Origin of the sequence: Chroococcidiopsis sp. CCALA 051 (genome assembly GCF_003015105.1) — a bacterium.
Taxonomy (GTDB): Bacteria; Cyanobacteriota; Cyanobacteriia; order Cyanobacteriales; family Chroococcidiopsidaceae; genus Chroococcidiopsis; species Chroococcidiopsis thermalis.
The window spans coordinates 1-57,630 of record NZ_PYCI01000026.1 but is presented as its reverse complement, the minus strand read 5'-3'; the positions used below and the strand labels follow the sequence as shown (position 1 = coordinate 57,630).

The 57,630-nt window shown below is 44.8% G+C and carries 54 protein-coding genes and 2 tRNA genes; 26 read left to right on the top strand and 30 right to left on the bottom strand.

Going from position 1 to position 57,630, the window contains the following annotated elements; translation table 11 throughout:
* The 7 genes from C7Y66_RS08825 to C7Y66_RS08795 all read right to left on the bottom strand — a co-directional run.
* Positions 1 to 179 (bottom strand): DegT/DnrJ/EryC1/StrS family aminotransferase (locus C7Y66_RS08825; RefSeq protein WP_146149758.1); only part of this gene is annotated, 179 nt, incomplete at its 3' end.
* A complete protein-coding gene (locus tag C7Y66_RS08820) occupies positions 176 to 1,303 on the bottom strand; it encodes a Gfo/Idh/MocA family protein (RefSeq protein ID WP_199197321.1) in 1,128 nt (375 codons plus the stop codon). The genes C7Y66_RS08820 and C7Y66_RS08825, both read right to left, overlap by 4 nt.
* An 83-nt stretch (positions 1,304 to 1,386) precedes the next feature.
* Positions 1,387 to 2,367: a hypothetical protein gene (locus C7Y66_RS08815; RefSeq protein ID WP_106545283.1), complete on the bottom strand. Its 981-nt coding sequence runs from the start codon at positions 2,365 to 2,367 to the stop codon at positions 1,387 to 1,389.
* 12 nt (positions 2,368 to 2,379) lie between these two features.
* Positions 2,380 to 4,656 carry a N,N-dimethylformamidase beta subunit family domain-containing protein gene (locus C7Y66_RS08810; protein ID WP_106545282.1) on the bottom strand — a complete coding sequence of 759 codons (2,277 nt, stop codon included), beginning with the start codon at positions 4,654 to 4,656 and terminating at the stop codon, positions 2,380 to 2,382.
* Between the two features lies 1 nt (position 4,657).
* On the bottom strand, positions 4,658 to 5,170 hold the full coding sequence (locus C7Y66_RS08805) for an acyltransferase (protein ID WP_106545281.1): 513 nt from the start codon (positions 5,168 to 5,170) through the stop codon (positions 4,658 to 4,660).
* Positions 5,171 to 5,216: 46 nt separating this feature from the next.
* On the bottom strand, positions 5,217 to 6,530 hold the full coding sequence (locus tag C7Y66_RS08800) for a polysaccharide ABC transporter ATP-binding protein (protein WP_106545280.1): 1,314 nt from the start codon (positions 6,528 to 6,530) through the stop codon (positions 5,217 to 5,219).
* An 84-nt stretch (positions 6,531 to 6,614) separates the two neighbouring features.
* Positions 6,615 to 7,439, bottom strand: coding sequence for an ABC transporter permease (locus C7Y66_RS08795; RefSeq protein WP_106545279.1), 825 nt, complete (start codon positions 7,437 to 7,439; stop codon positions 6,615 to 6,617).
* A gap of 65 nt (positions 7,440 to 7,504) precedes the next feature.
* Here C7Y66_RS08795 and C7Y66_RS30975 point away from each other — a divergent pair, with 65 nt between their 5' ends.
* The 3 genes from C7Y66_RS30975 (at position 7,505) to C7Y66_RS08785 (ending at position 12,272) form a co-directional block, all read left to right on the top strand.
* A complete protein-coding gene (locus C7Y66_RS30975) occupies positions 7,505 to 7,669 on the top strand; it encodes a hypothetical protein (protein WP_158265890.1) in 165 nt (54 codons plus the stop codon).
* A 1,012-nt stretch (positions 7,670 to 8,681) separates the two neighbouring features.
* Positions 8,682 to 10,955 (top strand): tyrosine-protein kinase domain-containing protein, encoded by a 2,274-nt coding sequence (locus tag C7Y66_RS08790; protein WP_106545278.1) that lies wholly within the window; start codon positions 8,682 to 8,684, stop codon positions 10,953 to 10,955.
* Between the two features lie 438 nt (positions 10,956 to 11,393).
* Positions 11,394 to 12,272 carry a WecB/TagA/CpsF family glycosyltransferase gene (locus C7Y66_RS08785; RefSeq protein ID WP_199197320.1) on the top strand — a complete coding sequence of 293 codons (879 nt, stop codon included), beginning with the start codon at positions 11,394 to 11,396 and terminating at the stop codon, positions 12,270 to 12,272.
* Between the two features lie 71 nt (positions 12,273 to 12,343).
* On the opposite strand, the gene ileS is transcribed toward C7Y66_RS08785, so the two are convergent.
* The 4 genes from ileS to C7Y66_RS08765 are packed head-to-tail and all read right to left on the bottom strand — an operon-like array spanning position 12,344 to position 17,184.
* Positions 12,344 to 15,280 (bottom strand): isoleucine--tRNA ligase, encoded by a 2,937-nt coding sequence (gene ileS, locus C7Y66_RS08780; protein WP_106545284.1) that lies wholly within the window; start codon positions 15,278 to 15,280, stop codon positions 12,344 to 12,346.
* 33 nt (positions 15,281 to 15,313) lie between these two features.
* A complete protein-coding gene (locus C7Y66_RS08775) occupies positions 15,314 to 15,871 on the bottom strand; it encodes an S-layer family protein (RefSeq protein WP_106545277.1) in 558 nt (185 codons plus the stop codon).
* Between the two features lie 14 nt (positions 15,872 to 15,885).
* Positions 15,886 to 16,293, bottom strand: a complete 408-nt coding sequence (locus C7Y66_RS08770; RefSeq protein ID WP_106545276.1) for a hypothetical protein — start codon at positions 16,291 to 16,293, stop codon at positions 15,886 to 15,888.
* 48 nt (positions 16,294 to 16,341) lie between these two features.
* Positions 16,342 to 17,184: a Ycf66 family protein gene (locus tag C7Y66_RS08765; protein ID WP_106545275.1), complete on the bottom strand. Its 843-nt coding sequence runs from the start codon at positions 17,182 to 17,184 to the stop codon at positions 16,342 to 16,344.
* 273 nt (positions 17,185 to 17,457) lie between these two features.
* Between C7Y66_RS08765 and C7Y66_RS08760 the strand changes: the two genes are divergently transcribed.
* Positions 17,458 to 17,847 carry a nuclear transport factor 2 family protein gene (locus C7Y66_RS08760; protein ID WP_106545274.1) on the top strand — a complete coding sequence of 130 codons (390 nt, stop codon included), beginning with the start codon at positions 17,458 to 17,460 and terminating at the stop codon, positions 17,845 to 17,847.
* 21 nt (positions 17,848 to 17,868) lie between these two features.
* The gene (locus tag C7Y66_RS08755; protein WP_233222590.1) at positions 17,869 to 18,408 is read left to right on the top strand and encodes a nuclear transport factor 2 family protein; all 540 of its coding nucleotides are present in this window, start codon (positions 17,869 to 17,871) and stop codon (positions 18,406 to 18,408) included.
* Between the two features lie 50 nt (positions 18,409 to 18,458).
* Here C7Y66_RS08755 and C7Y66_RS08750 read toward each other — a convergent pair whose 3' ends face one another.
* Genes C7Y66_RS08750 through serA form a run of 3 tightly spaced genes read right to left on the bottom strand, consistent with a single transcriptional unit; the run spans position 18,459 to position 23,228 of the window.
* Positions 18,459 to 20,684 (bottom strand): fused MFS/spermidine synthase, encoded by a 2,226-nt coding sequence (locus tag C7Y66_RS08750; protein ID WP_106545272.1) that lies wholly within the window; start codon positions 20,682 to 20,684, stop codon positions 18,459 to 18,461.
* A complete protein-coding gene (prmA, locus tag C7Y66_RS08745) occupies positions 20,685 to 21,596 on the bottom strand; it encodes a 50S ribosomal protein L11 methyltransferase (protein WP_106545271.1) in 912 nt (303 codons plus the stop codon). It abuts the gene before it with no gap.
* Positions 21,597 to 21,647: 51 nt separating this feature from the next.
* Positions 21,648 to 23,228, bottom strand: coding sequence for a phosphoglycerate dehydrogenase (gene serA / locus C7Y66_RS08740; protein WP_106545270.1), 1,581 nt, complete (start codon positions 23,226 to 23,228; stop codon positions 21,648 to 21,650).
* A 349-nt stretch (positions 23,229 to 23,577) separates the two neighbouring features.
* Between serA and C7Y66_RS08735 the strand changes: the two genes are divergently transcribed.
* Positions 23,578 to 24,090: a hypothetical protein gene (locus tag C7Y66_RS08735; RefSeq protein WP_106545269.1), complete on the top strand. Its 513-nt coding sequence runs from the start codon at positions 23,578 to 23,580 to the stop codon at positions 24,088 to 24,090.
* A 52-nt stretch (positions 24,091 to 24,142) separates the two neighbouring features.
* On the opposite strand, the gene C7Y66_RS08730 is transcribed toward C7Y66_RS08735, so the two are convergent.
* Positions 24,143 to 25,300, bottom strand: coding sequence for a glycosyltransferase (locus tag C7Y66_RS08730; RefSeq protein ID WP_106545268.1), 1,158 nt, complete (start codon positions 25,298 to 25,300; stop codon positions 24,143 to 24,145).
* A 690-nt stretch (positions 25,301 to 25,990) separates the two neighbouring features.
* On the opposite strand from C7Y66_RS08730, the gene C7Y66_RS08725 reads away from it, so the two are divergent.
* Positions 25,991 to 26,770, top strand: coding sequence for a photosystem II S4 domain protein (locus C7Y66_RS08725; RefSeq protein WP_106545267.1), 780 nt, complete (start codon positions 25,991 to 25,993; stop codon positions 26,768 to 26,770).
* A gap of 104 nt (positions 26,771 to 26,874) precedes the next feature.
* On the opposite strand, the gene C7Y66_RS08720 is transcribed toward C7Y66_RS08725, so the two are convergent.
* Complete coding sequence (locus C7Y66_RS08720; protein WP_106545266.1) at positions 26,875 to 27,654, bottom strand: SDR family oxidoreductase; 780 nt, start codon at positions 27,652 to 27,654, stop codon at positions 26,875 to 26,877.
* Positions 27,655 to 27,991: 337 nt separating this feature from the next.
* Between C7Y66_RS08720 and C7Y66_RS08715 the strand changes: the two genes are divergently transcribed.
* Positions 27,992 to 29,506: a sodium:alanine symporter family protein gene (locus C7Y66_RS08715; protein WP_106545265.1), complete on the top strand. Its 1,515-nt coding sequence runs from the start codon at positions 27,992 to 27,994 to the stop codon at positions 29,504 to 29,506.
* A 70-nt stretch (positions 29,507 to 29,576) separates the two neighbouring features.
* Positions 29,577 to 30,008: a universal stress protein gene (locus C7Y66_RS08710; RefSeq protein WP_015152922.1), complete on the top strand. Its 432-nt coding sequence runs from the start codon at positions 29,577 to 29,579 to the stop codon at positions 30,006 to 30,008.
* A 192-nt stretch (positions 30,009 to 30,200) separates the two neighbouring features.
* Here C7Y66_RS08710 and C7Y66_RS08705 read toward each other — a convergent pair whose 3' ends face one another.
* The 8 genes from C7Y66_RS08705 to C7Y66_RS08675 all read right to left on the bottom strand — a co-directional run bounded on the left by C7Y66_RS08705 (position 30,201) and on the right by C7Y66_RS08675 (position 38,179).
* On the bottom strand, positions 30,201 to 31,703 hold the full coding sequence (locus tag C7Y66_RS08705; protein ID WP_106545264.1) for a GMC oxidoreductase: 1,503 nt from the start codon (positions 31,701 to 31,703) through the stop codon (positions 30,201 to 30,203).
* Between the two features lie 9 nt (positions 31,704 to 31,712).
* Complete coding sequence (locus C7Y66_RS08700) at positions 31,713 to 32,321, bottom strand: heme-copper oxidase subunit III (RefSeq protein WP_015152924.1); 609 nt, start codon at positions 32,319 to 32,321, stop codon at positions 31,713 to 31,715.
* Complete coding sequence (gene ctaD / locus C7Y66_RS08695) at positions 32,318 to 34,027, bottom strand: cytochrome c oxidase subunit I (RefSeq protein ID WP_106545263.1); 1,710 nt, start codon at positions 34,025 to 34,027, stop codon at positions 32,318 to 32,320. Before ctaD ends, C7Y66_RS08700 begins: the two co-directional genes overlap by 4 nt.
* 91 nt (positions 34,028 to 34,118) lie before the next feature.
* A complete protein-coding gene (locus C7Y66_RS08690; RefSeq protein WP_106545262.1) occupies positions 34,119 to 35,105 on the bottom strand; it encodes a cytochrome c oxidase subunit II in 987 nt (328 codons plus the stop codon).
* Between the two features lie 177 nt (positions 35,106 to 35,282).
* Positions 35,283 to 35,879: a DUF2231 domain-containing protein gene (locus C7Y66_RS08685; RefSeq protein WP_015152927.1), complete on the bottom strand. Its 597-nt coding sequence runs from the start codon at positions 35,877 to 35,879 to the stop codon at positions 35,283 to 35,285.
* Positions 35,876 to 36,373: a DUF2231 domain-containing protein gene (locus C7Y66_RS08680; protein WP_015152928.1), complete on the bottom strand. Its 498-nt coding sequence runs from the start codon at positions 36,371 to 36,373 to the stop codon at positions 35,876 to 35,878. The genes C7Y66_RS08685 and C7Y66_RS08680 overlap by 4 nt, the downstream gene beginning before the upstream one ends.
* Before the next feature lie 439 nt (positions 36,374 to 36,812).
* Positions 36,813 to 36,959 carry a hypothetical protein gene (locus C7Y66_RS30970; RefSeq protein ID WP_015152929.1) on the bottom strand — a complete coding sequence of 49 codons (147 nt, stop codon included), beginning with the start codon at positions 36,957 to 36,959 and terminating at the stop codon, positions 36,813 to 36,815.
* Positions 36,960 to 37,315: 356 nt separating this feature from the next.
* The gene (locus C7Y66_RS08675) at positions 37,316 to 38,179 is read right to left on the bottom strand and encodes a hypothetical protein (RefSeq protein ID WP_146149757.1); all 864 of its coding nucleotides are present in this window, start codon (positions 38,177 to 38,179) and stop codon (positions 37,316 to 37,318) included.
* A 904-nt stretch (positions 38,180 to 39,083) separates the two neighbouring features.
* On the opposite strand from C7Y66_RS08675, the gene C7Y66_RS08665 reads away from it, so the two are divergent.
* The 3 genes from C7Y66_RS08665 to C7Y66_RS08655 all read left to right on the top strand — a co-directional run bounded on the left by C7Y66_RS08665 (position 39,084) and on the right by C7Y66_RS08655 (position 40,563).
* A tRNA-Val gene (locus tag C7Y66_RS08665) sits at positions 39,084 to 39,157 on the top strand.
* 216 nt (positions 39,158 to 39,373) lie between these two features.
* The gene (locus tag C7Y66_RS33330; protein ID WP_106545260.1) at positions 39,374 to 39,730 is read left to right on the top strand and encodes a group II intron maturase-specific domain-containing protein; all 357 of its coding nucleotides are present in this window, start codon (positions 39,374 to 39,376) and stop codon (positions 39,728 to 39,730) included.
* 98 nt (positions 39,731 to 39,828) lie between these two features.
* Positions 39,829 to 40,563, top strand: coding sequence for a COG4280 domain-containing protein (locus tag C7Y66_RS08655; protein WP_106545259.1), 735 nt, complete (start codon positions 39,829 to 39,831; stop codon positions 40,561 to 40,563).
* Positions 40,564 to 40,864: 301 nt separating this feature from the next.
* Here the strand turns inward: C7Y66_RS08655 and C7Y66_RS08650 are convergent, their stop codons facing one another.
* Positions 40,865 to 41,593, bottom strand: coding sequence for a GDSL-type esterase/lipase family protein (locus C7Y66_RS08650; protein WP_106545258.1), 729 nt, complete (start codon positions 41,591 to 41,593; stop codon positions 40,865 to 40,867).
* A gap of 193 nt (positions 41,594 to 41,786) precedes the next feature.
* Here C7Y66_RS08650 and C7Y66_RS08645 point away from each other — a divergent pair, with 193 nt between their 5' ends.
* From C7Y66_RS08645 to C7Y66_RS08615, 8 genes are all read left to right on the top strand, one after another.
* Entirely contained in the window at positions 41,787 to 42,590 is an 804-nt protein-coding gene (locus C7Y66_RS08645; protein WP_106545257.1) for a M48 family metallopeptidase, read from the top strand.
* An 85-nt stretch (positions 42,591 to 42,675) separates the two neighbouring features.
* On the top strand, positions 42,676 to 44,295 hold the full coding sequence (locus C7Y66_RS08640; RefSeq protein WP_106545256.1) for an alpha-amylase family protein: 1,620 nt from the start codon (positions 42,676 to 42,678) through the stop codon (positions 44,293 to 44,295).
* Positions 44,296 to 44,348: 53 nt separating this feature from the next.
* Positions 44,349 to 45,149, top strand: coding sequence for a response regulator transcription factor (locus C7Y66_RS08635; protein ID WP_233222589.1), 801 nt, complete (start codon positions 44,349 to 44,351; stop codon positions 45,147 to 45,149).
* On the top strand, positions 45,146 to 45,697 hold the full coding sequence (locus C7Y66_RS08630; protein WP_233222588.1) for an acyltransferase: 552 nt from the start codon (positions 45,146 to 45,148) through the stop codon (positions 45,695 to 45,697). Before C7Y66_RS08635 ends, C7Y66_RS08630 begins: the two co-directional genes overlap by 4 nt.
* A 69-nt stretch (positions 45,698 to 45,766) precedes the next feature.
* Positions 45,767 to 45,976 (top strand): hypothetical protein, encoded by a 210-nt coding sequence (locus tag C7Y66_RS31675; protein ID WP_199197318.1) that lies wholly within the window; start codon positions 45,767 to 45,769, stop codon positions 45,974 to 45,976.
* The gene (locus C7Y66_RS08625) at positions 45,955 to 47,310 is read left to right on the top strand and encodes an FtsX-like permease family protein (RefSeq protein ID WP_199197323.1); all 1,356 of its coding nucleotides are present in this window, start codon (positions 45,955 to 45,957) and stop codon (positions 47,308 to 47,310) included. Before C7Y66_RS31675 ends, C7Y66_RS08625 begins: the two co-directional genes overlap by 22 nt.
* A 96-nt stretch (positions 47,311 to 47,406) precedes the next feature.
* Positions 47,407 to 48,372, top strand: coding sequence for a TIGR03885 family FMN-dependent LLM class oxidoreductase (locus C7Y66_RS08620; protein WP_106545254.1), 966 nt, complete (start codon positions 47,407 to 47,409; stop codon positions 48,370 to 48,372).
* Between the two features lie 146 nt (positions 48,373 to 48,518).
* A complete protein-coding gene (locus C7Y66_RS08615; RefSeq protein WP_233222587.1) occupies positions 48,519 to 49,151 on the top strand; it encodes a GUN4 domain-containing protein in 633 nt (210 codons plus the stop codon).
* On the opposite strand, the gene C7Y66_RS31670 is transcribed toward C7Y66_RS08615, so the two are convergent.
* A complete protein-coding gene (locus C7Y66_RS31670) occupies positions 49,148 to 49,297 on the bottom strand; it encodes a hypothetical protein (RefSeq protein WP_181245547.1) in 150 nt (49 codons plus the stop codon). The two genes, C7Y66_RS08615 and C7Y66_RS31670, sit on opposite strands and share 4 nt — an antisense overlap.
* A 273-nt stretch (positions 49,298 to 49,570) precedes the next feature.
* Positions 49,571 to 49,810: a hypothetical protein gene (locus tag C7Y66_RS08610; protein WP_106545252.1), complete on the bottom strand. Its 240-nt coding sequence runs from the start codon at positions 49,808 to 49,810 to the stop codon at positions 49,571 to 49,573.
* 279 nt (positions 49,811 to 50,089) lie between these two features.
* Between C7Y66_RS08610 and glpK the strand changes: the two genes are divergently transcribed.
* The 3 genes from glpK (at position 50,090) to C7Y66_RS08595 (ending at position 52,816) form a co-directional block, all read left to right on the top strand.
* On the top strand, positions 50,090 to 51,604 hold the full coding sequence (gene glpK / locus C7Y66_RS08605) for a glycerol kinase GlpK (RefSeq protein WP_199197317.1): 1,515 nt from the start codon (positions 50,090 to 50,092) through the stop codon (positions 51,602 to 51,604).
* 90 nt (positions 51,605 to 51,694) lie between these two features.
* Entirely contained in the window at positions 51,695 to 52,051 is a 357-nt protein-coding gene (locus C7Y66_RS08600; RefSeq protein ID WP_106545250.1) for a DOPA 4,5-dioxygenase family protein, read from the top strand.
* Between the two features lie 111 nt (positions 52,052 to 52,162).
* On the top strand, positions 52,163 to 52,816 hold the full coding sequence (locus C7Y66_RS08595; RefSeq protein ID WP_106545249.1) for a cadmium resistance transporter: 654 nt from the start codon (positions 52,163 to 52,165) through the stop codon (positions 52,814 to 52,816).
* 21 nt (positions 52,817 to 52,837) lie between these two features.
* Here the strand turns inward: C7Y66_RS08595 and pyrE are convergent, their stop codons facing one another.
* A complete protein-coding gene (gene pyrE, locus C7Y66_RS08590) occupies positions 52,838 to 53,413 on the bottom strand; it encodes an orotate phosphoribosyltransferase (protein ID WP_015152980.1) in 576 nt (191 codons plus the stop codon).
* 206 nt (positions 53,414 to 53,619) lie between these two features.
* Between pyrE and C7Y66_RS08585 the strand changes: the two genes are divergently transcribed.
* Positions 53,620 to 53,985: a hypothetical protein gene (locus C7Y66_RS08585; protein ID WP_106545248.1), complete on the top strand. Its 366-nt coding sequence runs from the start codon at positions 53,620 to 53,622 to the stop codon at positions 53,983 to 53,985.
* A 282-nt stretch (positions 53,986 to 54,267) separates the two neighbouring features.
* On the opposite strand, the gene C7Y66_RS08580 is transcribed toward C7Y66_RS08585, so the two are convergent.
* Positions 54,268 to 54,340: transfer RNA gene (locus tag C7Y66_RS08580), tRNA-Ile, on the bottom strand.
* A gap of 146 nt (positions 54,341 to 54,486) precedes the next feature.
* Between C7Y66_RS08580 and C7Y66_RS08575 the strand changes: the two genes are divergently transcribed.
* Positions 54,487 to 55,209 (top strand): hypothetical protein, encoded by a 723-nt coding sequence (locus tag C7Y66_RS08575; RefSeq protein ID WP_015152982.1) that lies wholly within the window; start codon positions 54,487 to 54,489, stop codon positions 55,207 to 55,209.
* Positions 55,210 to 55,325: 116 nt separating this feature from the next.
* Complete coding sequence (locus C7Y66_RS08570; RefSeq protein ID WP_106545247.1) at positions 55,326 to 56,723, top strand: hemolysin family protein; 1,398 nt, start codon at positions 55,326 to 55,328, stop codon at positions 56,721 to 56,723.
* Between the two features lie 128 nt (positions 56,724 to 56,851).
* Here C7Y66_RS08570 and queC read toward each other — a convergent pair whose 3' ends face one another.
* Positions 56,852 to 57,541: a 7-cyano-7-deazaguanine synthase QueC gene (queC, locus tag C7Y66_RS08565; protein WP_015152984.1), complete on the bottom strand. Its 690-nt coding sequence runs from the start codon at positions 57,539 to 57,541 to the stop codon at positions 56,852 to 56,854.
* Positions 57,542 to 57,630: the final 89 nt, after the last annotated feature.

Below are 57,630 nucleotides of genomic sequence, written 5' to 3'. Positions count from 1 at the left end.
GTGCCTGTATTGACAGCAATGCCAGAATCGGCATTACAGTAATGAGCGAATTCTTCTTCGAGAGCAACAACCTCGCTACCTAGCACAAATTGCGTGCTTTCTAAAGCTTTAAAAACAGCAGCATCAATTTCGTCTTTAATGCTCAAATACTGCGCTTTTAAGTCTACAAATGGGATCATACTGCTACCTCTACTCCGCTTAGTTCAACTAATTGACCTTGCTGCTTGATGGACTGGGTAGCAGCCTCTAGAATTCTGACGACCCGCAGTCCTGCTTCCCCATCGGTAATTGGACGTTTGCCTTGCTGGATGCAATCAACAAAGTGTAATGCTTCGGTTTGCAATGCTTCAGTCATATCTAACTTTGGCGACCACATATCTCCGGTGCGATAGCCAACTAACATTTGGTAAACGTTCTCAGGACTGCCATTGACTGTAATTCCTTTGTCGTATACCTTAATCTTTTCACATGGCTCCAAGTCGTCATAGCAGATCATTTTTTGACTGCCCCCAAGCAGGGTACGACGAACTTTAACTGGCGCTAGCCAATTTACGTGAATGTGGGCGATCGCGCTGTTGTCAAAAAATAATGTTAGGTAGGCAATGTTTTCTGGTTCGCCAGGAATGTGACTCATCCCTGTCGCCGAGACAGCGGTTGGCTTAGCTTGTAACACGTAGTCCATAATCGAGAGGTCGTGGACTGCCAAATCCCAAATCACATTCACATCGTGCTGGAATAGCCCCAAGTTGACCCGGACAGAATCGTAGTAATAAACGTCGCCTATTGCTTTGCTGGCAACGAGTTCTTGCATCTTACGGACTGCACCCGTGTAAACAAAGGTGTGGTCTACCATCAGTACCAAATTCCGCCGTTGAGCTTCCTCAATCAGTCTGATGGCTTGTTGGGAGCTGACAGTCATTGGTTTTTCGACGAGTACGTGTTTGCCAGCCTGCAAAGCTGCTAAGGCTAAGTCGTAATGAGTCGAAACTGGGGTCGCGATCGCGATCGCGTCGATATTTGGATCTGCAAATAAGTCTTGGCTATCTGTCGTTACTTTCACGGCTGGGTAACGCGATTGCACTTTAGCCAGCCTTTCTATTTTAAAATCGCTGACAGCTACGACCTTTGCTCCTGGGAGATCGGCAAAGGTACGGACTAAATTGGGACCCCAATAGCCATAGCCTATGACACCAATATTAATTGTATGAATTGCCGAATTTTGCTTGTCTGTACAAATATTTCCCTGCTCGGGGTAAGTACTTGAATCGACATTTTGTGTTAAGCGATCGCGAGTATTTGTCATAGGAGTAGATCGGTAGAAGTAAGGTTACAAAACTTCAATTACTAAAAAAAAACGATAGCGATCGATCGGTTAGCTAATAGTTTTTAGACTTTGCTAAAAGCAATCTTATCAACGGCAAATTTTCTAAGAAATTGCATCTGTCCGGTTTGCAGATCGACAGAAAATAAAGAATTACTGCCTTCTAGATTGGGATCGGCAAGTGCAAATAGTTGATTGGAGGGAGAAAAGGCGAGACATGCCAAGTCATTTGATAAAGGACGACCGTTAAACCTCAGTTCCACTAAATTGATAACTCTTCCTCTACCAGTGATCGGAGACTTATTTGTCAGATCGAACTGCACCAGAATTGGGTTGCCACCAGGATCGATACTAGTACCGTAAATGTTGCCATCCGAGGATTGGGCGAGATTGCTGTACCGATTAAATGGAGGTAAATTTGGTAGATCGGAGCGAGAATCGACTTGACCTGATTTTGAGTCAATTAATCCTAGCTCGAAAGGCGGTTGACCTTGGGTAAGGCTAACAATACCTAGAAGTTGGTCTTGTTGAATGGCGAGTAGGCTCTCAATTGTATTGTTCTTTTTGATTTTTTTAGCTTTCAAGCCTTTTGTAGCGGACTTTTTACTATCTGGACTGAAAACGATGAAGCGATTTAGATCGCCCTTGCGAGTCGATGCTAGAGCCGCAACAACAAATGTCCCATCTGATAAGGCAGTAAAACCAGTGATTCGTTCGCTCTGCTTTTTGATGATAAAAGCTTTACTTGCAGTTTCAGTTGCGTCCTGTTGATTTTGAACGGCTTGTTCGGCAATTTCAGTAGATAACAATTCCTGACCTGTGGCAAGATCTAAGGATTGCAAAATCATTCCAGGGGTTTTGTTTGCTGCTTTCTCATCAACTAAGTCTTCTGTGATGCTACTGCTAGCAGGGGTTAGGCGCACGCCGTAAATGACGAGTTGTGTTTGGGCAACTGTTTTTTTGGCTGCTAAATTGGAGAGTACGGTTGTAGCGGCACTAGCGATCGCTAGCTGACCGAATCGGCGGCGTTTTAATCTCAAGTTCATACGAAGTTATTCTTAAGGCACAATTATGTTGACATCTGGAGACTGAGGCTTAGCCCCCAAGTCTGCTAGTACGTTGACAGCAATTTGCTTAGCGCGTATATCTTCGCGGTTGACCCGAGCGCCATCAGTATCCAACCCAAACATCCAATGAACCGATCCAGTCGCAAATACCTTAGCGCCACTGGCAGCAGTGTAACGGGCTGCGTTGGAAATATTGATATTAGTTCCAGGTGGGAGATCGGAATCAAAGGAACCGTTGGGGTTAACTGCTGATTCGCTCAAAACGACAAGATTGCTGGGAGCAGCACCATTATTAATCGCTGCATCCCATTCATAACCCACTAACCCACTTAGCGTGTCTCCATTGTTCAAGTTGGTGTTGGCGTAGTAAGGATCGCTACTATTGGTGACAACAAAATCATACCCGCCGTAGTAAGGGTTATTGTAATCGTAAGTCCAATACAACCCCCCATTATCGCCTGTATACATGACACCGATCAAAGCGTTTTCAGGTCGATTGTTTTGTTGGCTGCGGAACTTGTTCGTAGGTGCGACGGGATCTGTCACATCCTTATAGCACGCCATGATGCGGTTGTTTCCCCCAGTGGGGCTATTTTCAAACCGAACTCGCCAATAGCAAGTGTTGGCTGAGAAGAAAGCTAAATTAACTCCTGCGTCCCTGGCTTGTTCGACAGCATTTCTCTCTTCTAGCGACCAATATTCGTCATGACCGACGGATAAAAATATTTTGTGCTGTCGCAATAGCTGTGGGTTTTCATGAACGTCCATGTTCGTGACGTAAGAGACGTTATAGCCCTGAGACTCTAACCATCGCACCATATGACGCTCCCAGCGTAATATGGAGTGCATTTCTTCGGGACGGATACTAGCGGCTGAAAACGGGCGATCGTAAGAAACCTTCAGCGCTTTTTGACCGCCAATACTGTTATATGTGTATAAACTGTAACCGCCAAAAGTACTATAAGCTAAATATGTGGTAAAGCTACTCTGGAATAAGATGTCAGAAGTACTACTGTCATCGCGGACAACGAACCATATCTGTGACTGTTTACCAGTTGCTAAGATGGTCAGCTTCGCAAAATACAAACCGCTCGTCCAATCATTACCTATTGCCAGCGTATAGGAAGTTGCCCAGTTACACTCGATCAGGCGGGTCGTACTGTCGAAGGTACAAGCAGGCTGCGTAGTTCCATTCAGCGCACCGCTGCTAGCGACTAATCGCGCTCCCGCACCTTCGTAGTAACCTAAGCGATACACGTCAATAGTGAATTGCGCACTATATCCTAGAGAAACTTTAATTGGCAACGATCCGCCCTTATTGACGCTGGTTGCACCAGCATAGCCACAGATCTCACCATTTGTATCGTAGTTAGAGTTGGGGATTCTCCAGTCGGGATTACCTGGTTTTTGGTTTTCTAGGTAGATGGGGTTGGGGTTTGTGGGATTGGCTCTGGTGGTAAAAGCAGTAAAAGTCACGCTGCCTATGTTATCGGCTGTTGCAGTAACTGTATTTGCTGCACCACCCGTCGTTCCTAAAGTCAATGTTGTACTTGCTTGTCCGTTGGCATTGGTGACGGCGCTCGTAGGTGAAACGGAACCACCCCCACCACTCACGGCAAAGTTGACAGTCACCCCTGATTGAGGGCTGCCAGCAGGGTTTCTCACTTGAACGACTAATGGGTTAGCCAGGGTTGTTCCTACTCCGCCGCTCTGATTATCGCCACTGACTTTAGAAATTGTGGAAACAGGGGTAGCGGAGAAGACTACATCGCGGTAATAGTTGGTGTTGCGATAAGAACTGCTGGGAAAAGCGCCTGGACTTACGTTGTAAACTCCGTTATTGCCGTCAGCGACCGAGCTAAGGTCGCCGTTGACAATTGAGCTTGCCAATTCATCGTTATAAGCAGCATAGAAGCTGTTGATGTTGACAGAAACCACATAAGTTGTATTGGCTTGAATGTTCAGCGGCGTGCTAAGAGCTTGCTGCTGCCATCCTGATGCTGTCTCATTTGAGAAGCTCACAGTTGCCAATGGAGTGCCACCACCTGCTGCCCAGATTTTGCCAGTATGATTACCAGCCTCGCTTGCAGCTTTCCAAAATCGAATTGCAGTTATCTGACCGACGCTTGTACTGCGGAATTTCATCCCCAGTTCGTAAGGAACTCCGTCGCTAAGATTTTGAATATTAGGTGTTTGTGTTGTAAATAATGTCTGCTCAGTCTGAGCTTGAGCTATAAGAAATTCATCTAGATTGAATTGTTCGGTCATTTCAAATACTCGCTTTTGAGCCGTTATTCATTAATTCGCGTCCATCGGCAATATTGCCGACTACCCGCGCGGGGACTCCCACTACAGTTGCGCGATCGGGAACATCGCGAGTCACAACTGCTCCAGCGCCAACTATGGCATTTTCTCCAATTGTGACTCCTGGCAGGATAGTGGCATTGCTGCCAATAGAAGCACGACGCTTTACTCTGGTCTCAATGACAGACCAGTCAGCTTCAGTTTGCAGGCTGCTATCTTCGTTGGTGGCACGAGGGTAAAGGTCGTTGGTAAACATAACTCCATGACCGATAAATACTTCGTCTTCTATAACCACACCCTCGCAGATAAAAGTATGCGATGATACTTTACACCTAGCACCAACGACCGCATTTTTTTGAATTTCTACAAAAGTACCAATTTTGGTTTCAGCACCAATTTTACAACCATAAAGATTGACTAACTGTGGATGAAAAATACTCACGCGATCGCCTAGTTCTACATCATGATTTATTGCCATCTTTTTTTAGTCTTAACTATAATTAAACCTGAAAACTGCCGTTCGATTAATTAAGTTTTTCTGTCAAAACTTTTTCTGATGGAACTGCGTGCCAAATCGCATCTTCCAAGTAAACACACTCATCCGACTGCCACGGATACTCTTCCCGCTCGATCCCGTGCATCGTGACTTCAAACGGACAAATATTTCTCAAATTTTCTAGTAAATTACTACCTCGGCGCTCTGAAAACCATGTTGTTAGAGTATACAAGCCCATATATAGTCTAAGTTTGGGGATCTCGCATCGGAGAATAAACAATCCTGCTTCTCGACGAAAGGGAAGTTGCCGATCAAAATTCCAAAAAATACACACTGGTTGTTGAAACTCATTCATTATCTGGAAGGAAAAACACAGACTTTCATGCGGTTGAGTAACTTGTAAGGCAAACTCAAAAGAAATCGCTTCTCCCCAGCAGTGAACTCCTTGTTCCTCAGAGGTGTGTACTTTTGCCCAAGCTAGATAGTTGCCAGTTTTATCTAAAGGAGCTTGGTAATAAGCTGGTTGCTCGTCAGCCATTTTTTGTCCGGCAATATATAACCGTACTGCTGTATCAGTAGCACCATCAAATTGAACGCTTCCTTTTGAAAGTAAGATGCAACGTTTAGTCAATTGCGCGATCGCCTGCATACTGTGGCTGACAAACAAAACTGTTCGCCCTTCTTTGGTAGCCACGTCGTTCATTTTTCCCAAACACTTCTTTTGAAAGGCTGAGTCACCTACTGCTAAAACTTCATCTACAATCAAAACATCTGGTTCTAAGTAAGCTGCTACTGCAAAGGCAAGACGCACGTACATACCAGAAGAGTAGCGCTTGACTGGGGTATCTAAAAACTTCTCGACTTCAGCAAAATCAACAATTTCATCGAACTTCTTTTTAATTTCAGCTCGACTCATGCCAAGAATGGAGCCGTTCAGATAGATATTTTCACGTCCAGTTAGTTCTGGATGAAAGCCAGTACCGACTTCTAATAAACTAGCGACTCGTCCGGCGATCTCTATGCTGCCAGTGGTAGGTTCGGTAATGCGGCTCAAAAGTTTTAACAGTGTCGATTTACCTGCGCCATTGCGTCCAATAATTCCAACTGCTTCACCTTGATTAATCTCAAAGAAAACATCCTTGAGCGCCCAAAATTCTTCAAGATTAGATTGAAAATTTTGTTTACCATTTTGTGGCAAAAATGTTTTAGAAAGCCTTTGAAACTTATTCCCGATGACATCTCTTAAAGTCTTATAGCGATAGAAACCAGCAGGTTCTTCTCTTTGGTGACTGATGATGTATTTCTTTCCCAGTTGCTCAATGCGAATAAGTGGCTCGGACACGCACTCAACTCCTGATAATACAATTTCTGATAATACAACCTATATTGGCTTGGCGATCGCCAAATTCAAATTGCAAATTCCAATTTAAATAATGTCAGCGAAAGTTCGTTCCATTTTGCGAAAATACCAAACTCCGCTCGCAACCAGCAAAATAACAATTCCCACTGACAAAATGAATCCTGGGAGATAAATGTTTGATTCACCGCCTAAAATTGCCCAGCGGAAACCATCAATCACTCCTACCATTGGGTTTAACGAGTATAGTAAACGCCATTGTTCTGGTACGATCTTGCTACTAAAGCCAACAGGTGAGATATACAGACCAAACTGAACGATAAATGGCACGACATAGCGAAAATCGCGATATTCTACGTTTAGTGCCGCTAACCAAAGCCCTCCTCCTACAGCAGCAGCAAAGGCAATTAAAATAAATAAGGGTAAGGTCAATATGCGCCAATCGGGAATAAAATTGTACCAAGCCATCAAGGCTAGTAGAATCATGCCTGAAATCATAAAATCTACAAAGCTGACAATCACTGTACTGGCGGGTACAATTAAGCGAGGAAAGTAAACTTTAGAAATTAAATTGGTATTGACGATTAAACTATTACTAGACTCAGATAAGGAATTAGCAAAAAACTGCCAAGGTAACATGGCTGCAAATACCAAAATTGGGTATGGTGCGCCTTCTGAAGGTAGCTTTGCCAAGTTGCCAAACACGACTGTAAATACAACCATTGTTAGAAATGGTCGAATCAAAGCCCAAGCAATGCCTATGGCTGTTTGCTTGTAGCGCACGAGAATATCCCGCCAAGCCAAGAAGTAGAATAGCTCTCGGTAACGCCACAAATCTTGCCAATACTGGCTCTCAGTACGACCAGCTTGTATAGTTAGTTTTCTCGTCTGCATATGCTTACAGCTACCAGCCTACCTAATAGTTTCATTTGACTCTATATGCATGAACTTGCATTCTAATGAATGACTATCCGCCATCTGCGGTCGATCCCAGCTCAAATCTTATGCAGATATCGGCAAGTTGCCATGCCAATCTCCTCACCTTGAGTCAGATGGTTGCAGACTTGCACTATGTCATTTGCACGTTTGCCACCATTACAGACTGGTTAACCTTACGGCACTGATGTAGCTAATGCGACAATGGCAGTACGGTTTGATTCTGCAAACGAGGCAATCGAGCTGTGATGGAAATTGCTTGAGAAACTAGCAATACCTGGCTCAGTGCAAAAAAACGGAGGCTAACTTGCTTACCAAATTCAGGTAAGGTCGTGTAGAGACGGTTTACGATCGCCAAGCAAGTGACACAAAGCGCCAAAACGGTTCGCGATCGCCAAGCGGCTATTCTAAAATTAAATGCTGTTTCTATAGTCTAACCAGTAAAATTGAACCCCCGAGCATTTGCTTGTACGGGCTGGTAATGCAAGCAAAGATTGTAGTTGCCATCTAAGGGACGTTCGGCTCCGGTAGCACCGTGAGTGCTTCCAAAACTGGCTTATAGGATGACCAAATTGTATAAATAAATTTCGAGTTGTTACGTACATGTTTCTTAAGTAGCTCTCTCACCCACGATTTTTAACGAACTGCAAGAGCCTTGTCTGACTGGATCGCAAAGAATCGGTCGGCTCAGATCCCCTTACCTAGTTTGGTATCGCACCGATTTAGATTTGATACCAGCAGAAACTATTGCTACCTCAGCAGATAACAGTTTCCTCCAACTAGATATTGTAATAGTTAAAAAACTAATCAAATAGAGTAGACGTTTTGGTAGGTTGCATCAAAATCCCGTAGCAAGGATTGCAGAGATTTGTGTATAAGTTCATTCAATCACTGTAGTGATAGATATACAATAAAGAAAAAATAAAGATAATGTAAACTTTCTGTGAAGTACTTTACAGGAGATCCAGAAACCGAAATTTTGTTTAAAACGGATTGATCATCTTATAGACTAGGTGGTAGATTTATACATGCCCTCCCAATCGAGAGTAGCAAGGACTTGTTTTTAGTCGTATACGTACTCAACTCCCTAAAGAGGGAGAGAAGTGGCGAGTAGACTGTGTATTCAGTTGAGTATCAGGCTGACTTCAGACTTGAGTAAGTTTCTAAGACCCGTTATTAAAAAATAAACAGAGTCTACATATGAGAAATGTTAGCTCCTCTCAACAGTTGCCTCCTCAGACCTACAGCCAGCAACTTCAGCCTCAGCCTCAGCTCTACACGACTCAACCTGACGACACCAATGAAGGTGGATTGAATGTCAGTTGGTTGCTAGGAGCGATTCGGCGCAGAATACTAACAATTCTGATCGGTACAACCGCAATTGCCAGTGTATCTGTGTTACTAGCTGCGACTGGTACTCCAACCTATGTCGCTAAGTTCGAGCTGTTAACCGAACCCGTGACTGCTGAAGATAAAGTTGTATCCTCTAAAGAGGAAGAGAAAGAAGAAAAGGATTCTCCGGGGTTAGATGAGACAACTTTGAAGGTTTTACAAAGTCCGAAGTTGATGTCTCCCATTACCCAAAAACTACAATTATATTACCCTGGTAGCAGCACGCCTCAATTGAACATTAAGCTGTTGCCCAACACAAATATTTTAGAAGTTAGCTATAAAGATCCTAATTTTGAAAAAGTTCAATTTGTCTTGGACACGGTAGCTGAGGCTTACTTAAAATACAGCCTAGAAGAACGTCAGACAGATGTTAATTTAGGAATTCAGTTTGTCGAATCTCAGCTACCACAATTGCAGCGGCAAGTTGAATTCTTGCAACAGCGCCTTCAAGGTTTTCGGCAACGACATGGTATTGTGAATTCCGATACTCAAGGTCAACATCTCTCTTATCAGCTCGATCGAATTGAACAGAAGCGACTGGAGATCCAGACTCAGTTATCTAGTAGCACAGCTTTTTACAATAATCTGTACGAAAAACTGCGATTGCAACCGGATACAGCGGCAGCAATTACCGAACTGAGCGAATCGTCTCACTATCTGAAGCTGTTCAACTTACTTCAAGATGTAGAAACTAAAATTGCGGCGAAATCGTCTCGTTACAAAGAAGATAGTCCTGAATTTCAATCTCTATTAGCTCAACAACAGCAGTTGCTGCAAGCTGTCAGAAAAGAGAAACGGCGAATCTTGGGAGATCGATTGCCAAATGGAACGACAGACTTGATAGACACAGCCTCTCCCGGTTCGGCTCGTTTAAGAGAAATTCAAAAATTGACTAATGCTGCTAAGCAAATTCAGTCCTTAAAAGCGCAAGACTACACCCTAAATAAGTCCGAGAACTTGTTAAGACAACAAGCTAAACAATTTCCGATAATTATTCGTCAGAAAGATGACTTAGAACGGCAGTTAAGAATTGCTTCCGATAACTTAAACCACTTTTTAACCAAGCGCGAAGCACTACGAATCGATGCTGCGCAAAAGCAAGTACCTTGGCAAATACTCACGCCTCCTAGCGAACCTCAAAATACCGCACCTACCGTTCAGCGTAATTTAGTTCTAGGCACAGCTTTAGGTTTATTAGTCAGTTTTGGAGTTGCTCTGCTTGTAGATAAACTTAACAACGTCTTTTATAACTCTGAAGAAATTAAAGATAAGACTAAATTGCTAATTTTAGGTGAAATTCCTAGCGTAAAATTTGATCGCAATAATAGACTGGCGCAAAAAACTGAAGTTTCTGATTTCTGGGAGTCTTTCCGCTCTCTTTACACAAACGTTTCTTTTCTCGATTTTAATGGGACTGTTCGTTCTCTAGCGATCGTCTCAGCTGCTCCCGAAGATGGTAAATCAACAGTTGCATTGTACTTAGCTCAGACAGCAGCAGCAATGGGTAAAAGAGTTTTATTGGTTGATGCAAATTTGCGGACTCCCACCATTCATAAAATGTTAAATTTATCCAACGCGCAAGGACTGAGCAATGCGATCGCCGAAGGTTTAAACTTTCAGTATGCGATCCAACAAGTGCGTAATAGCTCTGAGGAAGCTGAGGATAATGGAGCTTTTCACGAGGCTACAGCGCACAGTAGAGAAATATCCAAGGATAACTTGTTTATCTTAACTGCTGGTTCAATTCCCCCGAATCCATCGATCCTGCTTTCATCGCCACAAATGCAAAGCTTGGCAGAGCAACTGCAACAAACTTTCGATTTGGTGATATACGATACATCTCACTTGATTGGTTTTGCTGATGCAAATCTTTTAGCTAGGCATGTGGATGCTAGCATTTTGACTGTAAGTATGGGTAAAACAAACTGTTCCGCTTTAGTCAAGGCATTAGAGCAGTTAAATTTCTCTGCCACACCAGTTTTAGGTGCAGTTGCTAGTGGTATTCAAAGACAGCCTAATAAACTCAGCTTTCTATCAAAGCGTAAATATGGCGCTCGCTTGTTCGCGCTCGATCGCGCCTGAAACTTAAATTATTGTATTTAGATTGGACTCGCCAATCTTTTCTTCGGAAGCATCATACATTACGCTTGTAAAATAATCAGAATAAATGGCAGGCTTGCATCTAATTTGATTTTCTTAAGATACAGTTAAATTAAGCTATGAAAGAGTAAAAATAGAGAGCTTTAGTGATACTTTAATAAGTATAAGTTGTAAAAGACTTTGATTATTTAAAATAAAGCAATTCTGCTAAAGTTTCGGCTGAGTAATAGATCGAACAAATTTTAAATGAATCGGCAAGATACTATCAGTTTGCGAGAGGCATTCAACCTGATTCTGCAAACTATGTCAGAGATTAACAGCCGATTTCGACTGTTTTTTGTGCGTGCGGAGATGGCTTTATACATTACGCACAGCCAGGATTGTTAGCTGAGGTTCCACATTGCTGGCAACAGAGAAATAATGAAAAATACACGACAATCCACGCTAAATGATAGAGAATTATTTAGCGAACAACATCAAATTCAAAATCAATCCTTTGAGACTCTAGATTTAGAATTTAGAGTATTAAAAGTTTATAAAAAACTTGACGTGATCGATTCACCTGTTAGTGCTTTACCGTTTGAATCTCAAATTAACTTAATCTTAGAGTGGGCAACGAGTAAAGTTAGTAAATTTGTTTGTGTGGCTAACACTCATATGCTAGTAGAAGCTTACTGGCATCCAGAGTTTGCCACAGTTTTGAAGAATGCAGACCTTGTGACTCCTGATGGAATGCCTTTAGTCTGGATGTTGAAGTTGTTGGGAGCACGTACCCAAAATCGTGTTGCGGGAATAGATATTCTTTTATCTTTATGTAAACTCGCTCCTTTGAAGAACGTGAGCATATTTTTCTTAGGTTCTGAAACACCAGTTTTAGAGAAAATGAGAGAGCGCTTGGCGCGGGAATTCCCTAACTTGAAAATTGCTGGTATGGAGCCTTTGCCGTTTCATCCACTGACGCGCGCAGAAGATGAAGCTTTGGTTGAAAAAATTCATCACAGTGGTGCTGGGATTGTTTTGGTCGCTTTAGGTTGCCCGAAACAGGAATATTGGATGCAGCAACATCAAGGTAAAATCCGAGCAGTAACGATCGGATTGGGGGGAGCATTTCCTGTTTATGCAGGAGATCGAAAAAGAGCGCCCCATTGGTTGCGTTTTGGTGGTGGCGAGTGGTTGTATCGGTGGCTGCAAGAACCACTGAGACTATCGAGTCGATATGGTCAAACTATCCCAGTATTTACTTTGCTAGCTTTAAAGCAAATACTATTGTGTTACTTAGTAAAATCTCAAGGTTCATGAAATTTGATGATGTAGCGATCGCTAGTCACTGGCAATTTGCCAATAACTAACGACAGCTAACTAAACGACAATCAGAATTCTTCTGCGAGAGCGGGAATACATCGTTCGCACAAGAGCGGATGTGCTTGAGATGCGCCGACGTGTATAGAATAATTCCAACAGCGATCGCATTTTTTCCCGTCAGCCTTAGCGACCCCAATTCCCAAAGCTTCAGATTGAAAATTATATTTCAATTCTGTTAGGGTTGCGGGAGTATCGAGCAATTCTACCCCAGAAGTGATGAATAAATAGCGTAACTCATCAACACCGTTGGAATGAGTAGATGGCTGTGCGTCCGTACTGGGGTTTAAAAATTGCAGGCGTTGTCGCAAATTAGCATCGGCAACATATAATAGTACCTTTGCTTCGAGAGAAGAACCGATCGCCTTTTCAGTACGTGCTTGTTCTAATACCTTATTCACTTCCGTGCGGAGTTGGCGCAACTGAACCCAAGATTCTGCCAGCTCTGAATTTTGCCATTTGTCCTCTAACTTCACCCAGCCGGATTCAAATACAGATTCATGCGACGTGGGGTAGGGGAGATATTGCCAGATATCCTCTGCCATGTGACACAATACAGGGGCGATCGCTTTGGCTAAGTTTTCTAGGGCAATCTGCAAAACTGTTTGACAACTGCGACGGCGAAACGAATTAGCGGCACTGATATACAGCCGATCCTTGGCAATATCTAAATAGAAACTCGATAAATCTACGACACAGAAATTCTGCACGGTTTGGAAAAAACGGAAGAATTGGTATTTATCAAAAGCTTGTGTTACCTCAGTAAATACTTCCGTCATCCGGTGCAGCATATAACGATCCAATTCTGGTAACTGCTCGTATGGTACTGCATCCTGGCTGGGATCGAAATCGTGCAGATTTCCTAGTAAGAAACGAGCCGTGTTGCGAATTTTATTTCTCGCATCCGCTAACTGCTTCAAGATATTTTTACTGATCGGCACGTCTGCGGAATAATCTACCGAAGACACCCACAACCGCAACACATCTGCACCGTAGGGTGGTTCTTCTTTTTGATTCTTACCCCCGTCAATAACTACCGTGGGATCGACTCCATTGCCCAACGATTTACTCATCTTACGTCCCTGCTCGTCCACGGTATACCCGTGAGTCAAAACAGTTTTGTAAGGTGCGTGACCGTTGGTCGCAACGCTCGTGAGCAAACTAGACTGGAACCAACCGCGATGCTGATCCGATCCTTCCAGGTAAAGATCGGCTGGATAGGATAATTCCGGTCGCTGTTGAAGGACAGCCGCCCAAGAGGAACCAGAATCAAACCAAACATCCATCGTATCAATACCTTTACGGTATTTTCGCCCATTATCGCGATACTTTTCTGGGAGCAACTCTTCTACCGACATTTCCCACCAAGCATCCGAGCCTTTTTCGGCAAAGATATTTTGGACGCGAGCGATCGTCTCTTCATTCAGTAGCGGTTCTCCGGTTTCCTCGTCGTAAAATACAGGAATTGGCACGCCCCAACTACGCTGGCGGGAGATACACCAATCAGAACGCTCGGCTACCATTGCGGTGATGCGGTTTTCTCCTTGAGCGGGAATCCACCGGACATGGGCGATCTCTTGCAGGGCTGCATCTCGAAATCCTTCTACCGACGCAAACCATTGCTCAGTTGCCCGCAAAATCACGGGTTTTTTCGTCCGCCAATCGTAGGGATACTTGTGGACGTATGGTTCTTCCTTCAGCAGCGAACCAGCTTGTTCTAAAGCTTGAACGACTGCGGCGTTACCTTCCCCTAATACGTTGAGCTTGGCAAATTGTCCGGCTTCTGCTGTAAAGTTACCATCAGCATCGACGGGAGAGAGGATCGGCAAATTATAGCGCATCCCCACTTGATAGTCTTCTTGTCCGTGTCCTGGTGCAGTGTGGACGAGTCCCGTACCGGATTCTGTCGTCACGTAGTCGCCGCCAATGACAATTGGATTTTCGCGATCGCACAAGGGATGGCGATACTTGCAGTGTTCTAGTTCGTAGCCTTTGAATGTAGCTTTGACAGTGAGTTGAGCGCCAAGTGTTACAGATAATCTCTCCACTAAATCCGCCGCAACAATGAGGTATTGTGGATTTTGGTCACGCAAAGACGCGAAGGCGCTAAGGGTGCTTTGCGTCTCTGCGTCTTTGCGTGACATTTCCACCACGGCATAAGTTAAGTCGGGGTTGACTGCAACTGCTAAGTTGGCTGGAATTGTCCAAGGGGTTGTCGTCCAGATGGCTACCCAAAGATGGGGGAGGAAGGATTTGAGTTTGGGGAAGACTGATGGCTCGATGTGAGTCATCGGAAAAGCTGCATAGAGACTGCGGGAGGTGTGTCCTTCGGGATACTCTAGTTCTGCTTCGGCTAGGGCGGTTTTCGAGCTGGGACTCCAGTAAACGGGTTTGAAGCCGCGATAAACGTAGCCTTTTAAGACCATCTGCCCAAATACGCCGATTTGGGCAGCTTCATATTTTGGTTTGAGAGTCAAATAGGAGTTTTCCCAATCACCGATTACCCCCCAGCGTTTGAGGCTGGCGCATTGTTCTTGCATTGCTTTGAGGGCGAAGTCCCGTGCTTTGTGGCGCAGTTCTAAAGGTGTGAGCGAAGCGCGTTCCTGCGGCTTCATGCTTTGGATGACTTTGAGTTCGATAGGCAATCCGTGACAGTCCCAACCGTGAATGCAGCGAACTTTACGCCCTTGTTGGAGTTGATAGCGATTGATGATGTCTTTGAGGATTTTATTCAGGGCATGACCGATATGTAACGAACCGTTGGCGTAGGGGGGTCCATCGTGTAAAGTGAAAATCTCGCCAGAATTTTGCTGTGACAGGCGATCGTAAATTTGATTTTCTGCCCAAAACTTTTGGATCTCTGGCTCGCGCTTGGTGGCGTTTGCCCGCATGTCAAATTTGGTTTTGGGCAGGTTTACGGTATCTTTGTAGCTTCCTAGTTCTGTCACAGCTTTGTCTAAAATAGGGACAAGGTTATTCAACTATTTTAGAAGTATTTCTGCGGCAGGATAAGTTCCGTTACAGTTTAATGCAGGCGATCGCATTTTATTTGTAGATGCAGCCATCAATATAACTTCATTTTTTTCGTTGAATGCCCATTGAGTCGCTTCGACAATTTGAGTTGGGACAATTTGAGTTGGGGCAGAATTTACGACGCGATCGGGTATTGTGTTGGAGCGGCTCTCTGCTTCAGGTTCCAGCATCGCCCAATCAGTTAGGACTGTCTCAGCATTGAGTCGTTCTCTCGGGTTAGGTGGTAAGCCGCCGCGTCCATTGACGACGAATTGATTCTCGCTGCCAGTGGCACAACCAGCCACAATTTGGTTAGAAGCATCGACTAATTCTACTGGTAATACAACTAATCCTTGACTGGGATCGACATCTATATCGTCTATTGTCACTACGCCATCAATACCGCGATCGCTCGTCGCAGCGATCCGACTGTCGGGAGAGATAAACAGCCCTCGGACATTAATTTCGATATTACCACCACGACCTGCAAAAGCATTGGCAGCGATCTCGCTGTTTTCCAGTGCCACTAAGAACGTCGTATCTATATTGATATTGCCTCCATCTCCTCCAACTTCTGCCGTACCTGCGGTACTCGATATTTGAGACTATTATTGGCGTTATTAAGGTAAGCAGAGCGTCCAGTTAAAACCGAAAAGGAGTCGAAACTGTGGAACAAATTATCGCCTCGTGTTGCTCCACCAGAAATAACATCAACCGTAGGATCGACAGGTTGAGATGTAACAATAGACTCCTCTGTTCCCAATGTATTATCTGGTACAACTTGAGCTGAAGCAAAATTTTCCAGGCTAGCGATCGCACCACAAATCGCTATAGCAGATATCCAACCTACCTTACAATGATTTTTGTGTTTCCCAGCCATGACAACCATTACCCCTTTCCCAGCAGATGCGATCGAGTCAAATAACACGCATAAATAAATACGATACATGAGCGTATGACTATATACGGTTACAAATTATTGCTGGGAAACAAGTACTTACGACTTCTCCTCGGTCTCAGGTGGCGAAGCTGGTTGATGCTTTTCTTCTGCATCTTCAAGTGCGGCTTCTACTAATTCTGGACTGGGAGGATCGGGACGGTGTAATTCAGTGACTTCGCTCTGTGAGGATAACTCGGTTTCAGTTTCGGTAGTCGTCGATTCTTCTGGTTGCGTGGTTTCAACTGGGGTAGCTGCTGCAATGTCTGGGTTTGGTTGGGTTTCAGGCTCGACAACAACGTCAGATTCGGCAGGGGGAGACACTTCTACTTCTGAAGCGATTTCGACTGGGGGAGACACTTCTACTTCTGTGGCAATTTTTTCTTCAAAGGTAGACGCTGACTCGGTTGTTTCTGGGGCTGTAGGGGTTCTATTATCGACAATCTCTACAGTGGGAGTAGATTCCACTGGCGGTGTCGGAACCTTTTTGACATCACTTTTTGGTTGTAGCTGCTCTTTGGCTGCGGTCGCTTTACTCGTTGCTTTCTTGCCAAACTGTGACAGCTTTTGTAGGGGTGAGATTTTGGTGACTTGCTCTTGAACGTTGCTTTTTACCTGTGCTGCGCTCGGTACAGCTGTTTGTTGTTGTTGAGGAGTTAATTGGCGGCGTAACTGTAGAGTTTGGAACGCATACCAACCCAGTAACACGACTCCAGCGACTTGACCTAATAGGAGTCCTCCTGTAATCTGCTTGGCACATACCCATAAGACTAAAGCATAGAACAACCCTACGCCGCTCCAATAGATATCGTTTTTGCGACCAATTTCTGGAAAGAAAAAGGCGGCTAGGTAGATGCCAAGGCTACCAATAGCAACAGCTAACGCAAGGATGTATGCAAGCATTTCTCATCTACTCCTAACTTAGAGTGTTTTCTGGGGATATCTGCTGGGGGCGTTTTTTCAACTAGCTACCTTTACCATTTTGCGGGAGATTGTTGACTTAGATACAAAACAAAAATTAATTCTCTGTATCTACTTACCAGGTTGACATTTTTACCCTTGTGTTGTTCTCTGCTATATGGGCGATACTCAAGGGATACTATGGCGATCGCACAGATGAGCCTTCCTAAGATTTAAGTTGAGATTGGGCAGCACGAAAAAAGGTAATTGTAATTCATGACAAACCTTGAAGTCATCCAAGAACTATACAGATCTTTTCGGGAGAAGGATTACGATGCCTTTCTACATATTTGCACCCATGACCTCGAATGGATTCAGAACGAAGGATTTCCACAAGGCAGGACGTATCGAGGTGCAGAAGCAGTCATCGAAGGAGTTTTTAAATCCAATAATGAGCGTTGGGAGATGTTTTCATTTCAGATCGATCGCTATCTTGATGCAGAAAATTCTGTAGTTGTCATTGGAGCATATGTAGGTCGCCATCGGGAGACGCAAAAATCGCTGCGTGCAGTTGCTGCGCACGTATACGATCTAGTTGATAGCAAGGTGTGCCGCTTCCAAATGTTTGCGGATACGAAAACAATCTGGGATTCGATGGTTCGATAAATGAAGATCGACTTACATCAGGTGAAAATTAAATCGTACAGGGTAGCGTTAGCAAAGCTTTCCAAAGGAATTGCGGTTCTGGTTGGAATTGCTATTGTTTTAATTAGCATCGAAGTATTTGCAGGTATACCCACACAGATGAATGTCAGTAATTCCAGCGCAGCAGGGAGAAAAACTACATCTCCAGAACAGATCCGCACAATCGTTCGTCAAGCGAGAGATAGCTGGATCAATGGAGATGCAGATGCTTTCGCTGCTTTATTCACTCCTGACGGAGAACTGATCGTCCCAGGACAAAAATGGGTAGGTAAAGATGCCATCCGCAAAGCAGCAGCAGATTTTGCTACTTATGCCTCAAACGTCAAAATTGAAATTCGCCAAATTATCATTGAAGGCGATCGCGCTGCCGTAGAGTGGTATTGGGAAGATACAGAAAAAGCGTCAGGTCGTCGCAACCGTGCAGACGATGCGATTATTGCCGATTTTGTCGCAGGTAAAATCAAGCGCTGGCGCGAATATATCGACAGTAAAACGCCAGAGACAGTGACCAGTCACCAGTGAGCTGAGGAAGTTGAGGAAGCAACCACCAACTACCAACTACCCATTACCCATTACCCCTGATTCAAATAATATTCCGATCGCGGGAACAAGTCTGTATTTACAGGTTGGGGTTGTCCGTCTTTGGCGTGGGAGTAGAAATGTACCTGGGCAGTTTTGACATCTTGACGAATTGCTTCGACATTGACGCTTGCTTTTGCTAAAAAATTCAATACAGATGCGTCCTCTAGTTTATTTAATAGCCGTTGTCGATTGAAGTCAACGGGGCGATCGCTGCCAATCAGAACGTGTAAGTCTCCGCTCATGCTTAACTGCATGACGTAAGGGAAGACGCTACGGAACGTCTGCGCTGTGCCTAAACCTACGTTCCATTCCACAAACATACCACCTGGGGCAAGGTGCGATCGCACGGCTTGAAAAAACTCTTGCGAGTAGAGCATACCAGCTCGCGATCGCCAGGGATAGATCGCATCGGCTTCAATGATGTCAAATTGTTGCTGGGAGAGTTCCAACTCTTGCCGTCCGTCACCGACAATAAATTTATAACGCGGATCTTCAAATAAATATTTGAGCGGCTGACCGTTAGGAGTTTGAGCATATTGACGCAAAACTGTCAACTCAGCTCCGAGTAACTCTACCACTTTAATTTGCCGGGTTGCAGGATTTACTCCTGCTGTATGAGCTGTCCCCCCCGAACCCAGTCCGATAATGATGACTTGGGCGGGATGGGGATGAATCAGTGCGGGTAAACTGCCCAGGAGGGCGTGAACTTGCATGTAAGGGAAACTGGCTTGCGCTTGTCCGCTGGCGAGTAAAGTCCCTTGTCCGTTTACCTCTGTAACGGCGGCTACACCTGTTGAATCTTCAGCAGCTAGGAAATATTGTGTGGCTGGAATGCCATGTAGAGCAGCCCAAAGACGAGTATTATTGGGAAATACAGCAATGATGACAGCCAGGGCGATCGCCAGCAGACTTGTAAGCTTATCTTTCCTGAGATTAAAACATAGCAGGGCAAATCCCAGTCCCAACCACGCAATGAATCGCAAGGAACCCGCCGTACCGAACTTATCCAACAGCACTAATCCCGTCAGCAGGCTACCTGTGGTATTGCCTAAGATATTTGCGACTTGAATAAAACCGACTCGCTGTCCAATTTGGCTATCTTTTGTTTGTACGGCTTTCTGTACTAAGGGAAAATAAAAACCCAGTAAGAAATTTGGCAATACGAGCATAACCGCAGGTATGACTACATATCTCAAGATGACAATAGAAGTAATATTATTTAAGTCAATGTAGCCGATATCGGTACGTAAATCTGTTGGATGAGATTGCTGGTAAATGCTAATCAGCCAAATAGAAATTAGCGAATAAGCCGCTATACCAGCTTGAATCGCAAAAAAGACTTTTCGAGGTTGAGGAATAAATCGAATTGTTGCCGATCCTGCGAGGCTACCTAAGGCATTACCAACGAGAATAAATGCGAGAAGATGAGCGTATGTATAGGCGATCGATTGCAATACTGTATCTAAAACCCGAAACCAAATAATCTCTAAAGAAATTGCTGCAAAACCGGAAAGAAAGACCAAAAAACACCACTGCCATAGAGAACGCGATCGCAGCGATCCATTTGCCGTATTTGATGCAACTAATACAGGGTGACTTGGCTGAAACTGACGAGAAATAGACCAGGCAATAATTCCCACTACAGTACTTAGAATTGCACCGAAATAAACTGTTTTTTCATATCCAAAAGTACCGATAATATACCAACCAGAAACGAGCGTTCCCAGCCCCGATCCGAGCGTATTTAAACCGTATAGCAGACCAATTCGAGCTGCTGCACCCTTTGCATGACGGCTAGTTGCTTTCGTTACTAGAGGCAGCGACACGCCCATCAAGGTAGTAGGAATTAATAAACTAACAAACACGATCGCCAACATCATTGCTGGAGATTGTGCCAAAGATTTTCCTTGCAGAAACAGCAAGTCGTAAAATAAAAAGCGGCTACAAATAGCAAAAATCGCAATTCCAAAATTGCAACAACTATAGATTTTTACTGCCTGACGGTTACTGAGGCGATCGCTAATCCAGCCACCCAGCCAACCACCTACACCCAGTCCTAACAAATATGAGGCAACTACAATCGTTACCGACCGCACGTCAGATCCAGAAAACAACCCCAGCATTCGTTGCCACACTACTTGATAAAGCAGTGCTGTAAATCCTGAGAGAAAATAAACAATAAATAGGGCAGAAATTGCCCGTTTGTCATTGGTCATTTAAGACCGTCTCACGTTAAAACAACACCATTCTTTGCGCCGCCAAAGAGTTGCTACAGTCCAACCATAATGCTCTAAAGTATCAGCTACCGATTGGGCTTGGTCGATTAAAATCCCGCTCAGAATGCCCCAAGTTGAGGGTTTAGAAACAGAAGTAATTTGGGGAATTAATTGAATGATGACATCTGCTAAAATATTGCACGCAATGCCGTCGAAAGATGCTTGGGTCATTTGAGGCAGCGTGTTCACGCTACCCTGTCCTACAATTATGCGATCGGCAGAAATTTGATTGAGCTGTCGATTGCTGTGGGTGGCGTTGACTGCCATGATATCTGTATCTACAGCATAAACTCGGCTAGCACCAAGTAAAATTGCTGCAATTGAGAGGATACCAGAGCCACAACCAATATCTGCAATAACTAAGTCTTCTCGACTGGAATTGGGCAGATCGTCCAAACGCATTTCTAAGGCTTCTAAACATAGCTGCGTTGTGGCATGGTTACCCGTACCAAAAGCAGTTCCAGGATCTAGCCTTAGCAAAAGTCGCTCTGATTTTTCTGGCACTGGTAGCCAAGCCGGATAGATTAAAATGCGATCGCCTACTTCCTGCGGTTGCCAGTACTGTTTCCAGCTACTTGCCCAGTCTTCTTCATCGATTAAATGCCACTGCATTTTAGGCGGCTCTAATCCTACCAGTAAGGCATCCTGGCGCAACCATAATGAAAGGGCAGCTAAGTCAAGCAACTTTACTTGTTCTTGTGGCAAATATGCTTTCACCAAACAAACATTACCATCATTCTTCTGTCGTTCGCTTGCCATCCCACGACAGCCAAAATCTTCTAGTCGCCAGAAGATCGTCTCTTCCAGGTCTAGATCGCACAAAATTTGAATTTCCCACCAGTGATTTGCCATAGTTAGCGGTTAGCAATTAGCGATTAGCAACTAGTTGCTAATCGCTAATTGCTATAAAGTTACTGTATACGCATCGCGAATGCCTGCAACTTTGGTGATTTCAGTCAAAATCCCATCGGGCAGGGGGTCGTCTAAACTCAGTACCATTACCGCATCGCCGCGCACGATTTTGCGTCCGACTTGCATACTGGCGATGTTGACGTTAAAGCTACCCAGCAGGGAACCGAGTTTACCAATAATTCCTGGCATATCTCGGTGGAGCGTGAATAGCATGTGCGAACTGGGAGGAATGTTGATCGGGAATTCGTCAATGTTGGTAATGCGAATTTCGCCATCACCTAATAGCGCCCCCGTCACCGAATGTTCGCCCATCGAACCCTTGGCTGATAAGTGCAAGGAACCTGCATAATCCCGAATGGCAGCATCTCGCGTTTCAATAATCCGAATACCCCGTTCTTTGGCTTCGACGCTGGCATTGACGTAATTGACTCTTTCTCGCAGTGCTTGAGAAAGCAATCCTTTCAGGGCAGCAACAACCAATGGTTGACTCTTATTAGTAGCAAGTTCCCCTTGCAGTTTGACATTGAGTAGATCGACTCGTCCCCCAGCCAGCTGACCGACTAAATTACCCAGAGTCTCGGCAAGTTGCATGTACGGTCTGAGTTCTTCCAAAATATCGGGGCTGAGTCCAGGGATATTGACGGCAGAACGAGCTGGTAAGCCTAGCAAGACATCGCGGATTTGCTCTGCTACGTCGATCGCTACGTTGACTTGTGCTTCTGTGGTCGAAGCGCCGAGGTGAGGGGTGAGGATAATTTCTTTTCCTAATGCTCTTAGCGGCGATTCCTTCAGGGGTTCTTCCTCGAAGACATCCAAAGCCGCGCCTGCGATTTTACCCGCCTTAAGTGCTTCTGCTAGCGCCGCTTCATCGATAATGCCACCCCTAGCGCAGTTAACGATCCTGGCATTGGGTTTCATTTTAGCCAGTGCCTCGGCGTTAATTAAATGCGTTGTTTCTGGGGTTTTGGGGATGTGCAGCGTAATGTAATCGGCTTCTTGTAGTAGGATATCTACCTCGACTAAGCGGCAACCTAACTGTTCGGCTCGTTCGGTAGAAATAAATGGGTCGTAGGCGAGTAACTTCATCCCCATCGCTCTAGCCGCCGTAGCAACGTGGGAACCAATCTTTCCTAAACCCACCACGCCAAGGGTTTTTTTGTAGACTTCTGCCCCCACAAAGGTTTTGCGATCCCACTCACCACGTTTGACAGAAGCGTTTGCATCGGGAATGTAACGCGACAATGCCAGCATCATCGCGATCGCGTGTTCGGCAGCGGCGATCGTATTTCCTTCAGGAGAATTGACGACGACAATTCCTTGGCGGGTGGCAGCAGGTACGTCTACATTATCTACGCCCACACCAGCACGACCGATAATTTTCAGTTGATGCCCAGCTTCGATAATTTCTTTAGTAATGCGACTACCAGAGCGAATCATCAACGCATCATACTCTGGGATCGCCTGTACAAACTGCTCTGGTGTTAGACCGATTTTTACATCAACAGTGGCAACTTGGGAAAGGATATCAATTCCTGCCTGGTCGATTGGGTCAGATACGAGAACTTTAGCCATGATTAACGATAGGAATCCAGTGGGAAAAAGGCACTATTAATGATAAGTGAACTGTCTGCTCGTGTGAGTAATTTGTTTATCTACTCGCTTTGAGCGACAGCAGCGATACACAAGACCAGGGGTGATTCCAGTAGCGCGTTACTCTCAGCTCAAGGGTTGCCTTTAGTTAGGTTAAGTTGTGCTTTCGGTAATTCGCTGCCGCAGTACGATATTTTAACAGTTAACAGGGAGCAGGGAGTAGGGAGTAGGGAGCAGGGAAGAAATTTATTCTAAATTCGCCTTGTCCTCCTTGTCTTCCTTGTCCTCCTTGTCCTCCTTGTCCCCCTTGTTCCCCTTGTCCCCCACTCTCATGAATTACCTTATCGCCGTGTTACCCGATCGCATTCAAGCAGAAGCAGCTTCTGTAGCTTTAGAAAAAGAAGGTATACCTACCGATCGCATTACTATTCTTGGTAGAGGATACAAAAGTGCAGATGAGTTTGGCTTGATCGATCCCAACGAGCAAGCTGCTAAACAAGCAAAACTGATGGCTTTCTGGCTCGTACCGTTTGGTTTTGCCTCTGGAGTTGCTTTCAGCGTGCTGTCTGGTCTAGATACCTTTGCTTGGGCGGGTGAAATCGGCAATCATGTCATTGGTGGTTTACTAGGTGCTGTGGCTGGTGGTATGGGTAGCCTATTTGCTGGTGGTGGTGCTGGTTTGGTGTTTGGTAGTGGCGATGCTTTGCCGTACCGCAACCGTCTCAATGCAGGTAAGTATTTAATTGTTGTTAAAGGCACGGATGGCACACTTCGACAAGCAACGAGCGTACTACGTCGATTTGAACCAGAAAATATCCAAGGCTATGCTGAAACGACTGGCTGATATTCAGTTTTCAGTGTAGAGACGTTACATGTAACGTCTCTACTGTGGTTTTTTAATCCTTGGTATCTATCTGTGCTTCACAAAGAGTTTTGTAGAAGTTTTTGCCAAATTCGTCGAGATTGAATTCTGTCATAATTCGTTTTTTATGATTTAACAAATACTCTGTATTGTCGCTATTTTTAACTCGGAGTAAAGTCTCAATAGCAGCTTCACTGTCACCAAATTGAAATAACCATTCTTGAGGTAAAATTTCTAACATTCCGTCTATGCTAGAAGCAACTATTGGCAAACCATAGTACATTGCTTCTAACATGACTAATGGTAATCCTTCTAGTCGAGAGGGAATGACGAGCATGTCTATGGCAGAGTAGATATATGATAAGTCATTTCCCCAAGGAATAATTTTGACTCTTTCGCTTAAACCAGAAGTTTGAATGAGTTTTTGTAACTTCTCTTCATCTGAGCCATCACCTACGACTAGTAATTTGATATTTTCTAGCTTACTGGCATATTTCGCCATTGAGGTAATGAGAAAGTCATGTCCTTTGTGTTTGAGTTCAATTCTAGCAACTAGAGCCACTACATAATCGCTGTTATCTATGCCGTATTTTTGCCGAGATATGTTTCGCTCCTGTCGATGCCATACTCTTAAGTCGGGACCGTAATATACTACAGAAATTTTTGATTTAACTCCCTGCTGAACTAAGTTATATTTAGCCTGAGCGCTAGTCGTAATAAATGCATCTGGCAATTTGTAAAAATGCAAATTAATGAAATCTCTTAATTTAGAGAGTTTGCCCTGCATTAACGATAAAGATTGTGTTAGCGGGATAAAGCTAATTGCTTTAAGGTTAGCTTTTTTCGCTGCTAGCAAACCGAGGGAACTAAGTTCGATCGTGCCTTGAACGACAATGACTACATCGGGTTTGATAATAGAAATAGTTTGAGCAATTTTAGCAACTACGGGAAACGATAATAATGCTCCTAAGTTTCTAAATCTTGCTGCTTTGAACTCTATTGGATAAAGTTCGAGGTACTTAAATTCTCGCACTAGTAAAGTTAAGCGATCGTAAAGTCTTTGATTTCCTTGATAAAACATAAATCCAACCTTGAGGTTGGTATTTTCTAGTAAGTATTTAACCGCATCTATAGCAGAAATACTATGACCGCCAAAGCCGGAGCCATCATCGTAAAATAGTATTCTTTTCATCTTTTTGATTTAGTAGAATTGTAAGAAAATCAAGACAAACTCAACTCACTTCTGAGTGCTATAGCAATCCTATTTGATTCATGAACGTGGAGCAGGGTAGAAGCCTACTTTACAAATCATTTAGAACTGGTATAGCACCCAGAAGATCGATAATCAGTCCATGTCCAATGATGCTCGCCGCTTCAAGGTCTGCATCTTTAGACGCGATGAGCTACACCCAGATGGCGATCGCTGAAGAACACTAACGCCATAATTACTTAATCTTAGAAAGACTTGAGAAATATTTTATACTGCAAACAGTCCAATTATCATATTCTTTATCTTGCGATAAAAGTATCTCTAGATACAGAATAGAATTGAGTTTTTTGCTGTTGACATCTATTCTTTACGCAAGAAATATTTGTGTAAAATATAACATAGAACTATCTGGGCGAAAAGAGTGGAGCTGTGCTGTTCGTGAAGGTAAGGAGCAAATGCAATGTTGGTAACAGATGACTAGTGTTAGGATATCTGCATAGGAAAACGGGCTGGAGATCGAAACACGATCGAGTTTTAGCCTCTCGCAAAGTCTATGCTGCTAACACATGTACCAAAAATAAAAGAAATGACAGCAGTTGGATTTTATGCAGATAACAATAAGTGTCAAACAATATAGAACATATATAGCCAACTAAAGGTTAGAAAATTAAGATGTTGCCGAGAGAAGACTTATTAAAAGGTGTAGAAAATCGAGAAGCTATCGTTCGTGTTATCGATCTAGCAGAGCAAGCAATCAAAACTTGGGAAGTGGTACTCACTGATTTTTTATCGCCCCCAGAGTTAGCTGAGAGTCAGCAAATTTTTAGTCGTTTGACTGACGTACAATTAGTAGCTTGGGGCGGTTATCCTCAAGCAGAACGGCAACGATTAGCGATCGCTCGTGCGGAAGTCCCTCTCGATTCATCCCAAGTGACAGTAGCAGCAATAGATATTGCCGGGAACTTTCTATTTGATACTGCTACCCATCGCGACTTTTTAGGGGCGATGCTAGGCACGGGAATTGTACGGGACAAAACTGGCGATATTATTGTGTTGGGAGAACGGGGAGCGCAAGCAATTGTTGTACCAGAATTAGTAGAATTCTTAGCAATGAATTTAAAGCAAGTGCGTTCCGTTCCCGTCAAAATTCAGCAGATCGAGCTGAGCGAATTAAGAATTAAAGAACCGAAAAAAAAGGAATTAACAACAGTAGAAGCCTCTTTACGATTAGATGCGATCGCCTCTGCTGGGTTTGGGATGTCCCGCAGCAAAATGGTAGATTTGATCGAAGGTGGAGACGTGCGCGTTAACTGGAAAGAAATGAGCCAATCCAGCACTCAAGTCAAAACTGGAGATTTAATCGCTATTCGCGGCAAAGGACGATTAGAAGTGGGAGAAGTCGCCGTCACGAAAAAAGAGCGCTATCGCATCCAATTAACGCGGTATATGTAATCGGTAATTGATAATGGGTAGTTGGTAGTTGGCAATAGATTATTGATAATTCGAGTAGTCGGGTATTCGGAATTAAGTGTTCCCTGTTCCCTGACAACAAAAACTCAACTAAGCTTAAACACTTTTCCAACTAAACTGACTAAAGCTTGGCGCGGTAAAAATCGATAAGCATTAGCACTAATTTTATTTGTCAGTCCCGGAACGATCGAAGAACGGTTTTTTTCTAAAGCTTGAAGTGATTCTTTGACAACTTGCTGAGGTGAAATATAACTTTTAGCGATCGTCTCTGAAAAAGTTGTGGGAAAATCAGCCTCTTGGAAAAATTTCGTTTCAGTGGGACCAGGACAAACAGCTAAAATCCGTACCCCATACTTGCGATTTTCTGCCCACAATGCCTCGCTAAAACTGAGGACAAAAGCTTTACTGGCTGCATAAACAGAAAAGTAAGGTATCGGTTGGAATGCAGCAGTAGAAGCAAGATTGATAATACCTCCAGATCGACGCTGGCGCATTCCTGGTAAAAATTTGTGAGTCAAGTCTACCAACGCTAAAACATTCAACTGTACCATTCTGACTTGGCGATCGCCATCTCGTTCGGCAAAATCGCCATAATCTCCAAAGCCAGCGTTATTGATTAATAGATCGAGCTCTAATCCCTTTTCCGTTACCGTATTGTAGATAGCTGTAGCTGTTTCTGGTACAGTTAGGTCGTGGACGAGAACGTAGACTTGAATTTGATATTGTGCTTGTAACTGAGCTGCCAGCTGTTGCAATTTGTCAGCGGAACGAGCTACTAAAACTAAATCCATTTGTCGAGAAGCTAACTCATGGGCAAAAATAGCACCAATTCCCGCAGAAGCACCAGTAATCAAAGCTGTTGGCATATTAAAAGTGAGTCGTAAGTTGTAGGGGCGGGTTTAATGTTGAGAATACCGAGTCTAGGACTGGAAATTCTGCGGTGAAACCCGCCCGTACGAGTGAATAGTCAGAGCGATCTATCAGTCAAGTACTTAAGTAATTCTAACGCTTGACTACCAGTTACCAACTACCAGTGACTAATTCCCAAACATCGCAATATATCTATCTTTGGAAGTATATACTACAGCTTATTTTTGATAAATGCTAAAAAATTGTGTCTTAAGAACAGTTTAATTGCGACCTAAAGTTATATTTTCTTAAAATTAAGGATTTTTTGCTAACACTCACAATTAAGAAACGCTAATGAATCACCATAAGCTTTTAAATTGGCTGAGAAAATATCCTTGGCTTTGTTTAGCGTTACTAGCCATACCTAGCACGGCTTACGCTGCTGACGGTAAGCCGACAGGAATCTTAGGGGCAATTGATGCTATCTTTTCCTATCTAGTAGCAGCGCTGTCTCAAATTCTGTTCTTTAGCATTGGCGGAATGCCGTTTATCGTCCTGTGGTTGATTATTGGTGCGGTATTTTTTACAATCCGCATGAGTTTCATCAACTTCCGTGCTTTCGGTCACGCGATTTCTGTCGTGCAAGGACATTACGATAATCCAGCAGAAGCAGGAGAAGTCACTCATTTTCAAGCGCTATCAGCGGCACTATCGGCAACAGTAGGCTTAGGAAATATTGCTGGAGTAGCGATCGCCATTCAGTTAGGCGGTCCTGGGGCAATGTTTTGGATGACTGTCGCAGGGTTGTTAGGGATGTCCAGTAAGTTCGTTGAGTGTACTTTGGGACAGAAGTATCGTATTGTCAAGCCGGATGGTAGCGTTTCCGGCGGGGCGATGTACTACCTATCGCGTGGCTTGGGCGAACTGGGACTGCGTCCTTTGGGTAAAGTGCTAGCACCACTATTTGCTGTGTTTTGCATTGGTGGGTCTTTCGGTGGTGGCAATATGTTCCAGGCAAACCAGTCCTTTGCTGCGGTATCGGGAGTCATACCCTTTTTGCAGGGGCGAAACTGGCTCTACGGTTTAGTCATGGCTGTATTAGTTGCTTTAGTGATTATTGGTGGCATCAAGCGGATTGGTTCGGTGGCTGAGAAACTGGTTCCAGCAATGTGCTTGATCTACATCCTCGCCTCTTTATTCATTATTTTGACGAACATACCTCAGATTCCCAGTGCAGTTGGCACAATTCTCCGAGAAGCCTTTTTCCCACAAGCGATCGCCGGAGGATTTATTGGGGTATTGGTGCAAGGATTTCGCCGTGCCTCTTTCTCGAATGAAGCAGGAGTCGGTTCAGCAGCGATCGCCCATTCCGCCGCCCGTACCGAAGAACCGATCCGCGAAGGGATTGTGGCATTACTCGAACCTTTCATCGATACTGTCGTGATTTGTAACATGACAGCTTTGGTAGTGGTGATTACAGGTGTTTACACCGACACCAAAGCAGACGGGGCGCAACTCACAAATGAAGCTTTTGCTTCTGCGATTAGCTGGTTTCCAATCGTACTAGCGATCGCCATCTTTCTGTTTGCTTTCTCCACGATGATTTCTTGGAGTTACTACGGCGAACGCAGTTGGGAATACTTGTTTGGCGATCGCACCACTTTAGTTTACAAGGCACTGTTTGTTTTCTTCGTGTTTGTCGGCGCTGTCGTCAACCTCGGTGCAGTCTTAGAATTCAGCGACATGATGATTTTGTCAATGGCTTTCCCTAACATCTTGGGCTGCTTCCTCTTGTCAAACAAAGTTGCCGCCGATTTACAAGATTACATGCAGCGCCTCCAAACTGGAAAGATGCCCGTGTTTAAGTGAGCAGTTATTAGGGAGCGATCGAGCAGGGAGCAACTACCAATGACCAATGACCAATTACCAATTTAAAATCATGAGTTGGTTACAGAAAGACCGAGTTTTAGTTCCGATCGATTTTTCAGAAGAGTCTTTTGCGGCACTATCTCCAGCGCGAGAATTTGTGAAGGATGCAAGTCATTTGTATGTTCTGCACGTTCTGTCTCACCTGCATCCAGCTGAACCTGGGGCGATGTGGAATACTTTAGACGATCGCTCGCGCCAGCAGCACGTAAAAGAGACTTTGAACAAACGATTTAAAGCTTCGGAGTTTGAAGGAGTTCATATTGGCGTTGCTGTTGGCGACCCCAGTTCGGAGATTCTCGACTATGCTAAGGAGATTAATGCCGATTTAATTGTGATTCCATCGCATGGCAAAACTGGCTTGAGTCGATTTTTTCTCGGTTCGGTAGCAGAACGAGTGATTCGTTATGCTCATTGTCCTGTGGTGGTGTTGAAAAAAAATTAGGTCAGTGGTTTATCAAAATCATCGCGATGTTAATCAATTAAGGCTAATACTTTGCTAAGAGATTAGCCTCAACTGCTTTATAGCGATTCTCGTTATGATGCGATACATTCGTAGGGGCGCACAGCTGTGCGCCCCTACAGATCTTGTATTTCATCGAATTGAAAAAGGCTATATTTTTCATTCAGCAACGCCTTACTTCAACTGCTCGATTAAGCGATCGCCAACCCGCAAAGCATTTGCAATGACAGTCAAGCCAGGACTAACACTGGCGTGAGAAGGGAAAAAACTGCTGTCTACGACATAGAGATTTTGCACTTCGTGGCTGCGACAGTTTAGATCCAATACCGATGTTGCCGGATCTTCCCCAAACCGACAAGTGCCGCACTGATGAGCTACAACTTGTACGGGCATATCGCTGCGCGGATGGGTCGTGCGGTTAAAGACATTGGGCTGAGACTGCTCGACGCTTTTTAATACATCAACCCAACGATATACTAGGCGATCGTGCGCTTCTACATTATTCGCCGTGTAATCAATTCGCAGTTTGTCTCCCACATAGCGAACGCGATTGTTGGGATCGGGCAAATCTTCTGTTTTCAACCACCAACCGATTGAATGAGTTGCCAACTGTCGCAAGCCGAAACTTGGCATCAGCCTAGATAATGCCGATAAAATTGGTGGTGCTTCGGCAAAAATGACATCTTGAAAAATGCCACCGGAGTTTTGTACGTGACCCATCGGATACGGAAAATCTTTATCTCCCCAATAAAAATCGTTTAGCCCTAGCGTGCGGGAAAACGACCCAGAATTAGCGGTAGAGGTTAACTGCACCACAACCGACAGCAGTTGTTTCATCAAATTTCGCCCCACCTGACCGGAGCCATTTGCAATTCCATCAGGGTGTTTTTCGTTGGCAGACCGCAGCAGCAATGCCGCCGAGTTCACAGCACCACAGGCAAGCACTACAATATTGCCTAAAAATAAATAGGACTGTTCGCCAATTTTTGCTTCAACTGCTTTAATCTGAGATCCTGATGGGTTGGTATGCAGACAAACAACCTGAGCAGAGGTTTTAAGCGTCACGTTTTCGCTGTTGAGGATGGGGCTAACTCCGGTGTCTTCAGCATCGGTTCTACCGCGATTGCCCAACCCTAGCGGCAAATGAACGGGATGCAACCCCTGCTGAGAAAGAGTGTCACCAATATGTTGCACCATCGGCTCATGAGCAACTTCCCCAAAAGGATAGGCTTGGCTATGGGGCGGCTCAGTGGGGTCATCTTCGACTTTACCGTGTACTTGATACAACTTCTCGGCTTCGGTGTAGTAAGGCTCAAAGTCCTGATATTTCAATGCCCATGCCGGAGAAACCCCACCCTGATGCTGCACTTGCTCAAAGTCGCGTTCGCGCATTCGCTGCAAAACGCCACTCCAGATTTTTGTATTGCCACCAACGGCGTAATATGTTTGCGGATAAAACGGTTCTCCTGCGTTGTCGTACCAGGGTTCTGGCGCGTGAAATTGCTCTTTCTTAAAAACTTCTGTATCGACCAACTCCGAACTTTCACGATGGATCAGTTCTCCGCGATCGAGCAGCAAGATCTTTTTACCAGTTGATGCCAGCTTTCGCGCCAGCGTCCCGCCGCCTGCACCCGTACCAACAATAATTACGTCATAGTATTGGTCGTCAATTATCATAGGGCTCTCCTACTGCCAAACGTAAATGAGCGTGTACAACACGATCCAAATGACATCGACAAAGTGCCAAAATAAGGACGTTGCTTCAACACCAAAATAACCGTTGTCGTAGTTACCCGGGATAAACGATCGCCCCAACATTAATGTTTGTAGCAGAATTCCGGTGAGAACGTGCAAGCCATGAAATCCAGTTAATAAAAAGAACGTACCACCGAACAAACCCGACTGGTAGCTAAATGGTAAACTGCGCCATTCCACAGCTTGCCCAAAGAGGAAATAGCTACCCATCGCCATAGTAGCTAACAGAAATAGGCGAAAGCCCCACAGTTTTTGATCGTGTAAATAACGCTCAGCCACGTAGATGACAAAGCTACTGGATACCAGCACGAGCGTATTAATGAATGGATCTCTGGTTTCCAAGCCAGTTACACCAGGCGGATACCAGTCTAGGGTAGTGGTTTTGTAGACAATGTAACCCGTAAAGAAGCTCAGGAAAATGACACTTTCCGACAGCAGAAACACGATAAAGCCAAACTTACTATTGCCTGCTGCGTCATGCTCCTGGTGCTGTCGAACGTTAGCTTCAGTATCTTGCGCGATCGCTCTTTCTGCTGTCATGATGTTTGCTGCTGCGTCAGAGATTCAGGAAATTGAGTCAAGCCTGGATTGGGAATGTTCCCTACCAAGGGTTGGTTCCTACCGTAGCCGTAGGGACCCGAAACCACAAGCGGTGTTTCTTCAAAGTTTTCCACGGTTGGTGGTGAAGAAGTAAGCCACTCTAAACCGTATGCCCGCCAGGGATTGTTGCCTACTTTCTCGCCCCGAATCCAAGAACTCACCATGTTGAGAATAAATGGTAGCGTAGACAGCCCCAATAGAAAACCGCCAATACTTGCTATAACATTCCAGTAGGCAAATTCCAGGTCGTAGGATGCAACACGGCGGGGCATTCCCATCAATCCAGCAGGGTGCATCGGTAGGAAGGTTAACGCCGTTCCCAGGTAGGTCAAGGCAAAGTGCAGTTTACCCAGCCCTTCGTAATACATGCGTCCGGTCATTTTAGGAAACCAGTGATAGATTCCGGCATAAATGCCCATGACGATCGCGCCATACAGCACGTAATGGAAATGTCCGACCACAAAATAAGTGTTGTTGACGTGAATATCGATCGGCACAGAAGCCAGAAAAATTCCGGTAATTCCCGCAAATAACCAATTACTAATACCACCGAGCGCAAACAGCATCGGCGTGGTGAAGCGAATCTTCCCACCCCAAATCGTTGCCACCCAACCAAAGACTTTAATGCCAGAAGGAATGGCAACCAGCATCGATGTCACCATGAAGAGTATCCGCATCCAACCAGGTGTGGCACTGGCAAACATGTGATGCACCCACACCAAACCACTGACAACCGTAATTAAGATCGATGATGCCGCAATCACCCGATAGCCGAATAAGGGCTTACGGGCATGAACGGGCAGAATTTCGGAAAACATCCCAAATGCTGGCAGAATCATCACATAGACTGCCGGATGGGAGTAAAACCAGAAAAAGTGTTGGTATAAGATGGGATTACCGCCCCGCTCTGGTGCAAAAAAACTGGTGCCGATCGTGAGATCGAGCAATAGCATGATTGCCCCTCCAGTTAGGGCAGGCAGTCCATACAGTTGAATTAACTGTGCTGCCAGCACCGACCAGACAAAGGCAGGTGTTCTAAACCAAGTCATTCCTGGCGCACGCATTTTGAAGATGGTAGTGACGAAATTCACCCCACCCATGATGGAAGATACCCCCGAAATTGCCACTGCCAAAATCCATAACACCTGTCCGTTCAGCAGATTGCCAGTCGGGTTTTGCAAACTCACAGGCGGATATGCCCACCATCCCGACTGCGATGGACCTCCTGGTACTAGGAAACTGGCTAGCATCAGAATGCCTACTACAGGAACCATCCAAAACGAAACCGCATTGAGCCGAGGAAATGCCATATCTCGCGCTCCAATCATCAGTGGCACGAGATAATTTCCCAATCCCACTAAAACGGGGAACGTCCACATAAACAGCATGATCGAGCCATGCATTGTGAACAGCGCGTTATAAACAGTGCGATCGACCAGATCGGCATCGGGGGTAATCAGTTCGCCCCGCATAATCATCGACAACGTGCCACCAATTAGGAAAAAGAAAAAAGATGTGACGATGTATTGAATGCCGATCACCTTGTGATCGGTGCTGAAGGTGAAGAATCGCTTCCAGTTATCGGGTGCGCCTGGGTATGGCTGTCCGCGCACGGCTTCTGGAGCCTCGATCGAGATGTTTGTCATAAGTTATTAAGCAAGTTAAAAGTCAAAAGTTAAAATTGCGAAACTCACGATCGCGAATTATGAATTACGAATTACAAATTATTTGGTTACATCAGGCAGGTGGACTATTCGGTTCGTGCTTAGGGGCATAATTTACTACAGGTGGCGATGCAGGTGGGATAGTGTCCCAACCGCGAACGGCTACCTTGTCTTTCGTTGTCCCAGAGCGATCGTTGGCTCGGCTGTACTCAAAAGCAGCCCGATTAAAGGCAGGTGTGGGCGACCCAGCGGCAGCATCGGCAAGCCATTGTTGATATTCGTTGAATGGCTGAACGACGACATCTGCTTGATTTGCGGCAAAGTAAGTCCCGCTAAACATCGAATCGCGCAGGCGATAGGTTCCAGTTTTCACAGGAGTCAGTTCAAAATCGATTTCGTGGTTAGGAACGACATCTTGCTTCAGGCGAAATGCCGGAATGTAAAAGCCGTGCAACACATCCTGCGATCGCAACGTAAAGCGCACGCGGCGATCGACAGGTAAATGTAACTCAGTGCTGGTGATATCCTGTTTTGGATAATGGAAAATCCATGCCCATTGCTTAGCGGTCACGTCAATTTGCTCGATGGGAGCGGTTTCTACTGCATTCTGAATTTCCTGCTGAGGCTTGCTGTCAAAGGGTTCGGCGTAAGCAGGCTGCATCATCTGAGGCATATGCAAGTGTACCAGTTCCATTGGACCCCGCACCGCCATTTTTTCGTAAGTCCGATAGCTCACAAAGGAAAGCGTTAACACCAAAACTAATGGTACTGCCGTCCAGACAATTTCCAGCCAGGTGTTGCCTTCTATCGGGGGACCATCGCTCATGTCATACTTACTGGCTCGATGAAAAACCAACGAGTAGAGGAAAGGTCCGATCGCACCTAAGTAGATGAATGTGCCTAATCCAGTGAAGAGACTGAATAGATCGTCCAGCAACTTTGCTTCTGCTGCTGCTTCTGGCGGAAACCAAGAATAGGATTGCTTCGCCATCCACAAGCTTGTCATAGCGACCAGGATGGCATAGACCGTCATTATTAGAATTGCACGAAGTTTCATCATGACAGCGATCGCACCATAGTTAGAACAGCGAACTGAGAGGAGAAGGCAGGGAGAAGAGAGCTTATGATGCTCTCGGGAACTGAAAGGACAAGGGGGACAAGGGAGACAAGGGAGAAAAATTATAGCTTCTGATTCCTGACTCCTGTTTTGACTTTTGCCTTTTGCCTTTTGCCTTCCCTAGAGTTGATTGGGATTTTCGCCTAAGTGCAGCATTTGATCCGCTGTGACGTGAATGCCAAATTCAGCACCCAGATGTGCGCCCAGCGTTCCCTGCACAAACATCAGAGCAAAAACAAATAAACCAGCAGCGAGATAACTCCACTGTACCTGTCTTGCCATGTCTTTGCGCCACTGATAGCGTTGAAAGCCGCGCCAAACGGTCATTCCCACGATTAAGGTCAAAATCATCACCCCCCCTACACCGTGTAGAATCATCGTTTCCAAGGCATGAAGCCCCCAGGCACTGGTGACATCCGCTAGCGGTACAGCCAAAGCAACTTCAAACACACCAGCCATAACCGTAAAAAAGGTCACGATCGCCGATGCTAAAAGGTTATACCAACCGACATCAAACAGCGCCGAGCGGGTAACGGGAATTGCTAGAAACTTAAAAACTGCTTTCTCTACGGGAAACAGTACCCCTACAATGTCAAAGGCGATCGCTACAATGAATAACCCTAGCGTTAGATGCACCAGATTGGGATGGATGGGAATTGGGTAGGGCAACCCATTAACTCCCAAGCTACCCCACTGTTCCAGCAAGTCTGGATTCATAATATACCTCCTCTGATTGCCTCTACGACAGGAATCGTATGCAAGCCATAGACCCACACGAGTAAGCTGCCCAGGTATGTCTGAATACAAACTAGCCCAACTAGCAGCACGCTCGCTGCGAGATAAGGAAGGGGTAGCTGTGGTCTTTCCTGCAACCGGATCACGTAGCGCCATGCGGTGACGACTGCTAGAATTCCTGAGAGCGACCAGCCCAAAATTGTATGAGCATTCAGCGTTGAAACAGATGCAGCATAAGGTTCTGCCAGACCTGCCTCAATTTGTCCAAAAATAATTGCAATGAAGATCGAAACTGTTGCGAAGGTCAGATTCCACCAACTGACTTCATACAATTTGGAATTTTTTGTAAAATACCCCAGGAGATCGCAAAATACTGCAAACAGCACCATAGCGATCGCGAAATGCACCACGATTGGGTGAATGGTATCGGGATAAGGAAGGTTATGCTCGTTGAGAGGCGGAAGATACTTAAACACAGATTTTCAGAGTAATACAGTGACAGCGAGCAGTTATAGTGAAACGAAAGGATTGGATTGCTAAAAATTATCGCAGACAGAATAACTACTGGTGTAGCAGCAAAGTAGGCAGTAACTCCAAAAATTTGAGCAATAATTTTGACTTACTTCTAAAGTATCTCCTTTTGCAACTCCAGACACTTATCCCCTTTCTAATTTAATTGTTTAGGTTTCTGTACGACAGTGAATATGTCAAATTTCAACGCAAGCCCAGCAGTATAATTTCGCACTTGAAATTGTTGCCACTTGAACGTAGGTCAAAATAGTTTTCTAGAGAACATTATTTTGACCCACCCCTTTTTGCACCACAACCGCTATTCTAGTGGTCATTTAACCGTATATTTAATGTACGGAAATAGCTCGTAGTTTATAAATCGAACTCATACCCAATCGTATAGTTTTAATTGCGCCGCTCTAGTAAGCTATTTTTTAAGACTTCTATGAACTGCCAAAATCTAGGTAATTTTTGAGCAGCCTTTTGTCTTGGTAGCTTCGCACAAACTTCTTCTGGTGACCAGAAGTGGTCGTCAAAGTCGTAGTATCCCATGAGATCTCTTTCCTGACTTACTCGATTTCTACTATGTCAAGAGGATTGGAAGATAGTGAATAGCCTTCCCATCAGAATGCCTCGATTCGTAGTCTCTTGTCTTCATACAAGTGGAATAGTCAATGACAGAACTCATAAGCGCACTGCTTAAGTAAGATTAATTTACTACTATCAACAGGAGGAATTTTAGGATTGTTATTACCTATAGATAGTCGGATAAATAATTGAGCAGCAAGAAAGTTCAAGTTGGAAGAATTGCCAGCAATATATTCTGTATTCAAATATTCCCGATCTCATGTATCTTTTATATCTTCGTTCTGGACGTGAAGTTAAGTATGGTTGCATAAAAGTAGAGACTATTTTGAAGTCAGCTGGCTAGAGTTCAACAACAAAGAGTCATCCCGATCGCCTAACACTCCGTAGTCGTTGATAGAGAAATGTATCGCTAAAATCAGCCGATCTCCCTTCGTTGGTGGCAATCCTTTGTGAACGCAAAATGGATCTTCCACAAAGCCAAACCCCGCCGGACCACAAATTGTCACAATCCTAGAAGTACCGTAGTAATCAATCACATCTTGCTCGGAACGCAACCGCCACAAGCTGAGAAGATAGGCAAGTTTTTTCTGACGATGACTGCCACGAATACATACATGCGGTCCATTAGCTAAGGTAGTGTCACTTAAGTAGAAGTAAAATCTAAGACAACGGTAATCTTCAAGGTCGTGATGAAACACTTGCCCAATCGCAGCCGTAGATTCATAAATTGCTGCTGTTGGGGGAAAACTCCACCACAGCCAACTACCAGCATGAACCGATTCTACTTTTAAATATTTCGCAGCAATATTTAATAGCTTTGGGTCGCGAGCCAGTTTCTCAATTGCTGGACATAGCAAGCTGGCATTGTAATATTTCCCTAGTCGAAAAGATTGACCGTATGAACTCTGCGCCGCTAGCCTTTCTTGATAAGCAAAACTCAAGCGTAAATTCCCGTCTCCGTAGCAATTATTACGCTCTGCAAACTCACAGATTTCTCTCACCCAGCTATCTGGTAGATGAATCCCCAAGTACAATCCGTCAGCGATTAAAGATTTAACTACTTCATCAGTATTGAGGTGACTAAACACCGAATCCTTTTCCTCGTAGACTTTAGCGGTTCGTTGACGCTGATAGTAATTTAACATCATGATTTGGATCGAGCTAAAGCGACCAAATACATACATAAATAACCATTGCGGAGTTCTAGATAAATACTTTTTGAGTACGCCAATATAGTAGTAGCTACAGCTTTTTAGTCGAGTTATTAGCAGCAGATTTTGCTCGCACATCAGCACTTTGCTCACACCTAAAATTAGTATTTGGCAGAAAGTCAAAATCAAGCGATCGAACGCAGAATATCACAAGTGTCAGCTAACATTAGTTTCCCCCTTTACAATTCACATATTAAGGCATTGCCAAACGATGATGAAAAAATCTAGTTGAGTATAGCAGCAATTTACTGCTCCGAGAATCTTGACAGAGCCGGACAAAAATTACATAAATTCTTAAGACATTCTCATTCAGATTTTCTGTAAAAGTAACTCGATTCGGGTCGATGAGTGGGAGAAAAAGTCTTGGTAATTATCTTCATCTGCGTATGCGGCTAGTCCAGAAAGAACTCAAACCATGATAGCTAAACTTGCACTCCTATCACTACTAATAGAGATATATAGCAATCCTATTTGATTCATGAACGTGGAGCAGGTTTCTAGCCTGCCGCAGGCTAGAAGCCTACTTTACAAATCATTTAGAACTACTATAGGCGAGCAAGTATGACTTCCTACATTTTTACTTTCGGCTTATTCTCAACTGATACTAAAAACTTGTCAATTCAGAAGTAATCTCACGCTCTGTCAATCCCAAAAAGTTCAGGAAAGTGTAGGAGTTAACTATCGTTCTGATACTATACCGCTGTTGCAATATCCCGTTTATTGTTATAGTCTCCACCAGGGATTGGGTTAAAGCTGTATCGCTTGCCTCCAAAGCTGAACTTAAGCTGTATCGAGCCGTTATGGTTAATAGGTTTTATTTCTCTCATGTGTCCCAAAGGTGTCTCATATGTTATCCTTAGAAAAGTCAAAATCACACGGACGTATAGCTCAGTTGGTTAGAGCGCTACGTTGACATCGTAGAGGTCACTGGTTCGAATCCAGTTACGTCCATACACTGAAACCCTTCCTACATCAGCCTTTAATACTTACACAAGGTTGATCTCAGTCACATTGCCATTCTCAATAAACACTTCCAAAGTGGTCTGTTAAGCATAGATAATAGTTAATTTCAGCCCTTGGTAGAAGGGCAATAAAGGTTTGACTGTGAAAGTTACTACACAAGCACAGAACCACTAATGAAAACCTCCCGTCTCTATCATCAACTGCATGACCTGCTGGGTCAATCAATGGAATGGGCAGATCGAAGGCATTTGCAAACACTGCTGTGGATGGGGAAGCGGAGTTGTTTGTAGCGAATGCATTAGTGTACCGAAATGGAGAGTGTATGTTCATACTCGTGCGGTATTAGCTCAAAGTCATCAACGGCGTTTCAGTAAAAAGACAAGGTTCTACAAAAACTGCGGTAAATTAAGGAATGGAGAAAGGAAAAACAAAACAGCCAAACCTGAAAATGTCATCCGACACCTGAATCCTATACTTCGAGGATTTGCCAACTACTATCAAACGATGTGTAGCAAAAAAGTCTTCTCCTACATGAACTCAAAAATGAGAGAAGCTCTATGATTGTGGGCAAAAAGTTAAAAGTCAAAAAATAGGAGACAGAGAGGACAAGGAAGCAAAGGAGCAATTACCAAGTAGCAATTACCACTACTCATTAGAATATGAATTGGGAAATATTTCTAGGAAGTTTTGCCGGAGCTTTAATTGAGTTCGTTGAAATTTTGGGAGTCGCGATCGTTGTTGGTAGGGTGGCAGGTTGGCATAATGCGCTGCTGGGTACAATTGGCGGAATTAGTCTAACAGCGATCGCCTCCCTCGTTTTAGGCAGAAGTCTGACGCTCATTCCTCTCGATTTGCTCAAAATTGTCGCAGGAGGATTTTTAATCGCCTTTGGACAAAAATGGACGCGATCGGTGGTGCGATATTATGGTGGCATTCTCAAACCAAAAGATGACGAAGACGAACAGTTAAAGCAACAACTACAGACAGAAGTATCTTCGGGTTGGAATTGGTTGGCGATCGTCACAACTTTTAAGAGTGCGCTGCTAGAAACTTTGGAAGTTGCGATGGCGATTGTGGCGCTAGGCGTAGCGGCAGGAAAATGGTTAGATGCGATCGCAGGAGCGGGAACTGCGGGATTGGGATTGCTGGGATTTGCTTTTCTGCTGCGCCATCCCCTAACTCAAATTCCCGTGAAGCTAATGAAATTTTTTGCCGCCATGTTGTTGATGGGATTTGGCATTTACTGGTTAGGGGAAGGACTAGATTTCCACTGGTATACGGGTAACTTGGCAATGCTGTGGTTGCCTTTGGTTTGGAGTCTACTGATGGTTGCTGCGGCTTCAATTCTGCGCTGGCGGATGGGATTGCAGAAACAAGAAGAGGCGACCGGATAAATCTCACGCAAAGACGCAAAGACGCAAAGCAACCTTGGCGACTTTGCGTCTTTGCGCGATCGAAATCCATATCTGTACTATTTCGCTAACTTCTCAAAATCGTAAAGTAACCTTATCTTAGTTTTCTCTTAATGAGCTAGTAGGAGGATGAACAAGGGAATCCGTGCAGATGAAACACTTGTTACGTGCAGCCCAAGCTGAGTATGCCAAATTGGAGAAACCTTTAACTGATGCAGAAGTAGGTAGTTGGACTCGATCTGAAGTTTAGGTGAAGGTAGCATATTTACAATTAGTTTATCTGTTACATATATTTTTCTATAACATGCTTCCAAATCGAGTAAGCCTGACCGTTTAAATGCACTCCATCTAGCGTGTAACATTCCTTTAGTTGATGCTGTTCGTCTGAGAGATAAGAATATAAATCGATATAGGTGAGTGAATATTCTGTTGCTAGTTTTTGGAGAGCAGAATTTAAGTGTAAGAGCTCGCGATCGCTGACATGCAAACCAGATTTAGCCCGATTGATTGGCAAAACACTTTGAATGAAGATTTCAGTCTGAGGACTGCGATCGCATATCTCAACGATTATCTTTTGATAATCCACCAAAATTTCTACTGCCGATTGCTGGTAATGAATAAAATTGTTAATTCCAATCATTATGAAAATTTTGGCTGGCTGAGAACTCACAATGTCCTCAAGACGATTTAACACTCCCATAGTAGTATCGCCAGAGATGCCGCGATTTTTAACATGAGGATTTTCTAACAACTCAGACCATTCGCATTCATCAGTAATACTATCTCCCAAAAATACGATGTCTGAATTGGATATTGGTGCAAGTTGAAACTGGCTAACTCTTTGCAAGTAATAGACCGGATTGGCAACTTGAAGACGAAGGCGATCGCGGTTTCGAGCAAACCTTGAAAGTTTCGTTCGTAAATAAGAAACGCCTCCTTTTTTAGCGACAAATAATATTGCTAACGTTAAAGCCAGAGCATTTAAGCTAAGAGAAATAAATAAAGCGTTCATGGGTAGTTGGTAGTTGGTAGTTAGTGAGAGGGTTGTAGCTTTCTCACCACGCCTGAGCGCACCATGCCTGAGCGCACCACGCGCTTAAAACTCTATAAGTAGTAGGATGACACGCAGACAAGAAAACCACAAAATCTACAAATAGTGACAAAGAGGCGATCGTTAGTGATAAGTTGCTTGGAGGTTTGGTACGGTGGCTGTTTCTCCCAATTCACGCATGATTGCAATTTCTAAATTCGCTCGCCGTACTTGCCGTACTTGGTATTATCCAGTACTTGGTTCGATGGCTGCATTAAGTATAAGTGCAGGTAGCCCCGAAGTAGCTTTGTCGGTTCCGTGGGCAGAATTATTCCAGCAAGGAGCGCAAGTCGTCCAACTCTACAGGATTTCTGACCGAGATGAAGTAGAGTTAGGCAAGCAAATTAACCAACAACTCCTTAGCACTCAATTTCAACCCGTGCGCGATCGCGCCTTAAACGATAAAGTCAATCGCATCGGTCAAAAATTAGCTCAAACTAGCTCTCGTCCCGATATTCCCTATACCTTTCAAGTGGTAAAGGATAAAAGCATCAATGCTTTTGCCACCGCTGGGGGTTTTGTTTACGTAACCACAGGCTTACTAGAAGCTGTAGACAACGAAGCGCAACTCGCTGGCGTATTGGCACACGAAATCGGACATATTGCAGCGCGTCATACAGTAGAGCAAATGCGACAAACTGCGATCGCTCAAGGGTTAGCAAATGCAGCAGGAGTCGATCGCAACAAAGTCATAGCCTTGGGAGTTGAACTCGGCGTGCGCCGTCCGCGCAGCCGTCAAGCAGAATTTGAAGCAGATCGGCTGGGATTTGAGAATATGCAGCGAGCTGGCTACGATCGAAATCAAATGATTGCCTTTCTAGAAAAATTACGCAACCAATCCTCAGTACCAGCTTTTTTAAGTACCCACCCAGCCACCAGCGATCGCATTGCCAGACTCCAAGGCAATGAGGACGATTAACAGCGATCGGCGACCAGTGTAGAGACGTTACATGTAACGTCTCTACAAAGTAACGTCTCTACAAAGTTACCCATTACCCATTACCATGCAAAATCTTTGGTACAAAAACGCGATTGTCTATTCTCTCGATGTCGAGACATTTATGGACTCGGACGGCGATGGAGTAGGCGATTTTCCAGGACTGACCCAAAAACTAGATTATCTTGCAGGGCTGGGAATCACTTGTTTGTGGTTGTTACCATTTTATCCCTCGCCCAACCGCGATAACGGTTATGACGTAATGGATTATTACGGTGTCGATCCCCGGTTGGGGACGTTGGGCGATTTTGTCGAATTCATGCACAAGGCGCGGGAACGGGGAATTAGAGTTATAGTCGATCTTGTCGTCAACCATACATCGATCGCGCATCCTTGGTTTCAAGAGGCTAGGAGCGATCGCAACTCTAAATACCGCAACTACTACGTATGGTCGGATAATCCGCCGCCAGCTGACCCCAAGCAAATTGCTTTTCCCGATGTGGAAGATAGCCTTTGGGATTACGACGATAAAGCAGGAGCGTATTACTTACACCACTTTTACAAAGAACAGCCAGATTTAAATATCGCCAACCCAGCCGTGAGGGAAGAAATTTGTAAAATTATGGGCTTCTGGTTGGAATTAGGAGTCTCTGGCTTTCGGATTGATGCTGCACCTTTTTTAATTCAAGGAATTGGCATTCCAGACGCAAAGCCGGAAGATTTGGAAGGTTTCTTGATTGGAATGCGAGAGTTTCTTGTCTCGCGGCGAGCTGATGCTATTTTACTTGCTGAAGCTAATGTCGATGCCGACCAAATTGGGGTTTATTTTGGCAATGGCGACAAAATGCAGATGCTATTCAGTTTCCTGTTAAACCAGCATATGTTTTTGGCGCTGGCGCGGCAAGATGCGGCGACTCTGGTTGAGGGACTGAAGATATTACCCGACGCTCACCATAACTGTCAGTGGCTCAACTTCGTTCGCCACCATGACGAATTAACGCTCGATCGCCTGCAAGAATCTGAAATTCAGGAAATCTTTCAAGCTTTTGCTCCTGAAGAAAATATGCAGATGTGGGGGCGCGGAGTTCGGCGCAGGCTACCACCCATGCTAGAGGGCGATCGCCAGCAGGTAGAACTAGTCTACAGTCTGTTATTAACTCTACCTGGTACGCCAATGCTGCGTTATGGCGAAGAAATTGGCATGGGTGACGATCTCTCTTTAGAAGGTCGCGGCAGCGTTCGCACGGTAATGCAATGGTCAAGTAAAGCAAATGGTGGGTTCTCGTCTGCACCAGCAGACAAATTAGCGCGTCCGGCGATCGACCGAGGAGAATATGGCTACCAGAAACTCAACGTGACTTCCCAACAGCGCGACCCTAATTCAATTCTTAGCTGGATGGAACGAGCGATCCGCACCCGCAAACAATATCCAGAATTCGGTTCTGGTAAGTGGAAAATCGTCGCCACAAATGAACCAAGCGTATTTGCTCACAGTTCTCAGCAAAATGGAAATACAGTTATTGCCGTTCATAATCTATCAGCACAATCATGTAGTGTTAGCTTGAAATCGGCAGAATACCCGCATCTATTGGATGTATTTAGCGATCGCCCCTACGAACAGATGGATTGTCATTCTAACTCCATCGAAATCTCTGGCTACGGTTATCGTTGGTTTCAGGTAAATTAGAAAAATGACCGCAGGCGAGTTGCATCAATCGGAATCTAGATCTATCTACTCAGATGATGAATAACTCAGGTGCATCGAACAATCTAAAACCAAAGCATTTCCAGCCGGAACGGGGAGATGGTAGCAACCAAGCGATTCGAGTCTTGGTTGTAGACGACGAACAATCAATTATTGACTCGATCGAACTAGGTTTGCGCTACGAAGGGTTTGAAGTGCGATCGGTTCAACGTGGCTATGCAGCAATTGATGTAGCTAGCGCATGGTCGCCACAGCTTGTCATCTTAGATGGAAACTTGCCCGATCTAGATGGCTTTAATGTCTGTCGTCAAATCCGTCGGCAGAGTGATGTATTGATTATTCTGCTAACGGTGCGGGACGACTTAGCAGACAAGATCAAAGGCTTAGAATTGGGAGCTGACGATTATCTCACTAAACCCTTTCATTTTTCCGAATTGCTTGCCCGCATTCGTGCTGCATTACGGCGACATTTAACGCCAACGAGCAATATACTAACCGCAGGAGCGATCGCCCTGAATCCAGATACAAGAGAGGTATGGCGTGCTGACGTACCTGTCGAACTGACTCGTAAAGAGTTTAACCTGTTACACCTGCTAATGCAGCACCCCGATCGCGTTTTAGAGCGGCAAACAATTCTCGATCGCGTGTGGGGCTATGACTATTACGGTGACACAACGGTAATCGAAGTTTACATTAGCAATTTGCGAAACAAGCTAGACCGCGATCCACATGGTTTAATTCGGACTGTGCGCGGCATTGGCTATATGTTAAAAGTTCCGCCTGGAAAACATTCAGATGCAGTTGCCATTCATGCAAATAACCAAACCAACTTATGAAACTGCGCTGGAGATTAACGCTGAGTACTGTAGCGTTAGTTGCGCCTTTACTACTGTTCTTATTTACCCACGACCTTTATGTATTTCTGCACTATCGCAGTCAGCGCCCTTGCGGTCTGTGTGTCGGCAGCGATACAGGTATTTATATTGATTCTTTCTTCGATCTCGGACCCTGTGGCGAGGTGGAGATAGGCGATTACTGCACGATCGCCGGAGCAATTATTGCTACTAATAATCGCGTCACGATTGGCAATTTCACGCTGATTTCCCGCGAAGTGGTCATAGCAGATACTTTCGCTGCTGCGCCCGCTCTGATGACTGAAGGTGATGCAGCTGTACCACCCACCAGCATTGAAATTGGCAACGATGCTTGGATTGGGACGCGAGCAGTTTTGTTGCGGGGAGCTTGCATTGGCGACGGTGCGATCGTGGGTGCGGGTGCAGTCATCGATTTTGAAGTCCCTGCCTATGCGATCGCAGCTGGCAATCCAGCTCGCATTGTCCGTTCTAGCAAAACAGGAGGGAGCCATGTTTGGCAACAATCCTAAACTAGAAAAATTCTTTCATCACAACTGTTAGTATGGCTGCGCCAGCAAGCCATACTAACAGTTGTCGGAGTGGGCGCTTGGCAATCCAATCTCATCCTGAATCGCGAGGAACCCGTAGCAGTCCGCCTGTCTGAAGTTAAGCGCGGAACTGTAGAATCTACCATCAGTGAAAGCGGTGTAGTAGAACTGCGCGACCAGCGAATCCTGACTTCCCCAACAGAGGGAGCGGTAGATCGAGTTTACAACCTGGCAATCGCATCAAGGCTGGACAGACGCTAATTACTCTGCGCTACCCAGAACGAGAAACTGCCCTCGCTAATCAGGAAGTCAAAATTCAGCAACAGCGACGGATTTTACAGCGCCATCAACAGGAAATTGTGGAAGCGAAAGAACAAATTGCTGCCGATGAAATAAAACTGCGTCCTTTGGTGGCTGGAGCGAGAGAGGGGGCGATCGCACGAGAACAAGTCTACGAGCAACAAGATAAACTCCGCGAGACACGGGCTACTTTGCGCGATGCCCAAGCAGATGCACGGACGGCTGCTTTGGAACTAGAAGCATTCCAACTAGAACGCAAACGCATTCAGCAAGAAGTGCGAGACTCGATCGTGACTGCACCGATTGACGGTGTTGTGTTGGGAGTCAACGTGAAAAACGGCGACGGGGTTGAATTCCGCACAAATTTACTCACAATTGGCGATCCGAGGCAAGTGTTGGTAAAACTTCAGCTTTCCACCCTGAACGCAACTCAAGTCCGTCCTCACCAATTGGCTCGCGTTAGCGTTATCAGTCCCGATCGCCAGACATTTACAGGTCGAATTCAAAGCCTGTATCCGCAAGCAATTGGGGAGGAGGAAGAGGAACAAAGCTCAGGCGGCGGTTCCAAGCAATCGAATCAATCGAGTAGCTCAGATCGGCCAGCCGTCCCATCGATCGTCCTGTTGGATACTCCCACTCGTACGCTGATTCCAGGCAGCCGCGTCAATGTCGAAATCTTGCTCCAACAGCGGCAAAATGTCATCGTCTTACCGACTGAAATCGTGCAACGCGACGACGATGATGATTCTGAACCGTTTGTTTGGGTGCGAGATAGTCAAGGCAACGCTCAAAAACGCCCAGTGAAGTTGGGTTTAGAAGGATTGACATTAGAACAACGCTATCCTGGTTTCAGTTTTTGGGCTTGGAATAATGTAGACGACCTAATCCAGCAGCAACAAACTCTGGAACTGGCAACGCGAGGGCTGATGGTAGTGGGAGCGATCGCCCTATTGGTAGGAGGTGTGGGCATTGCTAATATTACAATTGCTTCCGTGACCGAACGCACGTCTGAAATTGGCATTCGTCGAGCCGTAGGAGCTACCCAACGCGAAATCGCGCTCCAATTCGTTTTAGAGGCAGCATTGCTCAGTCTAGCAAGCGGTACGGTAGCTTTAGTAGTCGTGCATGTTGTTGCGCTCAACGTTGCCGATGCGTTCGATTTACCCTATGAATTTGAAGGCAGAATCGCTGCACTGGCTTTGGGTTCCGCCTTGGTAGTCGGTGTGGGAGCCGGATTTCCCCCAGCACTTCGCGCTAGCCAACTCGACCCCGTACAAGCTTTGCGCTCGCAGTAAATATATCTCCAAGTTTTAACCAGGGGGGGAGTACAAGAAATCTCACTGGCGCTAAATTGCGATCGGATTCATCTACTCGAAGCTCCTACTCCCGAAATGACAAAAATCGGCTATCACTCTTCCCACGAACAATTCAAGCCCAGTGAATTGTTGCAATACGTGCAAATGGCTCAACAAGCAGGCTTCACTCATGCTCTTTCCTCCGATCACTTTCACCCCTGGAGCGAACAGCAGGGTCAAAGCGGTTTTGCTTGGTCTTGGTTGGGTGCAGCGATGCAAGCGACTCCCGGATTGAATTATCGCGTGGTCTGCGCTCCAGGGCAGCGATACCATCCGGCAATTATCGCTCAGGCGGCGGCTACTTTGGCGGAAATGTTTCCTCAACGTTTTTGGATAACTGTAGGTAGCGGTCAAGCGCTCAATGAGGCTATTACAGGCGATAAGTGGTTGTGTAAAAGCGATCGCAATACTCGCTTGAAAGAATGCGTCGATATTATGCGTGCTTTGTGGCGCGGAGACACCGTGACTCATAAAGGTTTAGTCTGCGTTGAGGAGGCAAAACTTTATTCGCGTCCCGAAACCCCACCCTTAATTATCGGTGCTGCTGTCACGGCTCAAACTGCTGAGTGGCTGGGAAGTTGGGCAGATGGGTTAATTACAATCTCTCGTCCGCCAGAGAAACTCAAGCAAGTTGTCGATGCTTTTCGTCGGGGTGGTGGAGCAGGCAAGCCCATGCTATTGAAAGTTCAACTATCATACGATCGCAATGAAGATATAGCAAGGCAAAAAGCCCATCAACAGTGGCGTAATAATATTTTCAAAAATATTCTCATGACCGAACTGCGATCGCCCCAGCAATTTGATGCAGCCGGAGAGTTTGTCAAACCGGAAGAAATGAACGAACACGTCCGCATCTCTGCCGACCCGCAGCAACATATAGAATGGTTGCAGCAAGATGTAGAGTTGGGATTTGATGAATTGCTGCTACACAACGTCAACCGCGAACAGCAACAATTTATTCAGGTTTTTGGCGAGAAAGTGTTACCAGTGCTTGGTAATTAAATTTATTTATAAACCATCACTTTTAGCTTTAAATTTTTGCCGATCTATAGAAAGATATAGAAAACCCAGCTGACTGCCCTAGCAACCCTGAATGGTTCATCACAACTGTCATTCGTCACTAGTTGTATCCCAATGACAAATGACAAATGACAAATGACAACCTAATTGTGAGGTTTTCCATGTCTAGTGAAATTAAAGAATCGGAAGCGATCGCCCGTTTAGCAATAATGGAAGCACAACTCCAGCAGATGACTCAAATGCTATCAAATTTGAGCGCTCGCCTAGCTCGGTCGGAAGACAATTTTCTGCTAGTGGCTGATGTCTACCGCTACAAAAAGCTGCAAGAATTGCTATCTGCTGGAAATTTCCATGCAGCGGACTGGGAAACGATTCGCCTCATTCAAGCTGTGACGGGAGAGTTAGAACTAGAATCCATTACCCCGGAACAAATTAGAAGTTTTCCCTGTAACGAACTACAAGTCATCGATAATCTGTGGCGTAAATATAGTAACGGTCGCTTTGGCTTTAGTATCCAAACACAAATTTATCAAAGTATTGGCGGCTCTATAGAAACCACAATCAACCAAGATTATCAAATTATCGAGTCTTTTGGCGATCGCGTGGGCTGGCGATCGAATCGTAAATGGCTCAAATGCGACGATCTAGACTATACCCTCACAGCACCCATTGGTTGCCATCCCTCCCGCTGGTGGAATTCTCCTTTCGGCGCGAAAATGACCAACTATTTTTTCAATCGGTTAATCACCTGCCAGCTTTAACCGTGTTTTCTCATGCCTTTGGACAAATAAGCTAACAAGAATACAGCGATCCCAGCCATCCCCAAGTACGAGTAGGATGTAGCGAACGTTGCTGCTGTACCAATTGCCAGCAAGCCGATTAAGCTAAATTTTAGTTTAGGTGGCATACTTCAGCAAGTCAAAAGTTAAAAGTTAAAAGTCAAAATTATGAAACTCTCGATGCGATCGCGCTTTGAGATCGAGATCGATCTTACTAAGCTATCTCATATTTATAACGAAGGCAGAGGGCAGAAGGAAAAAACTTTTTAGACAAAAGTTACAATCTGCTGTAACGTCTCGATCTTTCCACACCTTGCCATAACTTGTATGATTCAACGCGATCGAAACGCTTGCCATTATCAGCCTTAGACATTTTTGACTTTCGGCTTTTGACTTTTGGCTTACTCTGTCTCTCGATCTCTTTCTGCCTTGAGTTGGCGGACGCACTCTTGTCCGAACCCGACAGCTAAACCTACACTAGCACCAACCAAAACATATCTATTTTGCATTCCTTCATAATGTTTCCCCTCAAATCTCAACTGATTAAAGTCACGTTGACCAATTCTCGCCGCAGCTAAACCAATGACTGCTCCGATCGCAGCAGTTACTACAGATGAAAATATAATTGCTCTGAGGTTCATGGCAGAGTGGTAGTTGGTAGTTGGTAGTTGGTAGTTGAGTGGTGTGTAACAACTGATAACTGATAACTTTGTACAGACGTTACATGTAACGTCTCTACACTGATAACTGATACTCGTATTTTGTCAAGATCGCTGCATGTCATGCCAAAAAGTGACAAAATAATTCATAAATTAGAATTTGTCATTTGACAATTGATGTACGGGCGGGTTTTGGGCAAAGATCGAGCGTGACAAACCGTAAATCTGTTGCTAAACCTGCCCCTACGATAACTGATAACGATGCAATACATTTTGGGATTAGATCTAGGCACGACAGGGAATCGAGCAATTTTGTTCGATGCTGAAGGTGCGATCGCTGGTCAAGCCTATAAAGAACTGAGGCAATATTATCCTCAACCTGGCTATTTAGAACACGATCCTGAAGAGATTTGGCAAGATACTTACACTTGTATACAACAAATTCTCAAACATACAGGTATTTCAGCAAATGCGATCGCGGCAATTGGTTTGTCAGTACAGCGAGAAACCTGTTTGTTGTGGGATAAGACAACAGGTAAACCCTTGCATAAAGCAATTGTCTGGCAAGATCGGCGTACCGCGTCTATGTGTCGGCAATTACAAGCAAAAGGACAAGCAAAGACAATTCAAGCACGGACTGGATTGATTGTCGATGCCTACTTTTCGGCAACTAAATTCGCGTGGTTGCTCGATTGGGTACGGGATAAAAATATAAATATAAATCTAGATAATATTCTGGCTGGGACGATCGACACTTGGATCTTATGGAAATTAACGGGTGGCAAGGTTCATGCTACTGACCATAGTAATGCCAGCCGCACGATGTTGATGAATTTAGCGCAGGGAAATTGGGACTCGCAACTCCTCGATTTATTTCAGATTCCCGATCGCATCATGCCGCAAATTCAGCCTAGTTTGGGCATGTTTGGCGAAACCGATCCGCAACTACTGGGGGAAGCAATTCCGATCGCAGCGGTATTTGGCGATCAACAGGCGGCGCTATTTGCCCACGGGTGCGATCGCCCTGGTATGGTGAAATGTACGTATGGGACGGGATGTTTTTTAATCGCCCATACAGGTGAAGAACTGACGCGATCGCATCACCAGTTATTGTCAACTGTTGCCTGGACGCAAGTTTTAGCAAACGGAAAAACGGCGACGAGTTACGCTTTAGAAGCAGCTATGTTTACCACAGGTGCTTGCATTCAGTGGTTGCGAGATGGCTTGAAGCTGATCGATTCAGCTGCCGAAACCGAACACCTGGCGCGTCAAGTTACAGATAATAACGGTGTTTACTTCGTCCCAGCATTAAGTGGATTGGGTGCGCCTCGGTGGGATATGAGCGCTAGGGGTGCTTTTCTGGGAATTACAGGCGGCGTACAGCGCGAACACATGGTGAGAGCCGTTTTAGAAGCGATCGCTTATCAGGTAAAAGAGGCGATCGAGGCGATGAATCGAGATTCTAGCAAAGCGATTGAAGTCTTGAAAGTTGATGGAGGTGCTTGTCAAAATGACTTTTTAATGCAGTTCCAAGCCGATGCACTCGGAATTCCGATCGAGCGTCCAGTTGTTTTAGAAGCAACGGCTCAAGGTGCAGCCTTTGGTGCTGGATTGGCGATCGGTTATTGGACTGATTATCAAAAATTGTGTCGCAGTCGGAAAATCGACCGAATTTTTGAGCCAGGAACGGGGGCAATTCAAGCACAAGAAAATTTTCACACTTGGCTTAAAGCTGTTAACCGCGCTCAGCATTGGGTTGATGAATCTCATCTCTGAGTTTATGCTCTGATTTGCTGTTGCGATCTTTGAGCGATCCCAGTTCTTGATTTGTCAAACTAGTATTAAGTATGAGTGGAGCGAAAAGCGATGCTAGAAGATACAAAGGAGATAGCAGATTTTCACGCTCATGTCTATTACGATCGCCAAAGTCGCGAAGTAGCAGCGCGTGTACGTGAAGAATTGAATACAAAATTCGACGTGAGGCTTGGGCGCTGGCATGACAATCCGATTGGTCCCCATCCCAAACCTATGTATCAAGTTGCCTTTTTACCAGAACAATTTGGTGCGATTGTTTTCTGGTTAATGTTGCATCGTCAAGGATTAGATATTTTAGTCCATCCAACAACAGGTAACGATGTTGCCGACCATACAAACCATGCCCTTTGGTTAGGAGACAAGTTAGAGCTAAATATAGAGTTTCTTAGAGCCATTAAAACGACTTAATTTCAAGGAAAAATACAAATTTCAGAATACAGATGAACTCAAAATAGTCATATTATATCAATTTTATATGCTGACATCTGCCTGTTTTAAATTAAACGAATTTGACTGGTAATGAGTAGAATTGGCATTGCTTTTGCAGAAGGTTTAATCGCCTTTATTGCTACAAATATTGATGATATTATTGTCTTGCTACTCTTTTTCTCTCAAATAAATGCTAATTTTCGTCGTCGGCATATCGTTATCGGTCAGTATCTAGGTTTTACAACTATTGTTTTGGCTAGCTTACCAGGTTTCTTTGGTGGTTTAATTGTACCGCGAGAATGGATTGGTTTACTAGGACTCTTGCCAATAATAATTGGGTTTAAGCAATTAGTAAATCGCAAAATAGAAACCGTACAAGTACAAACAGTAACCAGCTTTGAAAATTCTAGTTATCGTAATCCCACATTTTCTTTCCTTTTAAGTCTTCTGAACCCTCATACTTATAAAGTTGCAGCAGTAACAGTTGCTAATGGTGGCGATAATATTAGTATCTATATTCCGTTATTTGCTGGTAGTCAACTTGCTAGTTTAAGTATAATTCTTGCTGTATTTTTTCTGATGGTAGGAGTTTGGTGTGCGATCGCCTATTTATTAACTTGCCACCCCACCATTGCCAATATTTTAAGTCGCTACGGTCAACCGATAGTTCCTTTCATATTGATTGGCTTAGGTTTATTTATTCTGTATGAAAGAGGCACGTTCGGGCTAATATTTTCAGCTTGAACTTACAATATTTCAGCAATTTTAAGAATTCATTTGCTGATATCGTGCTTGAAGCTCCTCAATGGAAAATAATGTCCGAAACTTCAATCCTTTCGCTGCATATAACTCAGCACCACCTTGCTTTCTATCTACCAACGATATAACTTCCTCAACTTTATACCCCGCCTCTCGCAATCTTTCAACTGCTTTCATTGCCGATTGTCCAGTCGTGACAACATCTTCTAGAACCACAACCAAAGCACCATCTGGTAATACTGGACCTTCAATATACGCTCTCGTACCATGTCCTTTAGTTTCTTTACGAATAATCAAAGCTGGAATGGGACGATTTTCAATCGCAGAAACCACACTCACGGCACTAACAATGGGATCGGCTCCCAGTGTCAATCCTGCCACTGCTTGCGTGTCTGGTGGTAGCAGAGATAATAACAAACGACCGATCGCCAAAGCACCTTGAGGGTGTAACGTAACTAATTTGCCATTAATGTAATAAGAACTGCGTTGACCAGAAGACAGGACAAAATCACCCTCTTTGTAGGCAAGTTGACAAAGTAGATCGAGTAGTTCTTGGCGTAGTGCAGTTAAATCGGTTGTCATAATTTGAGGGAGCAGGGAGCAGGGAATAGGAAGCAGGGGGGAGAAGAGAGCTGAGCGAGCAATTCTAGTCACTAGTCACCAGCCACTAGTCAGTCTCTACTAATAACTGATAACCGATCGCTAATTGATAAAACGGGGAAGAATAGGCTAAGACTGATGCAACAGTTCAGTATAAGTCAAAATTGCAACAGTATAGAGGACATTCTATGCCCATCAAGTTCAACCGCTTCAGTGGTATTCTACTCGCGATCGCTGCTGTCGCTGGATTTCAGGCTAGCGCGAGCGCCCAACCAAGCAACCGTACTCTTGCCGATCGCTTTGAGCAAGCGATGTTCACTAGCGGTCGTGATTTCTTCCAAAATCGTTCTTTCGGACGACAATTTGATTGGCTGTTGGGAACAAACGGATTTCCCGACAACGAGATTAATCGAGATGCGAAACGGACTGATGACCTGTACCGCACTGCACTAGAGCAGCAAGTCTCTAGCGATCCGGTCATCCGCACGCGAGATCTGCCCAATCCATACAGAACTTCAGTTTTGGAGTCTAAGAAGTCTAGTAATCCAAAGTAATTTGCCAGTCGGGAATCAATACTTCTTGGTTAGAATTCGATCCCTCCAACCTCCCTTTTTAAGGGAGGCTAAAGACAGCTTCATTTCCCTCTTGTCAAGGGGGATTAAGGGGGATTTTCCAAAGGCTGTGCAATCATAACCGAGAAGTATTGAGTCGGGAATAGGGGAGCGCTCTAAATTCCCACAAGCAATCATAGATTCTGTAGCGATCGCCGCTCATTACCAGTAGCCAGTCTGGTAATTTCTGCTTGGTAATTTTTGCTGAGTATTGACTCTTAGAAATCCAGGGTGCAGGAGTTGAACCTGCCTAAGGCGAATTATGAGTTCGCTGCCTCAACCGCTCGGCCAACCCTGGCGGAGTTTATATTGTAACTTAGATTGTCAAGGCAAATTGTTTAGTCTCAATACTTAATATCGCCACAAGACAAATAGTACATAATTTACATAACCGCAATGATATAACTAGCTCATTCGTTAGCAAACAACTGGTGTAAGGAGTCAATGCTCTGGATTAAGCGAGCATCATTAAGAAAAGTCAATTCAACCGTCGCCCTGACGTTGATCTTGTTGCTTCTGATGTTGATCGGGGGTTATATAAGTGCAATCTGGGGATATGCGATCGGACATGAAGCGATTGAAGGCGTAAATCAACCCGATTCTCGTCCCGCCGGGAAAATTGGATTTCGCAAAAATAAGTCTCAACAGCAGCAAGGCGTGGTGATGCTCAAAGAAGCCGATGTCTTAGCTGCCGTAAAAGCTAGAATTGACGGCAAAGGAAAAAAAGCCAAGCCGGAGAAGCCGTTAATTGAAAATCCGCAGAACGACAAGCGATCGTCTACAAAATCAAAGTTGGTGGCTGAGAGCGAGTCCCCTCAGCCTGGATTTCCAATGATTTCTAAAACCGAAGGAGTGTCCTTAGAAATTGCATCTGCACGATTTTCTGGCGGGGCATTACAGTTGAAGATGAACTTTAAAAACGAAGGAGATAGAACCATCAGGTTTCTATCTAGCTTTTTAGATGTAACCAACGAACGAGGACAGACACTCAGCGCCAACACGGAAGGCTTTCCTGAAGAATTACCAGCTAACGGCAAAACTGTTGCCAGCACGCTCAGTATCTCCACTGCTCTGCTCGACAACGTACAGAAAATTTCTTTACATCTGACCGATTATCCCGAACAGCGATTGCAGTTACAAATGTTAAATATTCCTGTAGTTAGGTAAATAACGGGACAAGGGGACAGGAGAGAAGTCAAAATTCAAAATTCAAAATTCAAAATTCAAAACTTTCCAACTCCCTACTCCCTGCTCCCAGCTCGTCCCTGCTCCCTCCACCAAAGATGAGTGCTTTCCCTCCCCTGAATTGGGCAGATATTTGGCTCAGATTATTATCTGTGCTGTTGTTGATTGCCATTAATGCTTTTTTTGTCACGGCTGAGTTTTCCCTTGTTTCCGTGAGGCGATCGCGGATTTATCAGTTGGTAGAAGCGGGAGACTGGCAAGCGCTGACAGTACAATCGCTACAACGCAGTCTCGAGCGCGTCCTCTCTACTACCCAACTCGGGATCACTCTTTCCAGTCTTGCCTTGGGTTGGATTGGCGAGAGTACGATGGGCGTACTGGTTGCTGCTTGGTTAGAGCAGTTACCCCTACCTGCGGGAGAGCGGGCTTTTATTACCCATGCGATCTCCATTTCAGTTGCTTTTTTTCTAGTTGCCTACTTGCAAATCGTGCTGGGAGAATTGTGTCCCAAGTCAGTCGCGCTGCTCTACTCCGAGCAACTAGCGCGGTTATTGGGTTCACCCCTCAAGGCGATCGCCCGCATTTTTACGCCCTTTGTCTGGATTCTCAACCAATCCACGCGCTTTCTACTACGTTTAGTGGGTATTCGATACACGGGACAAGCTTGGAGACCACCAGTTACTCCCGAAGAGTTACAGCTGATTATTTCTACCGAGCGAGAATCGACTGGCTTAGAGGCAGAAGAACGAGCGTTACTGAATAATATTTTTGAATTCGGTACGGTCAAAGTTGGGGCAGTCATGGTACAGCGTCCGCAAATTATTGCTTTATCCATGAACGCCACGTTGCAAACTCTGTTGCAAGCAGTTGCAGCTACGGGACACTCTCGCTACCCCATTATTGGTAAATCGTTGGACGAAGTACGGGGCATTATTCACCTCAAAGACCTAGCAGAACCACTCGCTCTAGGAAAAATTTCCCTATCAACAGAAATTTATCCCTGGATGCGTCCTGCCCAATTTGTACCGGAACACACCTCATTGGGCGAACTTCTGCCCGTCATGCAGCAAAGCTTGAGACATTCCATTCGTGCGGAACGAGCCACGATTATAGTTGTCAACGAGTTTGGCGGAACCGTAGGACTAGTCACGTTACAAGATTTAATTGCTGAGATTATTGGCGATGCAGGGGCGATAGAAAGCACCGATGAGCTGTTGATCCAGAGTTTGGACGACAGAACATACTTGGTACAGGCACAAATGAACTTAGAAGACCTCAACAAGTTACTGAATTTAGATTTACCTCTGAGACAAGATTATCAGACCTTGGGAGGATTTATTTTGTATCAACTACAAGAAATCCCCGCCGTCGGCACAACCTTAAATTATCAAAACCTGGAATTTACTATCGTTTCTGTTGAAGGACCCCGCCTTGACGAGATTAAGATTCACCTTTTGCAAGGAGCAGAGAGCAGCGAGCAGGGGAAAGAGAGCTGAGGGAGCAGTTACCAATTCAAAATTCAAAATTCAAAATTCAAAATTACAACAAGCACCACTCACCATGCACCACGCACTACACCCTATACCCCACACTCCATTCTTCACTGGTCACTGATAACTGCTCCCTACTCCCTCCTATAAGGCAAAGGATCTTCCAGCCCTAGAGCAGCAAATGCAGCTAAACGCAGACGGCATGAGTCACAAACACCGCAGGCAAGTTCGTCGCCTGCGTAGCAAGACCAGGTTTTTTCCCAAGGTACGCCCAATCGATCGCCCAGTTGAATAATTTCGGTTTTTTTCAGCTGAATGAGAGGAGCAACAATTGCGATCGCGTTTCCTTCCCGCCCTTGTTTCGTACCTAGACGAAATACTTCTTGCATAGCTTGGATGTAATCGGGACGGCAATCGGGATAGCCGGAGTAATCGAGGGCATTTACGCCAATGTAAACGCGGCTGGCATTTAAAGTTTCAGCATAAGCCAGGGCAAAACTCAAAAAGATTGTATTGCGGGCTGGTACGTAGGTAACGGGTATATTTTGCGCCATTTCGTCGAGCGATCGCGCTTGGGGTAAATTGATGCTGCTATCAGTTAAAGCAGAACCGCCCCACTGCCGCAGATCGAAAGATATGAGTTTATGGTCTGCCACTTCTGCCGATCGCGCGATCGTCTTAGCTGCCTCTAATTCTCGGCGATGTCGCTGTTGATAATCAAAAGAAATCGCATAGCAATCATAGCCATCTGCCCGTGCCTGGTACAGCACCGTTGATGAGTCTAATCCCCCAGATAGCAAAATTACAGCTTTGTCATTTGTCATTTGTCATTCGTCATTTGTCATTCGTTATTGGTCATTGGTCGTTCGTCATTTGTATTTCTTCTCCCTTGTCCCCCTTGTCCCCCTTGTCC

Bases quoted from the DNA above. Each gene is read 5' to 3' on its own strand.
- C7Y66_RS08820 (WP_199197321.1), bottom strand. From the start codon at position 1,303: ATGACAAATACTCGCGATCGCTTAACACAAAATGTCGATTCAAGTACT.
- C7Y66_RS08815 (WP_106545283.1), bottom strand. From the start codon at position 2,367: ATGAACTTGAGATTAAAACGCCGCCGATTCGGTCAGCTAGCGATCGCT.
- C7Y66_RS08810 (WP_106545282.1), bottom strand. From the start codon at position 4,656: ATGACCGAACAATTCAATCTAGATGAATTTCTTATAGCTCAAGCTCAG.
- C7Y66_RS08805 (WP_106545281.1), bottom strand. From the start codon at position 5,170: ATGGCAATAAATCATGATGTAGAACTAGGCGATCGCGTGAGTATTTTT.
- C7Y66_RS08795 (WP_106545279.1), bottom strand. From the start codon at position 7,439: ATGCAGACGAGAAAACTAACTATACAAGCTGGTCGTACTGAGAGCCAG.
- C7Y66_RS30975 (WP_158265890.1), top strand. From the start codon at position 7,505: ATGAATGACTATCCGCCATCTGCGGTCGATCCCAGCTCAAATCTTATG.
- C7Y66_RS08790 (WP_106545278.1), top strand. From the start codon at position 8,682: ATGAGAAATGTTAGCTCCTCTCAACAGTTGCCTCCTCAGACCTACAGC.
- C7Y66_RS08785 (WP_199197320.1), top strand. From the start codon at position 11,394: ATGAAAAATACACGACAATCCACGCTAAATGATAGAGAATTATTTAGC.
- C7Y66_RS08770 (WP_106545276.1), bottom strand. From the start codon at position 16,293: ATGTATCGTATTTATTTATGCGTGTTATTTGACTCGATCGCATCTGCT.
- C7Y66_RS08765 (WP_106545275.1), bottom strand. From the start codon at position 17,184: ATGCTTGCATACATCCTTGCGTTAGCTGTTGCTATTGGTAGCCTTGGC.
- C7Y66_RS08760 (WP_106545274.1), top strand. From the start codon at position 17,458: ATGACAAACCTTGAAGTCATCCAAGAACTATACAGATCTTTTCGGGAG.
- C7Y66_RS08750 (WP_106545272.1), bottom strand. From the start codon at position 20,684: ATGACCAATGACAAACGGGCAATTTCTGCCCTATTTATTGTTTATTTT.
- prmA (WP_106545271.1), bottom strand. From the start codon at position 21,596: ATGGCAAATCACTGGTGGGAAATTCAAATTTTGTGCGATCTAGACCTG.
- serA (WP_106545270.1), bottom strand. From the start codon at position 23,228: ATGGCTAAAGTTCTCGTATCTGACCCAATCGACCAGGCAGGAATTGAT.
- C7Y66_RS08735 (WP_106545269.1), top strand. From the start codon at position 23,578: ATGAATTACCTTATCGCCGTGTTACCCGATCGCATTCAAGCAGAAGCA.
- C7Y66_RS08730 (WP_106545268.1), bottom strand. From the start codon at position 25,300: ATGAAAAGAATACTATTTTACGATGATGGCTCCGGCTTTGGCGGTCAT.
- C7Y66_RS08725 (WP_106545267.1), top strand. From the start codon at position 25,991: ATGTTGCCGAGAGAAGACTTATTAAAAGGTGTAGAAAATCGAGAAGCT.
- C7Y66_RS08720 (WP_106545266.1), bottom strand. From the start codon at position 27,654: ATGCCAACAGCTTTGATTACTGGTGCTTCTGCGGGAATTGGTGCTATT.
- C7Y66_RS08715 (WP_106545265.1), top strand. From the start codon at position 27,992: ATGAATCACCATAAGCTTTTAAATTGGCTGAGAAAATATCCTTGGCTT.
- C7Y66_RS08710 (WP_015152922.1), top strand. From the start codon at position 29,577: ATGAGTTGGTTACAGAAAGACCGAGTTTTAGTTCCGATCGATTTTTCA.
- C7Y66_RS08705 (WP_106545264.1), bottom strand. From the start codon at position 31,703: ATGATAATTGACGACCAATACTATGACGTAATTATTGTTGGTACGGGT.
- C7Y66_RS08700 (WP_015152924.1), bottom strand. From the start codon at position 32,321: ATGACAGCAGAAAGAGCGATCGCGCAAGATACTGAAGCTAACGTTCGA.
- ctaD (WP_106545263.1), bottom strand. From the start codon at position 34,027: ATGACAAACATCTCGATCGAGGCTCCAGAAGCCGTGCGCGGACAGCCA.
- C7Y66_RS08690 (WP_106545262.1), bottom strand. From the start codon at position 35,105: ATGATGAAACTTCGTGCAATTCTAATAATGACGGTCTATGCCATCCTG.
- C7Y66_RS08685 (WP_015152927.1), bottom strand. From the start codon at position 35,879: ATGAATCCAGACTTGCTGGAACAGTGGGGTAGCTTGGGAGTTAATGGG.
- C7Y66_RS30970 (WP_015152929.1), bottom strand. From the start codon at position 36,959: ATGGGATACTACGACTTTGACGACCACTTCTGGTCACCAGAAGAAGTT.
- C7Y66_RS08675 (WP_146149757.1), bottom strand. From the start codon at position 38,179: ATGTATGTATTTGGTCGCTTTAGCTCGATCCAAATCATGATGTTAAAT.
- C7Y66_RS33330 (WP_106545260.1), top strand. From the start codon at position 39,374: ATGACCTGCTGGGTCAATCAATGGAATGGGCAGATCGAAGGCATTTGC.
- C7Y66_RS08655 (WP_106545259.1), top strand. From the start codon at position 39,829: ATGAATTGGGAAATATTTCTAGGAAGTTTTGCCGGAGCTTTAATTGAG.
- C7Y66_RS08650 (WP_106545258.1), bottom strand. From the start codon at position 41,593: ATGAACGCTTTATTTATTTCTCTTAGCTTAAATGCTCTGGCTTTAACG.
- C7Y66_RS08640 (WP_106545256.1), top strand. From the start codon at position 42,676: ATGCAAAATCTTTGGTACAAAAACGCGATTGTCTATTCTCTCGATGTC.
- C7Y66_RS08635 (WP_233222589.1), top strand. From the start codon at position 44,349: ATGATGAATAACTCAGGTGCATCGAACAATCTAAAACCAAAGCATTTC.
- C7Y66_RS08630 (WP_233222588.1), top strand. From the start codon at position 45,146: ATGAAACTGCGCTGGAGATTAACGCTGAGTACTGTAGCGTTAGTTGCG.
- C7Y66_RS08620 (WP_106545254.1), top strand. From the start codon at position 47,407: ATGACAAAAATCGGCTATCACTCTTCCCACGAACAATTCAAGCCCAGT.
- C7Y66_RS08615 (WP_233222587.1), top strand. From the start codon at position 48,519: ATGACAAATGACAACCTAATTGTGAGGTTTTCCATGTCTAGTGAAATT.
- C7Y66_RS31670 (WP_181245547.1), bottom strand. From the start codon at position 49,297: ATGCCACCTAAACTAAAATTTAGCTTAATCGGCTTGCTGGCAATTGGT.
- C7Y66_RS08610 (WP_106545252.1), bottom strand. From the start codon at position 49,810: ATGAACCTCAGAGCAATTATATTTTCATCTGTAGTAACTGCTGCGATC.
- glpK (WP_199197317.1), top strand. From the start codon at position 50,090: ATGCAATACATTTTGGGATTAGATCTAGGCACGACAGGGAATCGAGCA.
- C7Y66_RS08600 (WP_106545250.1), top strand. From the start codon at position 51,695: ATGCTAGAAGATACAAAGGAGATAGCAGATTTTCACGCTCATGTCTAT.
- C7Y66_RS08595 (WP_106545249.1), top strand. From the start codon at position 52,163: ATGAGTAGAATTGGCATTGCTTTTGCAGAAGGTTTAATCGCCTTTATT.
- pyrE (WP_015152980.1), bottom strand. From the start codon at position 53,413: ATGACAACCGATTTAACTGCACTACGCCAAGAACTACTCGATCTACTT.
- C7Y66_RS08585 (WP_106545248.1), top strand. From the start codon at position 53,620: ATGCCCATCAAGTTCAACCGCTTCAGTGGTATTCTACTCGCGATCGCT.
- C7Y66_RS08575 (WP_015152982.1), top strand. From the start codon at position 54,487: ATGCTCTGGATTAAGCGAGCATCATTAAGAAAAGTCAATTCAACCGTC.
- C7Y66_RS08570 (WP_106545247.1), top strand. From the start codon at position 55,326: ATGAGTGCTTTCCCTCCCCTGAATTGGGCAGATATTTGGCTCAGATTA.
- queC (WP_015152984.1), bottom strand. From the start codon at position 57,541: ATGACAAATGACAAAGCTGTAATTTTGCTATCTGGGGGATTAGACTCA.